Origin of the sequence: Hydrogenophaga taeniospiralis CCUG 15921 (genome assembly GCF_001592305.1) — a bacterium.
Taxonomy (GTDB): Bacteria; Pseudomonadota; Gammaproteobacteria; order Burkholderiales; family Burkholderiaceae_C; genus Hydrogenophaga; species Hydrogenophaga taeniospiralis.
The window spans coordinates 57672-112429 of the sequence record NZ_BCWR01000012.1 but is presented as its reverse complement, the minus strand read 5'-3'; the positions used below and the strand labels follow the sequence as shown (position 1 = coordinate 112429).

General features: G+C 64.8%; 63 protein-coding genes (2 of these 63 cut by a window edge). 46 read left to right on the top strand and 17 right to left on the bottom strand.

Going from position 1 to position 54758, the window contains the following annotated elements:
- The 17 genes from HTA01S_RS16105 to rffA all read left to right on the top strand — a co-directional run.
- A protein-coding gene (locus HTA01S_RS16105) for a FadR/GntR family transcriptional regulator (protein WP_407656117.1) crosses the window boundary here: on the top strand, positions 1-290 show its 3' end. The gene continues 490 nt to the left of window position 1, outside the view; only the last 290 of its 780 coding nucleotides appear in the window; the start codon falls outside the window, past its left edge; the stop codon is at positions 288-290.
- Positions 291-370: 80 nt separating this feature from the next.
- Positions 371-1846 (top strand): aldehyde dehydrogenase (NADP(+)), encoded by a 1476-nt coding sequence (locus HTA01S_RS16100; RefSeq protein WP_068173703.1) that lies wholly within the window; start codon positions 371-373, stop codon positions 1844-1846.
- A 109-nt stretch (positions 1847-1955) separates the two neighbouring features.
- Entirely contained in the window at positions 1956-2285 is a 330-nt protein-coding gene (locus HTA01S_RS16095) for an ArsR/SmtB family transcription factor (protein ID WP_068173701.1), read from the top strand.
- Complete coding sequence (locus HTA01S_RS16090; protein ID WP_068173699.1) at positions 2282-2746, top strand: SRPBCC family protein; 465 nt, start codon at positions 2282-2284, stop codon at positions 2744-2746. Before HTA01S_RS16095 ends, HTA01S_RS16090 begins: the two co-directional genes overlap by 4 nt.
- Positions 2747-2803: 57 nt before the next feature.
- Positions 2804-3220 carry a GFA family protein gene (locus tag HTA01S_RS16085; RefSeq protein WP_068173697.1) on the top strand — a complete coding sequence of 139 codons (417 nt, stop codon included), beginning with the start codon at positions 2804-2806 and terminating at the stop codon, positions 3218-3220.
- 253 nt (positions 3221-3473) lie between these two features.
- Positions 3474-4586 (top strand): alpha/beta fold hydrolase, encoded by a 1113-nt coding sequence (locus HTA01S_RS24805; protein WP_084236157.1) that lies wholly within the window; start codon positions 3474-3476, stop codon positions 4584-4586.
- A gap of 50 nt (positions 4587-4636) precedes the next feature.
- On the top strand, positions 4637-4915 hold the full coding sequence (locus HTA01S_RS26290) for a transposase (protein ID WP_068173693.1): 279 nt from the start codon (positions 4637-4639) through the stop codon (positions 4913-4915).
- A 223-nt stretch (positions 4916-5138) separates the two neighbouring features.
- Positions 5139-7175 carry a hypothetical protein gene (locus HTA01S_RS25340; RefSeq protein ID WP_157572137.1) on the top strand — a complete coding sequence of 679 codons (2037 nt, stop codon included), beginning with the start codon at positions 5139-5141 and terminating at the stop codon, positions 7173-7175.
- A gap of 193 nt (positions 7176-7368) precedes the next feature.
- Positions 7369-8061: a WbqC family protein gene (locus HTA01S_RS16070; protein ID WP_068173691.1), complete on the top strand. Its 693-nt coding sequence runs from the start codon at positions 7369-7371 to the stop codon at positions 8059-8061.
- The gene (locus HTA01S_RS16065) at positions 8058-8993 is read left to right on the top strand and encodes a glycosyltransferase family 2 protein (protein WP_068173688.1); all 936 of its coding nucleotides are present in this window, start codon (positions 8058-8060) and stop codon (positions 8991-8993) included. Before HTA01S_RS16070 ends, HTA01S_RS16065 begins: the two co-directional genes overlap by 4 nt.
- Positions 8994-8997: 4 nt before the next feature.
- Complete coding sequence (locus tag HTA01S_RS16060) at positions 8998-9447, top strand: hypothetical protein (RefSeq protein ID WP_068173687.1); 450 nt, start codon at positions 8998-9000, stop codon at positions 9445-9447.
- Positions 9444-10082, top strand: coding sequence for a class I SAM-dependent methyltransferase (locus HTA01S_RS16055; protein WP_068173685.1), 639 nt, complete (start codon positions 9444-9446; stop codon positions 10080-10082). Before HTA01S_RS16060 ends, HTA01S_RS16055 begins: the two co-directional genes overlap by 4 nt.
- Positions 10079-10744: an acetyltransferase gene (locus HTA01S_RS24800; protein ID WP_084236156.1), complete on the top strand. Its 666-nt coding sequence runs from the start codon at positions 10079-10081 to the stop codon at positions 10742-10744. Before HTA01S_RS16055 ends, HTA01S_RS24800 begins: the two co-directional genes overlap by 4 nt.
- Positions 10741-11664 carry a glycoside hydrolase family protein gene (locus tag HTA01S_RS24795; protein ID WP_084236155.1) on the top strand — a complete coding sequence of 308 codons (924 nt, stop codon included), beginning with the start codon at positions 10741-10743 and terminating at the stop codon, positions 11662-11664. The genes HTA01S_RS24800 and HTA01S_RS24795 overlap by 4 nt, the downstream gene beginning before the upstream one ends.
- A complete protein-coding gene (locus tag HTA01S_RS24790; protein WP_084236154.1) occupies positions 11664-12038 on the top strand; it encodes an EamA family transporter in 375 nt (124 codons plus the stop codon). Before HTA01S_RS24795 ends, HTA01S_RS24790 begins: the two co-directional genes overlap by 1 nt.
- A 32-nt stretch (positions 12039-12070) precedes the next feature.
- Positions 12071-12658: a class I SAM-dependent methyltransferase gene (locus tag HTA01S_RS24785; protein ID WP_245638103.1), complete on the top strand. Its 588-nt coding sequence runs from the start codon at positions 12071-12073 to the stop codon at positions 12656-12658.
- Positions 12658-13797 carry a dTDP-4-amino-4,6-dideoxygalactose transaminase gene (gene rffA / locus HTA01S_RS16050; protein ID WP_084236173.1) on the top strand — a complete coding sequence of 380 codons (1140 nt, stop codon included), beginning with the start codon at positions 12658-12660 and terminating at the stop codon, positions 13795-13797. The genes HTA01S_RS24785 and rffA overlap by 1 nt, the downstream gene beginning before the upstream one ends.
- A gap of 249 nt (positions 13798-14046) precedes the next feature.
- On the opposite strand, the gene HTA01S_RS16045 is transcribed toward rffA, so the two are convergent.
- The gene (locus HTA01S_RS16045) at positions 14047-14259 is read right to left on the bottom strand and encodes a hypothetical protein (protein WP_068173681.1); all 213 of its coding nucleotides are present in this window, start codon (positions 14257-14259) and stop codon (positions 14047-14049) included.
- A gap of 352 nt (positions 14260-14611) precedes the next feature.
- On the opposite strand from HTA01S_RS16045, the gene HTA01S_RS16040 reads away from it, so the two are divergent.
- The 7 genes from HTA01S_RS16040 to egtD all read left to right on the top strand — a co-directional run bounded on the left by HTA01S_RS16040 (position 14612) and on the right by egtD (position 20876).
- Entirely contained in the window at positions 14612-15361 is a 750-nt protein-coding gene (locus tag HTA01S_RS16040) for an SDR family NAD(P)-dependent oxidoreductase (RefSeq protein ID WP_068173679.1), read from the top strand.
- A 47-nt stretch (positions 15362-15408) separates the two neighbouring features.
- A complete protein-coding gene (locus HTA01S_RS16035) occupies positions 15409-15978 on the top strand; it encodes a BON domain-containing protein (protein ID WP_068173677.1) in 570 nt (189 codons plus the stop codon).
- A 45-nt stretch (positions 15979-16023) separates the two neighbouring features.
- Positions 16024-16563 (top strand): ferritin-like domain-containing protein, encoded by a 540-nt coding sequence (locus HTA01S_RS16030; RefSeq protein ID WP_068173674.1) that lies wholly within the window; start codon positions 16024-16026, stop codon positions 16561-16563.
- 101 nt (positions 16564-16664) lie between these two features.
- The gene (locus tag HTA01S_RS16025) at positions 16665-17261 is read left to right on the top strand and encodes an NnrU family protein (RefSeq protein ID WP_068173672.1); all 597 of its coding nucleotides are present in this window, start codon (positions 16665-16667) and stop codon (positions 17259-17261) included.
- 16 nt (positions 17262-17277) lie between these two features.
- Positions 17278-18417 carry a PQQ-dependent sugar dehydrogenase gene (locus HTA01S_RS16020; protein ID WP_068173670.1) on the top strand — a complete coding sequence of 380 codons (1140 nt, stop codon included), beginning with the start codon at positions 17278-17280 and terminating at the stop codon, positions 18415-18417.
- 10 nt (positions 18418-18427) lie between these two features.
- A complete protein-coding gene (gene egtB / locus HTA01S_RS16015; RefSeq protein WP_084236152.1) occupies positions 18428-19777 on the top strand; it encodes an ergothioneine biosynthesis protein EgtB in 1350 nt (449 codons plus the stop codon).
- A 97-nt stretch (positions 19778-19874) separates the two neighbouring features.
- Complete coding sequence (gene egtD / locus HTA01S_RS16010; RefSeq protein ID WP_068173669.1) at positions 19875-20876, top strand: L-histidine N(alpha)-methyltransferase; 1002 nt, start codon at positions 19875-19877, stop codon at positions 20874-20876.
- Here egtD and senA read toward each other — a convergent pair.
- A complete protein-coding gene (senA, locus tag HTA01S_RS16005; protein WP_068173667.1) occupies positions 20837-22147 on the bottom strand; it encodes a selenoneine synthase SenA in 1311 nt (436 codons plus the stop codon). The genes egtD and senA overlap by 40 nt on opposite strands.
- A 12-nt stretch (positions 22148-22159) precedes the next feature.
- Between senA and senB the strand changes: the two genes are divergently transcribed.
- From senB to HTA01S_RS15930, 15 genes are all read left to right on the top strand, one after another.
- Complete coding sequence (gene senB, locus HTA01S_RS16000) at positions 22160-23149, top strand: selenoneine biosynthesis selenosugar synthase SenB (RefSeq protein WP_068173665.1); 990 nt, start codon at positions 22160-22162, stop codon at positions 23147-23149.
- Positions 23150-23195: 46 nt separating this feature from the next.
- Positions 23196-24278: a selenide, water dikinase SelD gene (gene selD / locus HTA01S_RS15995; protein ID WP_068173663.1), complete on the top strand. Its 1083-nt coding sequence runs from the start codon at positions 23196-23198 to the stop codon at positions 24276-24278.
- 27 nt (positions 24279-24305) lie between these two features.
- The gene (locus HTA01S_RS15990; RefSeq protein WP_068173660.1) at positions 24306-24596 is read left to right on the top strand and encodes a DUF7684 family protein; all 291 of its coding nucleotides are present in this window, start codon (positions 24306-24308) and stop codon (positions 24594-24596) included.
- A gap of 130 nt (positions 24597-24726) precedes the next feature.
- Entirely contained in the window at positions 24727-25140 is a 414-nt protein-coding gene (locus tag HTA01S_RS15985) for a DUF1801 domain-containing protein (RefSeq protein WP_068173658.1), read from the top strand.
- 31 nt (positions 25141-25171) lie between these two features.
- Positions 25172-25714, top strand: a complete 543-nt coding sequence (locus tag HTA01S_RS15980; RefSeq protein ID WP_068173803.1) for an MOSC domain-containing protein — start codon at positions 25172-25174, stop codon at positions 25712-25714.
- A 52-nt stretch (positions 25715-25766) separates the two neighbouring features.
- On the top strand, positions 25767-26324 hold the full coding sequence (locus HTA01S_RS15975; protein WP_068173656.1) for an NADPH-dependent FMN reductase: 558 nt from the start codon (positions 25767-25769) through the stop codon (positions 26322-26324).
- Between the two features lie 4 nt (positions 26325-26328).
- Complete coding sequence (locus HTA01S_RS15970; RefSeq protein ID WP_084236151.1) at positions 26329-26949, top strand: GrpB family protein; 621 nt, start codon at positions 26329-26331, stop codon at positions 26947-26949.
- Entirely contained in the window at positions 26946-27398 is a 453-nt protein-coding gene (locus tag HTA01S_RS15965) for a YiiD C-terminal domain-containing protein (protein ID WP_068173653.1), read from the top strand. Before HTA01S_RS15970 ends, HTA01S_RS15965 begins: the two co-directional genes overlap by 4 nt.
- 19 nt (positions 27399-27417) lie before the next feature.
- Positions 27418-27828: a VOC family protein gene (locus tag HTA01S_RS15960; protein ID WP_068173651.1), complete on the top strand. Its 411-nt coding sequence runs from the start codon at positions 27418-27420 to the stop codon at positions 27826-27828.
- 4 nt (positions 27829-27832) lie between these two features.
- A complete protein-coding gene (locus HTA01S_RS15955; protein ID WP_068173649.1) occupies positions 27833-28171 on the top strand; it encodes a TfoX/Sxy family protein in 339 nt (112 codons plus the stop codon).
- 111 nt (positions 28172-28282) lie between these two features.
- Positions 28283-28873, top strand: a complete 591-nt coding sequence (locus tag HTA01S_RS15950) for a hypothetical protein (RefSeq protein ID WP_068173647.1) — start codon at positions 28283-28285, stop codon at positions 28871-28873.
- A gap of 51 nt (positions 28874-28924) precedes the next feature.
- Positions 28925-29686 (top strand): alpha/beta hydrolase, encoded by a 762-nt coding sequence (locus tag HTA01S_RS15945; protein ID WP_068173645.1) that lies wholly within the window; start codon positions 28925-28927, stop codon positions 29684-29686.
- Positions 29687-29712: 26 nt separating this feature from the next.
- Positions 29713-30132 carry an MAPEG family protein gene (locus HTA01S_RS15940; protein ID WP_068173802.1) on the top strand — a complete coding sequence of 140 codons (420 nt, stop codon included), beginning with the start codon at positions 29713-29715 and terminating at the stop codon, positions 30130-30132.
- A gap of 254 nt (positions 30133-30386) precedes the next feature.
- The gene (locus HTA01S_RS15935; protein ID WP_157572135.1) at positions 30387-31109 is read left to right on the top strand and encodes a hypothetical protein; all 723 of its coding nucleotides are present in this window, start codon (positions 30387-30389) and stop codon (positions 31107-31109) included.
- Between the two features lie 204 nt (positions 31110-31313).
- A complete protein-coding gene (locus HTA01S_RS15930; RefSeq protein WP_068173642.1) occupies positions 31314-31535 on the top strand; it encodes a hypothetical protein in 222 nt (73 codons plus the stop codon).
- Positions 31536-31554: 19 nt separating this feature from the next.
- Here HTA01S_RS15930 and HTA01S_RS15925 read toward each other — a convergent pair whose 3' ends face one another.
- Both HTA01S_RS15925 and HTA01S_RS15920 read right to left on the bottom strand, forming a co-directional pair.
- Positions 31555-32337 (bottom strand): DUF3047 domain-containing protein, encoded by a 783-nt coding sequence (locus HTA01S_RS15925; protein WP_245638102.1) that lies wholly within the window; start codon positions 32335-32337, stop codon positions 31555-31557.
- Positions 32334-34496: an FAD-dependent oxidoreductase gene (locus HTA01S_RS15920; protein ID WP_068173639.1), complete on the bottom strand. Its 2163-nt coding sequence runs from the start codon at positions 34494-34496 to the stop codon at positions 32334-32336. The genes HTA01S_RS15925 and HTA01S_RS15920 overlap by 4 nt, the downstream gene beginning before the upstream one ends.
- A gap of 72 nt (positions 34497-34568) precedes the next feature.
- On the opposite strand from HTA01S_RS15920, the gene HTA01S_RS15915 reads away from it, so the two are divergent.
- Together HTA01S_RS15915 and HTA01S_RS15910 are read left to right on the top strand one after the other, a co-directional pair.
- The gene (locus HTA01S_RS15915) at positions 34569-35306 is read left to right on the top strand and encodes a YiiX/YebB-like N1pC/P60 family cysteine hydrolase (protein WP_068173637.1); all 738 of its coding nucleotides are present in this window, start codon (positions 34569-34571) and stop codon (positions 35304-35306) included.
- Between the two features lie 79 nt (positions 35307-35385).
- Positions 35386-38082 (top strand): cation-translocating P-type ATPase, encoded by a 2697-nt coding sequence (locus tag HTA01S_RS15910; protein WP_068173636.1) that lies wholly within the window; start codon positions 35386-35388, stop codon positions 38080-38082.
- Positions 38083-38125: 43 nt separating this feature from the next.
- Here the strand turns inward: HTA01S_RS15910 and HTA01S_RS15905 are convergent, their stop codons facing one another.
- The 11 genes from HTA01S_RS15905 to ftsY all read right to left on the bottom strand — a co-directional run bounded on the left by HTA01S_RS15905 (position 38126) and on the right by ftsY (position 49110).
- A complete protein-coding gene (locus HTA01S_RS15905; RefSeq protein WP_068173634.1) occupies positions 38126-38578 on the bottom strand; it encodes a TerB family tellurite resistance protein in 453 nt (150 codons plus the stop codon).
- Between the two features lie 25 nt (positions 38579-38603).
- On the bottom strand, positions 38604-40448 hold the full coding sequence (locus HTA01S_RS15900) for an ATP-binding protein (RefSeq protein WP_068173632.1): 1845 nt from the start codon (positions 40446-40448) through the stop codon (positions 38604-38606).
- Between the two features lie 14 nt (positions 40449-40462).
- A complete protein-coding gene (locus HTA01S_RS15895; protein WP_068173630.1) occupies positions 40463-41173 on the bottom strand; it encodes a PspA/IM30 family protein in 711 nt (236 codons plus the stop codon).
- 29 nt (positions 41174-41202) lie between these two features.
- The gene (locus HTA01S_RS15890; RefSeq protein ID WP_068173627.1) at positions 41203-42069 is read right to left on the bottom strand and encodes a hypothetical protein; all 867 of its coding nucleotides are present in this window, start codon (positions 42067-42069) and stop codon (positions 41203-41205) included.
- A gap of 16 nt (positions 42070-42085) precedes the next feature.
- Positions 42086-43657, bottom strand: a complete 1572-nt coding sequence (locus HTA01S_RS15885) for an extracellular solute-binding protein (RefSeq protein ID WP_068173624.1) — start codon at positions 43655-43657, stop codon at positions 42086-42088.
- Between the two features lie 32 nt (positions 43658-43689).
- Entirely contained in the window at positions 43690-44193 is a 504-nt protein-coding gene (locus tag HTA01S_RS15880) for a hypothetical protein (protein ID WP_068173622.1), read from the bottom strand.
- A gap of 4 nt (positions 44194-44197) precedes the next feature.
- Positions 44198-44866 (bottom strand): chemotaxis protein, encoded by a 669-nt coding sequence (locus tag HTA01S_RS15875; RefSeq protein WP_068173620.1) that lies wholly within the window; start codon positions 44864-44866, stop codon positions 44198-44200.
- A gap of 152 nt (positions 44867-45018) precedes the next feature.
- The gene (locus HTA01S_RS15870) at positions 45019-45624 is read right to left on the bottom strand and encodes a CDP-alcohol phosphatidyltransferase family protein (protein WP_068173618.1); all 606 of its coding nucleotides are present in this window, start codon (positions 45622-45624) and stop codon (positions 45019-45021) included.
- On the bottom strand, positions 45614-47392 hold the full coding sequence (gene bufB, locus HTA01S_RS25560; protein ID WP_169804787.1) for an MNIO family bufferin maturase: 1779 nt from the start codon (positions 47390-47392) through the stop codon (positions 45614-45616). Before bufB ends, HTA01S_RS15870 begins: the two co-directional genes overlap by 11 nt.
- 97 nt (positions 47393-47489) lie before the next feature.
- Positions 47490-47777, bottom strand: a complete 288-nt coding sequence (bufA2, locus tag HTA01S_RS15860) for a BufA2 family periplasmic bufferin-type metallophore (protein WP_068173616.1) — start codon at positions 47775-47777, stop codon at positions 47490-47492.
- 313 nt (positions 47778-48090) lie between these two features.
- Positions 48091-49110, bottom strand: a complete 1020-nt coding sequence (gene ftsY, locus HTA01S_RS15855) for a signal recognition particle-docking protein FtsY (RefSeq protein ID WP_068173614.1) — start codon at positions 49108-49110, stop codon at positions 48091-48093.
- 29 nt (positions 49111-49139) lie between these two features.
- Here ftsY and HTA01S_RS15850 point away from each other — a divergent pair, with 29 nt between their 5' ends.
- The 5 genes from HTA01S_RS15850 (at position 49140) to HTA01S_RS15830 (ending at position 53692) form a co-directional block, all read left to right on the top strand.
- Complete coding sequence (locus HTA01S_RS15850; protein ID WP_068173612.1) at positions 49140-50627, top strand: M16 family metallopeptidase; 1488 nt, start codon at positions 49140-49142, stop codon at positions 50625-50627.
- A gap of 20 nt (positions 50628-50647) precedes the next feature.
- Positions 50648-51997 carry a M16 family metallopeptidase gene (locus tag HTA01S_RS15845; protein ID WP_068173610.1) on the top strand — a complete coding sequence of 450 codons (1350 nt, stop codon included), beginning with the start codon at positions 50648-50650 and terminating at the stop codon, positions 51995-51997.
- 212 nt (positions 51998-52209) lie between these two features.
- Positions 52210-52824: a 16S rRNA (guanine(966)-N(2))-methyltransferase RsmD gene (rsmD, locus tag HTA01S_RS15840; RefSeq protein ID WP_068173608.1), complete on the top strand. Its 615-nt coding sequence runs from the start codon at positions 52210-52212 to the stop codon at positions 52822-52824.
- A gap of 33 nt (positions 52825-52857) precedes the next feature.
- Complete coding sequence (gene coaD / locus HTA01S_RS15835; protein ID WP_068173606.1) at positions 52858-53376, top strand: pantetheine-phosphate adenylyltransferase; 519 nt, start codon at positions 52858-52860, stop codon at positions 53374-53376.
- Positions 53377-53398: 22 nt separating this feature from the next.
- Positions 53399-53692, top strand: coding sequence for a YfhL family 4Fe-4S dicluster ferredoxin (locus HTA01S_RS15830; RefSeq protein WP_068173604.1), 294 nt, complete (start codon positions 53399-53401; stop codon positions 53690-53692).
- On the opposite strand, the gene pth is transcribed toward HTA01S_RS15830, so the two are convergent.
- Together pth and HTA01S_RS15820 are read right to left on the bottom strand one after the other, a co-directional pair.
- Entirely contained in the window at positions 53647-54312 is a 666-nt protein-coding gene (pth, locus tag HTA01S_RS15825) for an aminoacyl-tRNA hydrolase (RefSeq protein ID WP_068173603.1), read from the bottom strand. The genes HTA01S_RS15830 and pth overlap by 46 nt on opposite strands.
- A gap of 96 nt (positions 54313-54408) precedes the next feature.
- On the bottom strand, positions 54409-54758 hold the 3' portion of the coding sequence (locus tag HTA01S_RS15820; RefSeq protein WP_068173601.1) for a 50S ribosomal protein L25/general stress protein Ctc. It continues 274 nt past the right edge of the window; the window shows 350 of its 624 coding nt (coding positions 275-624); its start codon lies off the right edge, out of view — the gene reads right to left on this strand; it ends in the stop codon at positions 54409-54411.

Below are 54758 nucleotides of genomic sequence, written 5' to 3'. Positions count from 1 at the left end.
CCGTGCCTTCCGACTTCCAGTTCCACATGGAAGTGGCGCGCGCCACCGGCAACCGCCATTTCGCCGACCTCATGACCTACCTGGGCACCATGATCATTCCGCGCACCCGCGTCAACACCGCGAACAGCGCGCCCGAAGGCCGCCTGGCCTACCTGCAGCGGGTGCACCACGAACACGAGGCCATCTACCACGCGATCCGCGCACGCGACGCCGACGCCGCGCGCGCGGCCATGCGCACCCACCTCTCCAACAGCCGCGAGCGCCTGCGTCGCTCAAGGCCGGACGATTGATATGGACCACCCCCGCCGCGCTGCGCGCGACCCCCTCACCCTCGTTACCATCCTGCGTTCCGCTTTTTTTCTCTGACCCCATGACCACCCTGCTGCAATCCTTCAACGCGCGCACCGGCGCCCCCCATCCAGAAGCCCTGTCTGCCTCGTCCAGCCAGGACATCGACGACAGCGTGCGCGCCGCGCACCAGGCCTTTGAGGTGTGGGGCAGCAGCAGCGGGGCGCAGCGCGCTGCCCTGCTGCGCGCGCTGGCCGAAGCGCTCGAGGCCGACCGCGATGCCCTGGTGCCCTGGGCCGACCTGGAAACCGCGCTGGGTGCCGTGCGCCTGAGCGGTGAACTCGACCGCACCTGCTTCCAACTGCGCCGGTTCGCCGACCTGGCCGAGCGCGGCGTGCCCTTCGAAACCCTGGACGACCCCGCCGTGGCCGGCGCGCCGCCCGTGGGCCACCCGGCCATGGTGCGCCAGCGCGTGCCGCTGGGGCCGGTGGCCATGTTCGCTGCCAGCAACTTCCCGTTCGCGTTCTCCGTGCTCGGCGGCGACACCGCTTCGGCGCTGGCCGCGGGCTGCCCCGTGGTGGTGAAAGCCCACCCGGGCCACCCGCTGCTGTCGCGGCGCGTGTTCGGCCTGATCCAGCAGGTGCTCCAGGCGCAGGGCCTGCCCGCCGGGCTGGTGGGCATGGTGCAGGGGGCCGGTGTGGACGTGGGCGTGGCGCTGATCCGCCACCCGCTGATCGCCGCCGGCGCCTTCACCGGCTCCACGCGCGGTGGCGCGGCGCTGCAGGCCGAGGCCAACGCGCGCCCGCGCCCGATCCCGTTCTACGGCGAGCTCGGCTCCATCAACCCCGTGCTGGCCCTGCCCAAGGCACTCGCCGCCCGGGGCGCCGAACTGGCCACCACGCTGGCCGGCTCCATCGCGCTGGGCTGCGGCCAGTTCTGCACCAACCCGGGCCTGATCGTGCTGCTGGACGACCCCGAGTCCGACGCCTTCATCGAACAGCTCACCCGCGCCCTCGCGGCCCAGAAACCCCACCCCATGCTCACCGCCGGCATGAAGAGCGCGTTCGACGCCGGTGTGCGCCAGATGATGGACCAGGGCGCGCTCGCGTTGCTGGCGGCCCAGGGCGCCGCGCCCGCGCCGGGCCCGCACCTGCTGCAGGTGAGCGCGGCGCGCTTCATCGAACGCGCGGCCCTGCGCGAAGAGGTGTTCGGCCCGGCCAGCCTGATCGTGCGCGCGGCCAGCCAGGCCGAGCTGCTGGCGGTGCTGGCCGCGGTGGGCGGTAGCCTCACCGTGACGCTGTGGGGCGCGGACGACGACACCCCCGAGAACCAAGCCCTGGTGCGCGCGGCCACCGCCATCGCCGGGCGCGTGCTGTTCTCCGGCGTGCCCACCGGCGTGGCCGTGACCGCCGCCCAGCAGCACGGCGGCCCTTGGCCAGCGTCCAGCGCCCCCATGACCACCTCGGTGGGCGACGCCGCGCTCGACCGCTTCCTGCGCCCGATCTGCCTGCAGGATGCCCCCGCCTGGCTGCTCGCGCGCCACGGCGTGCCCTGCTGAGCGGCCCCCCCCCAGCGCGTACGCTGCCCAGGCGCCCAACGGGGCGCCTTTTTTGTTGTCTAAAAAATTAGTATTGACTAATTGATGAGTAATGGCTAATATTTTTCCCATGCCAGAACCCGCCGCCATCAATGCCGTCATGCGCACCCTCGCCGACCCGACCCGGCGGGCCGTGTTCGAGCGCATCGTCGGCTCGCAGGAGATCACCGTGGCCGAGCTGACGCGGGGAAGCGGCGTCACGCAGGGCGCGATCTCCCAGCACCTCAAGTCCCTGAAGCAGGCCGGCCTGGTGGCCGAGCGGCCCGAGGGGCGCAACGTCTTCTACCGAGCCGAGCCGAACGGGCTCGCGCCGCTTGTGGACTGGATGAGCCATTACGGCGTCTTCTGGCGCGAGCGCTTCACCCACCTGCGCACCCTTTTGAAGGAGATCGATCCATGAACGACGCCGCCCTGACACCGCAAACCCAGGACATCGTGGTCGACGAAGTCCTGCCCCACACGCCGGCCACCCTCTGGAAGACCCTGACCAGCAGCGAGCTGATGGGCCGCTGGCTGATGGTGCCCACGGGCTTCGAGCCGGTGAAGGGCAAGGCATTCACCTTCCAGACCACACCGGCCGGCGCGTGGGACGGGGTCATCCACCTGCAGGTGCTGGACGTGGTGTCCAACGAACGCCTGGTCTACAGCTGGAAGGGCGGGCACGAGACCAACGCGGGCTATGGCGCGCCCCTGGACACCGTGGTCACCTGGACCCTGACGCCCGTGGCGGGCGGCACGCGCCTTCGCCTCGTGCACGCCGGCTTCGTTCCCCGAAAGAACGACGTGGCCTTCCAGAAGATGAGCGAGGGCTGGAAGCACGTGGTGCACAACGTGGACACGCTGTCGCGCGAGCTGCACTGAAAAACTCTCAGCCTCTGACCCATCCCCCCACGTTCACCGCCTGGAAAGGACCAACCCATGAACCAGCCCTACACCGGCGGATGCGCCTGCGGCGCCATCCGTTATGAAATCCCGGACGAACCGGTGTTCTCCAACCACTGCCAGTGCCGCGACTGCCAGCGCAAGAGCGGCACCGGACACGGGTCTTACCTGACCTTCCCCTCCAGGGAGCGGGTGACGCTCCAGGGCGAGGCCCGCGAATGGGCGGTCGTGGCCGACAGCGGCAACGTGAAGCACCAGGCCTTCTGCCCCCACTGCGGCTCGCCGGTCTACCTGAGGTTTGCCGCCATGCCGGGCATCTTCACGGTCCACGCCGCCAGCTTGGACGACCCCGCGCGCTTCCAACCCCAGCTGGCGACCTATGGTGTGAGCGGCCTGCCCTGGGACCGGCTCGACCCGGCGCTGCCTGTAGTCGACAAGATGCCACCCATGTGAACCGGCGTGCGGCTGGGCAGCCGCTGCTGCTCGGCCAGCACGAGATGGGCGCAGTGGCGGCTGAACATCAAGTGGCGGGAGGGATCGGCGAGTCTTTCGGTGCCAGAATGAGCGCCAGCGGCCCGATGGAGCGAACCGATCAGCCGAAAACAACATCAGGAGGGCTCAGCGCCATGGCAATCTATAAGATCCTGCTTATGCGTCAGCCAATGGCTGGCGATGAGGTTCTTTCACAGCTCAAACGTCGGGCGTCATGAAATTCATTTCATCGCGGGGATTTCGCTTTTTCATATTCGCCTTGGGAATGGCATTCTCTGCCGTGTTGGCAGGAGCAGTCTATCAATCCGAAAGAACGGCGGCAGATTTAACTACGTTCCCACCTCCAGGGTGCATGATTCCAGTGAATGGTGTGAATTTTCACCTTAACTGCATGGGCTCCGGTGTTCCAACGCTCATTCTTGAAGCAGGACTTGGGGAAAGCTCTTTGAGTTGGTATCCGGTTCAATCCAGGCTTGCGCAGCACATGCGCGTTTGCTCCTATGATCGTCCTGGACCTGGCTGGAGTGATCTGATAGATAGCCCAATCGAGCCTGAGCATGTAGCCAAAAACCTGCATGCATTGTTGAATAGAGCGGACATTCCTCCGCCTTATGTCTTGGTTGGTCATTCCCGTGGCGGAATATATGTTCGCGCTTTCTATCATCAGTTTCCTGAAGAGACGCAGGGCCTCGTTCTTGTTGATTCGGCCCATGAACAAGGCCCCATGCATCAGTATCACCATGCCGCTTGGGACTATCGGAAACAGGCCGTGCTCATTGCCGTTGCCGAGCCATTGGCACGTGTCGGTCTCGTTAGGTTGATGGGGGTTGCCAATGCCGACCAGCATCCTTCTCCTCTGCCAGCTGAAGTTCTGATGGCGAAAACGGCTGTCCAGAACCGCACCGATACCGCTCGTGCGGTTGTCAATGAAATTACCGTCATGCGCCGCGGGCTTGATCCATCCACACCTCCTCCTGGCAGCTTAGGCGCGCTTCCCTTATTGACCCTGACCGCTGGCAATCTTATAGATCCAAAGCTGGTCGAGCGTGAAGCGGAGAGATTGGGCAAGAATATTGAAGCGGAAAAGGAGCTTGCCCGAATTAAACAGGCTGAGCAGAATGATCTGGCCCTCCTATCCAGCAAATCACTTCATATCATTGTCAGGAACAGTGGGCACTTCATCATGCATGATCAAGCTGATGAGTTTGTCAGTGCTGTGAGCGAATTTTTGAAACCCCTTGCTCTGAAACCGGGCACTGAAAACTTGGTCCATCATTCCACCGGCTCCGGGCAAAAAGCTGCACGGACCGTTGAACTGAAGCGTTAGGGGATGTCTGCAAGACCTCCCGCTGCCACAAAAAGTACGACGTTGGCGCCATGAAAAAAAAGAGCCTGAGCGAGAGCGGATTCGAGCGCAATACCAAGAGGACGAGCAAGCGCGAGGTCCTCAACGTACAGCAGTGGTTCAACCGCTCCGCCACGGTGCGCCGTCGGCCCGCGGTCGAACATCCGTTTCGTGTGATCCAGCGCCACTTCAAACATGTGAAAGTGGGCTACCGGGGGCCGATCAAGAACACGGTGCAACTCCATCCACTGTTCGCGCTGTCCAACCTTTGGATGGCCCGCCGAATGCTCTTGCAGGAGTTCAGTGCATGAGTGCCCCGAATACGGCAATAGGGATGCAGCACAAGGGGGCATTGGCCTTGAAACGCCAGACGAAGCCCAGAATTCACCGGCGTCTGAAATTGCACACCTCAACTCACGCGTCGACGGGTGTGCGCAGACCTTCCTCCGCTCCCTAGAATCGAATTTCATGCTTTGAAGTAATCAAAGTAGATGAAATCAACTTATTAACCGCGCATCAAAGACTTGACGTTTCATGAATGAATTTTTCGTGCTGAAAAAACAAGGTTTGCTTAAAATCTTAAACATATTAATGTTTGCCTTGCTGCTCGTAAATACAGCATTTCTATTTTGGTATGTCTTTGTTGGTTATCAAGCCAACTTCCATTCAGACAGCGCGGCAAAGGTGCTATTGGCCAGAGAGATATATGAAACCAAAAGCTATTTCCCAAGAGAATGGAATCACGTCAATAGCGATTTATTTGTCGTCTTTGGGCATATATTTATAATACCTTTGCTGGCATTCATGCCGGCAGGATTTACCGCCCACGCAATTTCCGGTGCTGTATTTTCTGGTCTGATTCTGCATGGTGTCTGGCTGTTAACCGGCCTTGCCCCAATATCAGCTTGGCGCAGAATAGCAGTAGTAGCGGTATTTGCATCCGGTATCTCCAGCATCATTGCTGAAAATTTATACGGTCAAGTCAGCTACGGCGTGGTCCTGCTTCTTTGCTGTTATTTGGTTTATTTTGCTTCAAAGTATCTATCTTCCAATGACACGAAAAAACTTAGATGGTCCTTGCTGCTGGTCATCCTGTTTTCATTGGTCTATTGGGCCAATCCGAAGCGCGCAGTTGTCACATACAGTCTTCCGCTTTTTATTTCCCTGGCTTGGTTGATTTCATCAAGCGCCGCTTCCAATTGGCGCAGTTTTTTTAAACTTGCTGGTCTTGGATTGATCGGTGCGGCAGTTGGGAGCGTGTTGCATATGGCGACCATCTCAGACGTTAATAATATAGTGGGCGTATCCAATGCTCGTTGGCTATCGTATGAGCTCATTATAAGAAATGTCACACTAAGCTTGAAAGGCGTGTATGCCCAACTTGGAGGACTGCCTCTGACGGATGCACCTCTATTTTCTATAGGAGGTCTTTATGCTGGCATGCGTTTTGGCGTTGCGAGCTTGGTCCTAGTGCTGATGCCAATAGCAATATCGAGAGCGGTGAGTAATCGCAGCGACACCCTGAAATTCTTCGCTTTATTCGCGGCTTCCTCCTTATTGCTCACGTTGTACCTTCAGATCATGACGACGATTCCGGATATGAACGATCCTATCCAGAGTTCGCGGTATATGGTTCCCGGCATGATGTTATGTTTCATTATCTTATTGGTGTCTGAATTGCGATGGTCTAGTCCACCAATTTGGATGATATCCATTTCACTGGTGCTGCTCGTCTTTGCGTCAAGTGCTTACAATACGTATCGCCTGGCCACTTTAAACTCTGAGACCCTTGCTCAGCCAGGGCAAATTAATCCTCGCAAAAAAAGTCTGGTCGCTTTTCTGTCTGAAAAGAATCTGCGTTATGGCTATGCGAGCTATTGGAATGCAGGTGCATTAACCGTAATTTCCAATGAAAAATCCAAAGTTCGCCAGATTCGGTTAAATAATGGCTTGCCAATACCAATGAGGCATCTGTCATCCGATCGATGGTACCGTCCTGCGGTTTGGCAGGGAAAGACTTTTTTATTGCTTCGTGAAAACGAAGTTGAATTGGTGAATTGGCGGCTGATGGAGCAGTTGGGTGTAATGTACGAAGAATTGCATCGCATAGATGGATTCCTAATATTTGTTTTTCCCGTGAACATTGCGCGCCTCCTCCCAGGATGGGACACTCGCTACGAAGAGCTCAGCAGATTTCCTCTAACCGAGCGCGCGCTCAAAAATGTCGGCCATCTGCAGAAGCAGGACGCAGGGAAAGGTTACATACTGATCGCAAATAGAGGTGAGGTGGGCGCATTGCACTACGGCCCATACTTACCGGTGAAACCGGGTAGGTATAGAGTTACTTTTGATGTGCTTGCAGACCATAATCCGGATGGGGCTGTGCGAATTGATGTTGCCGGAGGATTGGATCAAAAGATATTTGGGGAGAAGTTTTTATTGGAAAGTGACGCGCCTCAAGAGATTGTTTTTACGCTTGAAGAAGAGAATACCCTGGAGTTTCGTGTGTGGGCTTTAGGGACTGAGCATGTGACCTTTAGGGGCTACGCCATTCAACGACTTCCTGATTAACCCGGTCTTGTGACAGGATGCGTAGCCTTTTACTTATTAATCAAAGATATTGGCTCCAGTCAATTTCCGACAAAATGTTGACAGAAACACGCATTGACTTATCTCTTGATGCATCCTGAGTGTCTGAAAAATTACTGCCACTACCATTAGAGTCACTCTGTGATTTCTGACTTTTAAAAGTGAAGGATGAGTTTTGAGAAAAGTTGCCGTCGTTCAGTCCAACTACATCCCCTGGAAGGGCTATTTCGACATGATCGCCGCTGTGGATGAGTTCATTCTCTACGACGACATGCAATATACAAAGCGCGACTGGCGCAACCGGAATCTGATTAAAACACCCCAAGGTGTTCAATGGCTCACCGTTCCTGTACTGGTAAAGGGGAAATTTCACCAGAAGATCTGCGACACCGAAATCGACGGTGCCGAGTGGGCGACCACGCATTGGAAGGCACTGGTGCAGAACTATCGTCGCGCGCCCTGCTTCACTGAAATTGCCGCATGGTTAGAGCCCATTTACGCTGAAGGACTCTTTACCCACATTTCACAACTGAACCGTCATCTTATCGAAGCCATCTGCAAGTATCTGGAAATCAAGACCACGATCAAGAATTCGTGGGACTACACATTGCCGGACGGAAAGACAGAGCGTCTTGCTGGTCTCTGTGCACAGGCGGGGGGTACGGAGTACATCTCTGGTCCAGCGGCTAAAGAATATATAGAGGAAGAGATTTTTACCGAGAAAGGGATCAAACTCACTTGGTTTGATTATTCAGGTTACTCGGAATATCCTCAACTTTGGGGTGAATTTTCGCATGGTGTTACGATCCTTGATCTGCTATTCAACTGTGGCAATGATTCTCCAAAATATATGAGGTACGTACGATGAAGCTGTCAATCGTTGCAACGCTTTACCAATCGGCCCCCTATATTCATACGTTTTACCGGAGGGCAAGCGCTGCTGCACAGCAGTTGGTTCAAGATGATTACGAAATTGTATTCGTCAACGATGGCTCACCGGATGCCAGTCTGGAGTTGGCTGTAGAACTTGCTCAAAGTGACGCACGTGTTGTCGTCGTCGATTTGTCGCGCAACTTCGGTCATCATAAAGCAATGATGACTGGTTTGGCACAGTCTAGAGGTCAGCGTGTATTTCTGATAGATAGCGATCTCGAGGAAGAGCCCGAGTGGTTGAATCCATTCAGCCAGCAGATGCAGAATGAAGGATGCGATGTGATCTATGGCGTCCAGGGAGAGCGCAAAGGCGACGCATTTGAACGCCTAACGGGCCGTGCCTACTACAAACTGTTCCGCATGCTGACCGGCATCAATCAGCCCAACAACATCGTCACTGCCCGGCTCATGACCCGGCGGTATGTGCAAGCCTTGCTGAGCCACCAGGAACGAGACCTGAACATTGGTGGTCTTTGGATCATCACGGGGTTCAAACAATCGACGCAGAACGTTCGCAAGCACTCTACCAGTCCGACCACCTATACCTTGTCGGGAAAATTCAGCCACCTGATCAATGCAATAACCTCTTTCAGCAGCCTGCCACTCGTCTATACGTTTTATTCGGGCTTGCTTATTTCGGCTTCTGCGTTACTGTTCATTGCATATCTTTTTATTCGCTACTTCTTCATCTCAGCGCCGCCTGGCGGCTACACCTCACTTATTGCATCTGTCTGGCTGTTTGCTGGATTGATCATTTTCTTCCTGGGGGTGCAGGGCATATATATTTCCAAGATCTTCTCTGAGGTGAAACAACGCCCCTACACCATCATTCGTCAGATCTACCGAAGCGCATCTGAAACGGAGTGATCACATGACGACGGACATCAACTCCATCCCTGATGCAAGCTACGGAGCGCTTCTGCTGGACAAGCCTGCATCTGAACTGGATGAGATTGCCGAACAGGTCGGGCGGCTCGGCGATGCCACTCTCAGCTCTGGCTATTCCTCAGACGAACTGGCGCACCCGATCGAAGCGTTCAACCCGACTCGGGATGAATATGTGCAAACGTACAACGAAACACGTCTGCGAAGCGCCTATGAATTCCACACGCTCCGGGCATCGCCCATGCATGTTGATTCCGTTTTCATGCGTCTGGGCACAAACCAACAGATCAAGATCGCCGACAACTTGGATGCCAAGCGACTGCCCCCAAGCCAAAGAGAGTGCCCGGACCTGAACTACCAGGAGCCTCTTTTGATGGAGCCATATCTGTCCACTCGCGACCAGAAGAAGTACAGATACTCCGGGAGCACGATATGAGTCACGACACGAACACGACCATCCTCTCAGAGGTCGCGAGCTACTACACCGACAAGCTGGCACAGCACGGTGAGACACCGGGCGGAGTGGACTGGAATGGCACAGAGAGTCAGATGCTACGCTTTGAACAACTGAGCAAGGTCCTGCCAGCCTCGGTCGACTTCTCCTTGAATGATCTGGGATGCGGTTATGGCGCCTTACTGGACTACCTTCAGAGCAAGCAGCGGTCTTGCAGATACCTGGGGGTTGATGTCTCCCCCGACATGATTCGGGCGGCCGGTCGACGGCATGCTGCCACCCCGCTAAGCCGGTTCCTTACCGCCACGGAGCCGGATCAGGTTGCCGATTACGGTGTCGCCAGCGGCATCTTCAATGTGCGGCTGGGGCGAACAGATGCCGAATGGTATGACCACTTGCAGCGCACACTGGATGTCCTGGATCGGACGAGCATGCTTGGATTCTCGTTCAATTGCCTGACCTCCTATTCCGACGAGGACAAGAAGCGCGATTACCTCTACTACGCTGACCCTTGCCGATTATTCGACTTGTGCAAGCGACGCTATGCCAAGCAAGTTGCGCTGCTGCACGATTACGGGTTGTATGAGTTCACCATCTTGGTCAGGAAAACGCCATGAAAAAGTCACTTGTAATCTTCGGTTCTGGTGATATCGCACAACTGGCGCATTATTATTTCAGCACTGACTCTGAATATGAAGTGATCGCCTTCACTGTCGATGCAAGCTACATCCAAGCACCCGAATTTTGTGGGCTGCCTGTTGTTGCATTTGAGGATGTTGCCGACAAATATCCACCGGAAAGCTGTGCTTTTTTTGTTGCGTTGAGCTATTCAAAGCTGAATGCCATTCGCAAGGAGAAGTTTCTTGCGGCAAAAGAAAAAGGATATCGGCTTGTGAGCTACATAAGCTCTCGTGCATCAGTGCTAAATAATGGGTGCATCGGAGAAAACTGCTTTATTCTGGAGGACAACACGATTCAACCATTTGTAAAGATTGGCAATAATGTGACCATGTGGAGTGGCAATCATATTGGTCATCACTCAGTTATTCATGATCACTCCTTCATTGCGTCGCATGTGGTCGTCTCAGGCGGTGTGCTAATTGGCGAGCAATGTTTTATTGGAGTGAATGCCACGCTCCGAGATCACATCAAAGTTGGTGGTCGCTGTGTGGTTGGTGCTGGGTCTTTGTTGCTCGGCGATGCTGAGCCAGAGGGCGTGTACATTGGTGTGGCCACCGAACGTTCAAAGGTTCCTAGTGGAAGGCTAAGAGGTATATGACCCAATACTGGAAAAAGCTAGGTCAACTTTATGATCCAACTTTAAAGGCTCAGCATCCAAAACTGAACTCACATGCGGCAAATCCTTTGGCCGTCCACATGGGAAATGATGTTTACCGTGTGTTTTTCAGTGGGCGCGATGAAAACAATCGCTCATCTGTCGGTGCGGTCGATGTCGACATCGTCCAGCGGAAAGTGATCGTTGAGCATTACCATCCGTTTTTTGAACATGGACCCATCGGTAGTTTTTTTGCTGATGGAGTGAGTATTGGCAACTGTTACGAAGTGGATGATATTCGATACATGTTGTTCATGGGATGGCAAGCCCCTGTAAATGGACATTGGCGTGGTGATATCGGCCGGCTGATCGTGACCCCAGCGCTCTCTCTAGAGCTGGAAAATCCAGAGCCTTTCATGGGCAACGATTCAACTGATCCGATCAGTTTGTCCTATCCTTGGGTGCTGGAAAAACCACTGGGCGGCTTCAATATGTGGTACGGATCCACGCGAGCTTGGGACGCGGGAAATGGCGAGATGTTGCACATCATCCAGCATGCGTCTTCTGATGACGGTCATCACTGGCATCGGCGCGGTTTGGCTGTGCCGTACGAGCTTGGACGTGCTCAGGCCTTTTCAAGGCCTACCGTCATGACGTGCAAGCAGGGCGGTTTTGAAATGTGGTTCTCTTACCGAAGCGGATCAGGAGAAAAATACCGCATCGGCTATGCCAAAAGCACCGACGGATTGAGCTGGACACTCGATCTGGAGATGGCAGGGATCTCGGTTTCAGACAGTGGCTGGGATTCCGAAATGATTGAGTATCCTTTTGTGTTTGATCATGCCGGAGTTCGATACATGATTTACAACGGCAATGGATATGGGAAAACTGGCTTTGGCTTGGCTGTCATGGAGAATGATTGATGGCACGAATTGTTGATCATTTTTTTATTTTTGCCACCATAATTTTCACCGTTTATAGCCAGCTTGTGATGCGTTGGCAAGTCATGGCTGCTGGTCCATTACCCGTTGATACATCCGGTAAGGCAAGTTATGTTATCAACTTATTATTTACCCCTTGGGTGCTTTCCGGGATAGTTGCAACATTTTTGGCAGGCGTTTCGTGGATGCTTGCAATGACCAAATTTGAAATCAGCTATGCCTATCCTTTTGTGAGCTTGAACTATATTTTGGTTTTGGTTGCAGCATTCTTCTTGTTCAACGAGACCTTGAGTGTGACCAAGTTGATTGGCAGTGCTTTGGTCGTTGTTGGGGTTGTCGTGATTTCGAGAGGTTGAAAATGGGGCAAATTACAAACGGCGTTAGGGCCGTGCTTTCAGTGCCTATCATCTATGATTCGTTTCAAAAAATCATGGGGGCTCATGAATCGCGTCGAGAGCTAACTGATGAATTTATTCGCCCTGAGGCCGGGTTTCGAATATTGGATATTGGTTCCGGGACTTCGGAAATTCTTCGTTACCTTCCGGACAACATTGAATACTGGGGTTTCGATATAAGCCCAGAATACGTTTTGGCAGCCAAAGAGAAGTATGGCGCACGGGGCCATTTTCATAGTGGCTTGCTTAGTGAATCGATATTGGCTGATTTACCCAGGTTTGACACGGTGCTGGCGTTGGGTATTTTGCACCACTTGAATGACGGACAGGCTAAGGAGCTTTTTTCTCTGGCATACACAGCTCTTAAGGACAGTGGGCGATTGATTTCCATTGATCCATGTTTTGCTGACAAGCAAAGCGCAATAGCGCACTACCTGATATCAAAAGATCGTGGGCAGAACGTTCGTGATGCAGAAGCGTACGAACTTCTTGCGATGAGCTCATTTGCGCGTGTTGAAGGAAAACTGCGCCATCGCAAGTGGATTCCCTACACACACTGGATCATGGAGTGCGCTAAGTGATTGCTCCTTTCAACAGGCCGTACATGACAGGCAAGGAGCTTTGGTACATTGCCCAAGCTCATGCCGCAGGCCATCTTTCCGGTGATGGCCAGTTTACCAAGCGCTGCTCTCAATGGTTGGAGCAACGAATGGGGAGTGAAAAGGCTTTGCTCACCCATTCCTGTACAGCGGCTCTTGAAATGGCGGCGATGCTCGCGAATCTTGGGCCGGGGGATGAGGTAATCATGCCTTCCTACACGTTTGTTTCCACTGCAAACGCCTTTGTTTTACGGGGTGCAACACCTGTGTTTGTCGATATTCGTTCAGATACTTTGAATATTGACGAGACGTTGATCGAGGCAGCCATCACACCTCGCACCAAGGCCATTGTGCCGGTGCACTACGCGGGTGTGGCGTGCGAGATGGACACAATCATGGATATCGCGCGGCGTCATGAGCTCCTCGTGATTGAGGACGCAGCGCAGGGGATCATGTCATTTTACAAAGGGCAGCCGCTTGGGTCGATCGGGCATCTTGGTTGCCTGAGCTTTCACGAGACCAAGAACATCATTTCGGGAGAAGGCGGCGCTTTGCTGATCAACGATATCGAATTTGTGGAGAGGGCCGAAATCATCCGCGAGAAGGGCACGAACCGCAGCCAGTTTTTCCGCGGGCAGGTGGACAAGTACACATGGTGCGACATTGGATCGAGCTTTTTACCCGGTGAGTTGATCACCGCGTTTCTGTGGGCACAGATGGAGGCGGCTGACGACATCAACCAGAGGCGCTTGGCATTGTGGCAGCGGTATCACGATGCCCTTGCGCCATTTGAACGAGCCGGCCTGGCCAGGCGTCCCGTCGTGCCGACCCATTGCCAGCACAATGCCCACATGTACTACTTGTTGTTGCCTGATTTGGCTGCACGTACCCGTTTTATCGAGAAACTCAAGGCAAAAGGTATAGGGACGGTGTTTCACTATGTTCCCCTCCACTCCGCGCCGGCATGTACGGCGTATGGAAGGGCTCATGGCAATATGCACCACACTGATTCGCTGTCTGACAGACTTGTGCGTTTACCGCTTTGGATGGGGCTGGAAGAGCACTTTAACGAAGTGATATTTGAGGTTGGGAATGTTCTGGATGGTATTGGTGCGCGGTGATTTTTTTGCAGAGTAGAGGTCGTACTTTTCATGCAAAAAGAAGCAAGACTGGCTGCGCGCTGTCGCGTGTACCACACTCTCCGCCATTCGCACCGAAACCGCCGCCAGCACGCAGGAGCGTCGCCTGTGGTCGGTCCAGTACCACCTCACATGTTGCACTTGGCCTGGGCTTTCATGCTCGGTGGCGAGTGGTCCAAAGGATGGCCGCTCAGGCAGCGCAGGAGCCAGGTCCGTGCGCGCCAGCCCGGTTCAATACAGCGAATGCATCGGCTCCACGACCGGTAGCGCGTACTCCCTCCCGATGAGGGCGCGGGCGCCCAGGTAGGCGTTCTTCAAGCGTTCGGAAAGGTCGTCCAGGTGCACTTCGCCGTGGGCGTCGCACGGCACGGAAACGCCGCGGCCAGGATGGAACAAGGATGCGAAGAGCAAGTGGTGTTCGCATGAGCTCGATGGGGCGGTCATATCGGTCTCCTGTACTGAGCGGCTACCCTTGATTCACCGGGGTCCGTACCCATTGCCACGGGCCTCGTTTGCCTTCAGTCGCTCGGTCAAGGCACAACTGAATTTTCGGCATCCTCGCGCGCCGCCAAACCGCAGAAAGCGCCGCCGAATTCCGGCTTTTCTGGCGTTCTCGCGCAGCCCACGCGACGGGCGGTTCACCGCCTGGTCCGCGTTTGTTTGTCAGCGCACAGACACGGGTCGGCCGGGCCGTTAACTTCATTCCTATCCCAGGGCCAGAAGCGGCCGGGGTTTTCCTGCGGTGGCCTGTGTCATCCGGGCGGCGGCACGGTGCTGCACGAACTGGAGTGAACCCATGCTGAAGAAGAAAGTGGTGCTCGTCACCGGTGCCGCCTCGGGCATCGGCCGGGCCATTGCGCTCATGGCGGTGCGCGAAGGTGCATGCCTGGTGCTGTCGGACATGGCCGCCGAGGCCGGCCTGGAAACCGCCGCGCTGGCGCAGGCCCAGGGCGGCGAAGCGCTGTTTGTGGCGGCCGACGTGGGCAACCCCGAAGAGTGCCAGGCCATGGTGTCCCAGGCCATGGCGCACTACGGCCGCCTCGACGTGGCCTGCAACAACGCCGGCATCGGCGGCGTGGCCGCGCCGCTGGCCGACTACCCGCTGGACGCCTGGGCGCAGGTGATCAACACCAACCTCAACAGCGTGTTCTACGGCATGCGCGCGCAGATCGCCGCCATGCTGCTGAACGGGGGCGGCGCCATCGTCAATGTCGCCTCTGTCCTGGGCGCGGTTGGCTTCGCCACGGCGTCGGCCTATACCGCGGCCAAGCACGGCGTGGTCGGCCTCACCCGGGCGGCCGCGCTCGAATACGCCAGCCAGGGCGTGCGCATCAACGCGGTCGGCCCCGGCTTCATCCACACCCCCATGATCAGCGGCCTCGAAGCCGACCCGGCCGCCCACGAGAGCCTGGTCGCCGCCCACCCCATCGGGCGCCTGGGCCAGGCCGACGAGGTGGCCGAGCTGGTGCTCTGGCTCGCTTCCGGGCGCGCCTCCTTCGTCACCGGGGCGTACTACCCGGTCGACGGCGGGTACCTGGCCCGCTGAACACCCACCCCCTTGCGTCCTTTGACTTGTCCGGCCTTCCCCGCACCATGACCCTCCGCTCCCCCGCCTTCCTGTTCGGCATCGCCCTGGCTGCTCTGACCCTGGCGGGCTGTGACAGGCCGCCCGAGGCGCCAGCGCCAGCGGCCCCGGGGATCACGATGGGCACGCAGGTGGACGACGCCGTCGTCACCTCGGGCATCAAGTCGGCGCTGGTGGCCGATCCGGTGGTCAAGGGTTTCGACCTGCAGGTCGAAACCCGCAAGGGTGTGGTGCAGCTCAGCGGCTTCGTGGACAGCCAGGCCCAGATCGACCGAGCGATGGCCGTGGCACGCGGCGTCACCGGCGTGAGCGCGGTCGAGAACAGCGTAAGCCTCAAGGGCGCGCCCAGCACCGCCGGCACCATGCTCGACGACACCGCCGTGACCGGCCGCGTCAAGGCAGCCTTGCTCGCCGACCCCGACATCAAGAGCTTCGACATCAGCGTGCTCACCTTCAAGGGCGAGGTGCAGCTCACCGGCTTCGTCAACAGCCAGGCCCAGATCGACCAGGCCACCCGGATCGCCGCAGCCGCCGAAGGTGCCCGCAGCGTGAAGAACGAACTGCTGATCAAGCAGTGAGTCCGTGAACCCAGCCCCCCACCCACCAGCCAAGAGGAACACCCCATGACCCCATCACACCCGCTCACCCCCGTCGCCACCCTGCGCAGCCAGGCGCGCAAACACCTGGAGCACGGCGCCGTGACCGCCGGCTACAGCGCCGACCGCAGCCAGGTGCTGAGGTTGCTCAACGAGGCGCTGGCCACCGAGATCGTGTGCGTGTTGCGCTACCGGCGCCACCACTTCATGGCGCGGGGCATCCACGGCCAGAGCGTGGGGGCCGAGTTCCTCGCGCATTCCGTGGAAGAACAGGGCCATGCCGACCTGCTGGCCGCGCGCATCGTGCAGCTCGGTGGTGAGCCCGATTTTTCGCCCGACAGCCTGAGCGAGCGCAGCCACGCCGAATACGTGGCCGGCGATACCCTGACGGAGATGATCCGCGAGAACCTGGTGGCCGAGCGCATCGCCATCGACAGCTACCGCGACATGATCCAGTACCTGGGTGACCAGGATCCCACCACCAGCGTGCTGCTCAAGCAGATCCTGGCGGTGGAAGAGGAACACGCCGACGAGCTGGCCGACCTGCTCGAAGGCATGAACAGCTGACCCCGCGCCGTATGGCTGCGGACTTGAGCCCAAGCCGCTACAGTTCGCTCAAAGCGGGGCATGGTGCCCCGTAGCCCCATGGGGCACAGGAGGGGTTCCGCATGACGTGGCTGGTTCTGGGGCTGGTTCTGTTTCTGGGTGTGCACACCGTGTCCATCGTCTCGCCCACCGGGCGCAACCAGCTCGTGCAGCGCATGGGCGAGAGCACCTTCAAGGGCCTGTACGCGCTGGTCTCGTTTGTCGGGCTGGGGCTCATCGTCTGGGGCTACGGGCTGGCGCGCGAGGCGCCGGTGCTGCTCTACGCCCTGCCCACCGGCTTTCGGCACCTGGCCGCGCTGCTGATGCTGCCGGTGTTCGTGCTGCTGTTCGCGGCCTACCTGCCCGGGCGCATCAGGACCGCGACGAAACACCCCATGCTGTTGGCGGTGAAGCTATGGGCCCTGGCCCACCTGCTGGCGCAGTCGGTCACCGGTGGCACGCTGGCCGACGTGCTGCTGTTCGGCAGTTTTCTGATCTGGGCCGCGGCCGACCGCGTCTCGCTCAAACGCCGCGCCGCCGCCGGGCTGCTGCGCAGCCTGCCCCTGGGGCCGGCGCGTGCGCGCAACGACGGAATCGCGCTGGTGGGCGGGCTCGTGGTCTACGTGGTGTTCGTGCTCTGGCTGCATGCCTGGCTGTTTGGTGTGCGGCCGTTCGGCTGAGCGCGGGGAGCGGACCATGAAAAACCTCCGTCTGTTCAGCCTTTCGCTCACCACCGCGCTCGCCGCCATCGCCGGGCTGAGCGCCCAGGCCGCTCTGGCCCAGGCGGGCGCCGTGACCACCGAGGTGGTGGCGCGGGGTCTGCAAAACCCCTGGGGTCTGGCCTTCATCGGCAATGGCCGCATGCTGGTGACCGAGCGGCCCGGGCGCATGCGCGTGGTGGCGCCCGACGGCTCGCTCGGTGAGCCCCTGGCCGGCGTGCCCCAGGTGGACGTGGTGGGGCAGGGTGGTCTGCTCGACGTGACCACCGACCGCGACTTCGCACGCAACCGCACCCTGTACTTCTGCTACGCCGAGCCCGCCGCCAGCGGGGGCGGCAACTCCACCGCGCTGGCCTCGGCCCGCCTGTCGGACGACGCCACGCGGCTGGAGAGCGTGAAGGTGATCTTCAGCCAGCGCCCCAAGGTCAGCAGCCGCGCCCATTTCGGCTGCCGCATCGTGCAGGCCCGCGACGGCAACCTGTTCCTCACCCTGGGCGACCGCTTCAGCCGCATGGCCGACGCGCAGACCCTGGACAACCACCTCGGCAAGGTGGTGCGCATCAAGCCCGACGGCAGCGTGCCGCCCGACAACCCCTTCGTGGGCCGCGCGGGCGCGCTGCCCGAGATATGGAGCCTGGGCCACCGCAACCTGCAGGGCGCCGCGCTCGCCGCCGACGGGCGCCTGTGGACCGGTGAACACGGCCCGCAGGGCGGCGACGAGATCAACCGCCCCGAGGCCGGCAAGAACTACGGCTGGCCCGTCATCACCTACGGTGAAAACTACGGCGGCGGCCCCATCGGGGAAGGCCTCACCGCCAAACCCGGGCTGGAGCAGCCGCTGCACTACTGGGTGCCGTCCATCGCCCCCGCCGGCATGGCCTTCGTGCACAGCGATCGTTACGGCAAGGCCTGGCGCGGCAACCTGCTGGTGGGCTCGCTCAAGTTCCGTTACCTGGCGCGGCTGGAGCTCGACGGCGCCCGCGTGCGCCACGAGGAAAAACTGCTGCCCACGCTGGGCCAGCGCGTGCGCGACGTGCGCCAGGGCCCCGACGGTTTCATCTACCTGCTGACCGACGAACGCAACGGTCAGCTGTTGCGCCTGCTGCCCGGGCGCTGAAAGGCCTGCCATGTCCACCCCGCCGACCGCTGCCAACGCCCCCACCCCACGCGCAGCGCGCACCGCGCCCGGCCTCGACCTGGAGCGCGCCGCCCTGGCCCGGCGCTACCACGCGGTGCGCGCGCGCAGCCTGGCGCTGGTGGCGCCGCTGTCGCCCGAAGACTGCCAGGCCCAGTCCATGCCTGACGCCAGCCCCGCCAAATGGCATCTGGCCCACGTCACCTGGTTTTTCGAAACCTTCGTGCTCGAGCGTTTCGAGCCCGGCTTCCAGCCCTTTCACCCGGCCTTTCGCGCGCTCTTCAACAGCTACTACAACGGCGTGGGCGAGCCGTTTTCGCGGCCCCAGCGCGGCCTGCTGACCCGCCCCGATCTGGCCGAGGTGCTGCGCTGGCGCGCCGAGGTGGACCAGCGGGTGGCCCGGCTGCTGCGCCACACCACCCGCCCCGAGGCGCTGGCGCTGATCGAGCTGGGCGTGCAGCACGAGCAGCAGCACCAGGAACTGCTGCTCACCGACATCAAGCACCTGCTCTCCATCAACCCGCTGCACCCGGTGTACCAGAGCGCCTGGCCGCTCACCAGCGTGGCCAACGTGCCGGCGCAATGGGTGGAGCGCCCCGGTGGCCTGGTCGAGATCGGCCACGCCGGGGCGGGCTTTGCGTTCGACAACGAGAGCCCGCGCCACCCCCAGTGGCTGCAACCCCATGCGCTGATGAACCGGCCGGTGACCCACGGCGAGTGGCTGGCCTTCGTGCAGGACGGCGGCTACACCGACCCGCAGTGGTGGCTCGCCGCCGGCTGGGACTGGCTGCGCGCCGAAGGCCTGGGCGCGCCGCTCTACTGGACGCTGCCGGCCGACGGCGCCGCGCTGCCCACGGTGTTCACCCTGCACGGCGACATGCCGCTGGACCCGCACACACCGGTGACCCACATCAGCTACTACGAGGCCGACGCCTTCGCGCGCTGGGCCTCGGCCAGCCGCGCCGAATGGGCCGGCGCGCGCCTGCCCAGCGAGGCCGAGTGGGAAGCCAGCGCCGCGGCCCTGCCGGTGCAGGGCAACTGCCAGGACAGCGGCGCCCTGCACCCCATGCCCGCGCGCGCGCCCGCCGCGCCCGGCGCGCTGCTGCAGATGTTCGGCGACGTGTGGGAATGGACCACCAGCAGCTACAGCGCCTACCCCGGCTACCAGCCGGCCGAAGGCGCGGTGGGCGAGTACAACGGTAAATTCATGGTGAACCAGCTGGTGCTGCGTGGCGGCTCCTGCGCCACCCCCGCCTCGCACCTGCGTGCGAGTTACCGCAACTTCTTCCCCGCCAGCGCGCGCTGGCAGTTCAGCGGCCTGCGCCTGGCGCGCAGCCTCTGAAAGGCGCTCAGCCTTTCACCTCGCCCCGGCCTGCGCGAGCGCGGCCCGGGATGTGTTCCACACCAGGCCCAAGGGCCTGCCACAGCCACTGCCAGCCATGCCGTCCACACCCTGTCTGCCCAGCTTTGTCCAGCTGCACCGCCCCGACGACACCGCCGTGCGCGCCGAACTGGTGGCCGGGCTGGCGCTCAGCCCGCCGCGCATCGCGCCCAAGTTCCTCTACGACGCGCTGGGCTCGCGCCTGTTCGACGCCATCACCGAGCTGGCCGAGTACTACCCCACGCGCACCGAAGCCGCCATCTTCGCGCAGCACGCGCCCGACATGGCCCTGGCCGTGCCCGCCGGCGCGGTGCTGATCGACCTGGGCGCGGGCAGCTGCGCCAAGGCCGCGCGCCTGTTTCCCGCGCTGCGGCCAGCCGCCTACGTGGCCGTGGACATTTCGGTGGACTACCTGCGCGCCGCGCTCGACGCCCTGCAGCAGCGCCACCCGGCGCTGCCCATGCTGGGGCTGGGCATGGACTTCTCGGCCCGGCTCGCGCTCGGCCCGCAGGCGGCGGACTGGCTGGCCACCAGCGGCGCCGCGCGGCTGCCGCGCGCCGTGTTCTACCCCGGCTCCAGCATCGGCAACTTCTCGTCCACCGAGGCCCTGGCCCTGCTGCGACAGGCCCACGTGGTGTGCGCCGAGGGTGGCGCGGGCGGGGGCCTGCTCATCGGCGTGGACCGCGTGAAACCGCGCGCCGTGCTCGAACCCGCCTACGACGACGCCCTGGGTGTGACCGCCGCGTTCAACCGCAACCTGCTGCTCAACGTGAACCGCCTGCTGGGCGCCGACTTCGCCCCCCAGGCCTGGCAACACGTGGCGTTCTTCAACGCCGAGGCCTCGCGCATCGAGATGCACCTGGAGCCCACCCGCGCGCAGACGGTGCGCTGGCCCGGCGGTGAACGTCACTTCTCGGCCGGCGAGCGCCTGCACACCGAAAACTCCTACAAATGGGAACCCGCCGATTTCGAGGCCCTGCTGGGCGAAGCGGGTTTCGGCGCCGTGCGCCACTGGAGCGATCAGCGCGGCTGGTTCAGCGTGTTCTGGGCAGAGGCCTGACCGACCACGCTGCGAAACCCGGCCAAGATGTCGTTGCGCTCGGGCGTGAAGAAGTTGCGGTACTGGGGGTGGCGCATGCGCGGGGCGGTGGCGTGGCTTGCGCCTTTGAGTACCGGGCGGCCGTCGAACCAGGGCCGGGAGTAGTCCACGTAGGGGTGCGGCTGGAAACCGGGGAAGGGCGCGAAGGCGCTGGCGGTCCATTCCCACACCTCGCCCCACTGCAAGTCCGGGTGGCTAGCGGCCACTTCCCATTCGGCTTCGCTGGGCAGGCGCCGCCCGGCCCAGGCGCACCAGGCCTGGGCCTCGAACGCCGTGAGGTGGCAGGCCGGCGCGGCCAGGTCCAGCGCCTGCCAAGCCCCGCCCCGCTGCCGCTCCCAGCCGCCATGGATTGACTGGCGCAGATGGCGCGGGTGGCGCCAGGGCTCAGTGCCCGAAGCGCTGCCAGGCTGCGCCGCTGCGCGGTCCTGCAGCCAGGCCCAGCCCGCCTCGCTCCAATACCGCCGCTGCGCATACCCGCCCGCCGCCACGAACGGCAGAAACCGCGCCCAGCTGACGGCGCGCGCGTCGATCTCGAAAGCCGCCACCGGCACGGTGTGGGCGCCCAGTTCGTTGTCAAACGCGAAGCCCGGGCCGCTGCGGCCCAGCGTCCAGGGCGTGGCGGCGATCCGCAGGGTCTGTGGCTGGGCCGGCGCGGCGGTGTTCGCCATGGTGGTCGGGGGCGCGGTGGCGTCCAGAGGATCGAACCCCAGCGTCTGCGCCATGTAGACCGCCGCCTCGGCGTGCATGTCTTCGTGGAACAGCGCGAGGCGAAAGAAGTACAGGCCGGCGTCGTCCTCGGGCGCCTGCGCCAGCAGGGCCAGCGTGTCGGCCAGGCTCTGGGCCAGGTCGGCGCGCACCGCCTCGGCATCGGGCAGCTCCAACTGCCAGCGCCGGTCGTGCGGCACGGTGCTGGAGTTGTACAGCGCGTCCGCGTCCACCCCGCGCGCGGCCTGCCGCGCCGCGGCGCGTGGCGCCAGCGGATCGGCCTGCGTGCCCAGCCCACGCTGCGGGTTGCGCGCGATCCACCAGTCGGCAAACCAGCCGATGTGCCCCAGCTCCCACAGCGGCAGGTTCAGCTCGGGCGTGCAGGGCACGCGCAGGGCCGGCCCCAGCGCGGCCTGGTAGGCCGCGAACAGGCGCAGCGTGCGCTCGCGCGCGCGCACCAGCGCTTGCGCCAGCGCGGCCTTGCCGGCGCAACGGGCCTGTTCGGCTTCGGACACAATCACCGCCATCGACGCACCCCCATGAAAAAGCCCGTTCTTTGCATCGTCACCCCCGCGCTGGCCGATGCCAACAACGGCAACTGGCAGACCGCGCGCCGCTGGGCGCAGATGCTGTCGGGCCATTATCGGGTTCGCCTGGCCCAGCGGTGGCCCGACGATGACCCCGCTGCGGTCGATACGGACATCCTGCTCGCTCTGCACGCGCGGCGCTCTGCCGCCTCGGTGGCCGCATGGGCGCAGACCCACCCCGGGCGGCCGCTGGTGCTCGTGCTCACCGGCACCGACCTGTACCGCGACATCGCCACCGACGCCAGCGCGCAACGCTCGTTGGCCCTGGCGCAGCGCCTGATCGTGCTGCAGGATCAGGGCCTGCTGGCCCTGCCCGAGGCCCTGCGCGGCAAGGCCCGCGTGGTCTTCCAGTCCAGCACCCCACGCCGCACCCTGCCCAAGACCACGGCGCAGCTGCGCGTGCTCATGGTGGGCCACCTGCGCGAGGAGAAGTCGCCGCAGACGCTGTGGGAAGCGGCGCGCCTGTTGCGGCCCGACGAGGGCATCCGGATCGACCACATCGGCGACGCGCTCGACCCGGCGCTGGGCGAGGCCGCGCGCCAGTGCATGCGCGATTGCCCGCACTACCGCTGGCTCGGCGGCCTGGCCCACGCCCGTACGCGTGAGCGCATCCAGCGCGCGCACCTGCTGGTGCACCCCAGCCGCATGGAAGGCGGTGCCCACGTCATCATGGAAGCCGCGCTCAGCGGCACGCCCGTGCTGGCCTCGCGCATCGCGGGCAACGTGGGCATGCTCGGTAGCGACTACGGCGGCTACTTCCCCGCGGGCGACGCCGCCGCGCTGGCCGCGCTGCTGCGCCAGGGCCGCAACGACATCGCCAGCGGCGGCGCCTGGCTCGCTGCACTGCAAGCACAATGCGCAGCCAGAGCCACCCGGTTTGAACCGGCCGCCGAGCGCGCCGCCTTGCTGAGCCTGCTGGGCGAACTGCGGCACAGCCCATGAGCGCCGCCGCAGCGCACCCCAACGATCCGACCCACCGAACCCGCCGATGAACGCACCCACATCCCAACCCACCACCACCGCCAAGGAACCCCGCCTCACCAGCCTCTCGCACGGCGGGGGCTGCGGCTGCAAGATCGCGCCCGGCGTGCTCAGCGACATCCTCAAGGGCAGCAGCGCCATGCCCATGCCCCCGGAGCTGCTGGTCGGCATCGAAACCGCCGACGACGCCGCCGTGTACCGGCTCAACGACGAACAGGCGCTGATCGCCACCACCGACTTCTTCATGCCCATCGTCGACGACCCGTTCGACTTCGGCCGCATCGCCGCCACCAACGCCATCAGCGACGTCTACGCCATGGGCGGCACGCCCATCATGGCGCTGGCCCTGGTGGGCATGCCCATCAACGTGCTCAGTACCGAAACCATTGGCAAGATCCTCGACGGCGGGCAAAGCGTGTGCCGCGCCGCCGGCATCCCCATCGCGGGCGGCCACACCATCGACTCTGTCGAACCCATCTACGGTCTGGTGGCCCTGGGCCTGGTGCACCCCCAGCGCGTCAAGCGCAACGCCGACGCGAAGGTGGGCGACCGCCTGATCCTGGGCAAGCCCCTGGGCGTGGGCGTGCTCTCGGCCGCGCTCAAGAAAGACGCGCTCAGCGCCGAAGGCTACGCCCGCATGATCGCCACCACCACCCAGCTCAACACCCCCGGCCCCGACCTGGCGGCGCTGGACGGTGTGCATGCGCTCACCGACATCACCGGCTTCGGCCTGGCCGGCCACACCCTGGAGATGGCGCGCGGCGCCGGCACCACCGTGCGCATCACCATGGACCGCGTTCCGCTGATCGAAGGCGTGCGCGCCCTGGCCGCCCAGGGCCTGGTGACCGGTGCCTCCGGCCGCAACTGGGCCGCCTACGGCCACGAAGTGAGCCTGGGCGAGCACCTGCAGCCAGTGGACCAGGCCCTGCTGAGCGACCCCCAGACCAGCGGCGGCCTGCTCGTGGCCTGCGCCCCCGAAGCGGTGGCCGAGGTGCTGGCCATCTTCGAGCGCCACGGCTTCACCGCTGTGGCCGAAGTGGGCGAGATCGTGGCGCCTGTGGCTGACGGGGTGCGGTTGCAGGTGGTTTGAGACGTGGCTGGGGCTCAGGCGGTTGCCATGCACAGCGGGAAGATCGTTCTGGTTTCTACCTCCGGCTACGTCGCGAGCCGGGATGATCCGTTGTTGCGGGAACTGATCGAGAGCCAGATTGAGCTGTTCTGCGCCCTGGGTGTCGACGCCGAAAAATGGGAGGATGCGCTGGACTGGATGTGCATGGGAGCCGACGGCTCGGAAGCCACATTCATCACCACCACCTCGCATCCTGGCGAATCAGAGGCCGAGGTCATCGAATTCGCCCGAAGCTTTTCCACCGAGAGATCGCATGAAGTCGAGGTCATTCGGGTTTGAAGGGGGGCCTGGGTGCTGTTAACCGCCGCTTCCTGGATGATGGTGCCGGGCGCGCCTTCGGCCTTCTAAAACACCATGCAACAACAGATTTTCATAGTGCTTTAGAGTCCAGAAGCTTCAGGAGGCACCCATGAAAAAACCCGATTCGACCGAGGGCCTGTCGGCCTCTGCGCTGATCGACCAACGCATCGCCGATCTCGCGGACTGGCGCGGGCAGACCTTGAGCAGGATGCGCCAGCTCATCCGAGAGGCCGACCCGGAGGTGGTCGAGGAGTGGACGTGGATGGGCACGCCCGTGTGGTCGCACGGCGGGATCATCTGCACCGGGGAGTCCTACAAGTCGGTCGTGAAACTGACTTTCGCCAAGGGGGCTTCGCTGGACGACCCGGCCCGGCTGTTCAATTCGAGCCTTGACGGAAACACCCGGCGTGCGATCGACATCCGCGAGGGTGAGGTGGTTGATGCGATTGCGTTCAAGGCGCTTATCCGTGCCGCCATCGCCCTCAATACCGCCGCCAAGGCCAAGCCCAGGCGAGCGAAGTAGGCTGCCGAAACGCCGGACGCTTGCCATGCTCATGAATCCTCAGGTCGTTGCCGTCGGTTCCAGCCCGGTCCACGCTTTCAGCAAGGACATTGCTTCGCAGATCAACCTGCTGGCGGGCCTTGGGGTGGATGGGGACGCGCATTGCGGGGTCACCGTGCAGCACCGCTCGCGGGTGGCGCTGGACCCTTCGCAGCCGAACCTGCGCCAGGTCCACCTCATCCATGTCGAGCTGTTTGAGGAGCTGGCCGCGCAGGGGTTCGAGGTGGCTCCCGGCCAGATCGGCGAGAACATCACCACATGCCATCTCAAGCTGCTGGCGCTGCCGGTGGATTCCGAGTTGCACATAGGTCCTTCGGCCATCGTCAGACTCACCGGTCTGCGCAATCCATGCGAACAACTGAACCAGTTTCAGCCAGGCCTGACGGCAGCAGTGCTCGGCCGCACGCCAGAAGGTCAACTGGTGCGCAAAGCCGGCGTCATGGGGGTCGTGGTTGCCGGCGGGGTCGTGCGGCCGGGTGATGCCATTTCTCTGCGGCTGCCGGCAGGGCCCCACCGCATACTGGAGCGCGTTTGACCAGGCCCACCAGGCCGGGTCGGGCATCTCTCTTCTCACACACTTGGACACCATGAAAATCCTGGGCCTGTCGGGCAGCCTGCGGGCTGCATCCATCAATTCGGCGCTCCTGCGCGCAGCGGCGCGGCTGGCGCCGCCGGAGGTCCAGCTCACGGTCTTTCACGGTGTGGGCGAGCTGCCGCTCTTCAATCCCGATCTGGAGGCGCAGCTGCCTTCACCGGTCCGCGCGTTGCACGCTGCGGTTGCCGCGTCGGACGCGCTGTTGATTGCGAGCCCCGAATACGCCCATGGCGTTACCGGCGCGATCAAGAACACGCTGGACTGGCTGGTCAGCTTTGAGCCCTTCGTGGGCAAGCGTGTCGCGGTCCTGAACGCTTCGCCGCGTGCGCACCATGCCGACGCGGCGCTGCGCGAAACGCTCAAGACCATGTCGGCCGAGATCGTCGAATCGGCTTCGCTCAGTGTCCCGCTGCTCGGGGCCCATCTAGGCGAAGACGGCATGGTCGAAGACCCGCTGGTCAGCGCCGCTATCCGGCGCTCCTTGGCCGCGCTGCACGCGGCCGTGCTTCAGGGGCGAGCCGAGCAGGGCCCCTCGTTTCCGGTGGCATAGCGCCATGAACGAGCAGCAGTCGCTGGCGGCGGCCATCCACGAAGCGGTGAGGCTGCAGGCCTACGACTCTTCGTGGCCTGCGGCGTATGCCGCCGAGCGGGAACGCCTGCTGCGGGTGATTCCCGGCGTGTTTCTCGATCTGCAGCACATCGGCAGCACGGCGGTGCCAGGCCTGGCGGCCAAGCCCATCATTGACATCATGGCCGGTGTCGCGTCCATGGCGGTGGCCGAGTCGGTGGCGGCGCCACTGTGCGCGTGCGGCTACACCACCTCGGCCGAATTCAACGCCTCGCTGAGCGACCGGAAATGGTTCATGCGCTGGGCCGACGGCCACCGCACCCACCACCTGCACGTGGTGGTGCACGAGAGTCAGGCCTGGCACGAACGGCTGCGTTTTCGCGATGCGCTTCGCGCCGACCCCGCGCTCGCCGCCCGCTATGCCGAGCTCAAAGCCCGCTCCGCCGAGCAACACGCGAACGACCGGGAGGCCTATACCGATGCCAAGGCCGGGTTTGTCCGCGCTGTGTCCGGCGCCGTGCAGCCGGCTCATGCCGAAGACCCGCCGCGGCACGCCGGGCCGGGTCTTGCATCTCAAACCCCAGACAACCGAGGAGAAAACCAGTGACACCCCACGAACTTGAACAGTACCTGCACGAGCACATTCCCCTGTCGCTGGCGATGCAGGTTTCCGTGGAAGAGGCGTCGCCTGTGCAGGTGGTGCTGGGCGCTCCGCTGCGACCCAACATCAACCACCGCGACACCGTGTTCGGTGGCAGCGCCTCCGCGTTGGCCATCCTCTCGGCCTGGTCGCTGTTGCACACGAAGCTGACCGCGGCGGGCTACAAGACCCGGCTGGTCATCCAGCGCAACACCATGAGCTACGAGCACGCGATCGTGGGTCACTTCACGGCGCGCGCGCAAAGCCCGACGCCCGAGGCATGGCAAGCGTTCACGCGCATGCTGGAGCGCAAGGCCCGCGCCAGAATCACCGTCTCGTCAACGCTCTGGTACGACGGCGCTGAAGCGGGCCATTTCGAAGGCGAATTCGTCGCGCTGGGCACCACGGGCGCGTAGTCGGTCAAGGAGTGCTGCCATGGAACTGCTCGTGAACATCGATGTGGATGACCTGGACAAGGCGCTGCGTTTCTACACGAGCGCGTTCGATCTGCAGGTAGGGCGGCGCTTTGGCGCGGATGGGGTTGAACTGCTGGGCGCTTCCTCCGCGATCTATCTCCTGGTGAAGCCCGCCGGCAGCCCGGCGACCCAGGCCTCCAGCCAGGTGCGCGACTATGGGCGGCACTGGACGCCGGTGCACCTGGACCTGGTGGTGGCGGACATCGATGCCGCGGTGCAGCGGGCACTGAACGCGGGCGCAATCCTCGAAGCGGCGGTTCGGTCCAGCAGCTGGGGAAAGATCGCGCTCATGGCCGATCCGTTCGGCCACGGGTTCTGCCTGCTCCAGTTCGTCGGCAGAGGCTACGACGAGATCGCCACTGCGGAGTAACACCATGGCCTACGACGAACAGCTCGCCCAGCGCATCCGCGAAGCGCTCGCGGACAACCCGGCCATCACCGAGAAGAAGATGTTTGGTGGCATCGCCTTCCTGCATCGGGGGCTCATGTTCGTGGGTGTCTCGAATGGCGCGCTCATGGCTCGCGTTGGGAAGGGCAACCACGCGGACTCCCTGAGCCGCAGCCACGTGCGCGAGATGGATTTCACGGGCAGGCCCATGCAGGGGTATGTGTTCGTCGATGCGCCAGGCGTGCAGTCAGATGAGCAACTTCGTTTCTGGCTTGAACGGTGTGAACAGTTTGTGGTCACCCTGCCGCCCAAGGGTTCTGCCTGAACTTCCTGGGCGACATCAACGCGTCTGGGCCGGGCCCTTGTTCCCACCCATAGCCTTCTGCCAGACTCGAGCCGGGAGTTTTTTTCAACATTCATCCAAGCTCAGCGCCCAATGCACGCCTCGACTCTGAATTTCATCAACATCGCTCGTCGCCATCTCGCGGTTGGCGTGCAGGTCACGCAGGCATTCAATCAGGAACAGGCCAAGCTCCAGATCGAGAGGGTGCTTGTTCAAGAACATCTGTCGACCGTTGCGGGAACGCAGCGCTCGCTGGCCACGCTTGGCCAGTTGCGGCAGCTCATGACGGCAAGCAAAGAGGCGTTCGGCAAGATGGTGTTGACGTCTTCGAGGGACTTCGCGCAGGCGCTGGCCGAGATGCCCATCAAGGAGCAGCAGGAACGTCAAGCGGGACTGGTTTCCTCGATCAACTGGCAGCTGGCTGCGCAAGCCAGCTTCTATGCGAACAGGGAGCGTTGGATAGATGCCGCGGAAGCGATTTGTCACCTGATCGATTCACGTCGAAACACCATCACATTTGGCGAGGAGGGTGCGGTTTTTTCTTCAGATGAGGATCTGACCCACTTCGAGGAACTGCTCGCAGTGATTGACGAGGTGCACCAGTTGGAGGTGGCCGGTATTCAGGAGCGTATGGCCAGGCTGTCGCGTGCCTTGACACTGTTGGGAATGGCGCCTTCTGCGTGAGCGGGCAACGCGGTGGTGACTCCCTCGGGCGGTATGGCATGCTCCAGACCCATGCGCGCCACCCTCTGGTTCCTGGCCTTCGTTGTCTTGCTGTACATCGGCGCCTGCGTGGCCCTGTACGCGTTTCAGCGCTCGTTCCTGTACTTTCCCCAGCCCAGCGCCCTGGCGGGGCCGGACACCACGCGCAGGCTCGCGGTTGAGGGGGCCGAGCTGGCGGTATCGGTGCGGCCGCACAGTGGCCCGAAGGCCCTGATCTATTTCGGCGGCAACGCCGAAGACGTGTCGCAGAAGCTGCCCTGGTTTGCCAGCGCGTTTCCGGACCACGCCATCTACCTGCTGCACTACCGCGGCTACGGCGGCAGCCCAGGCGCACCCACCGAAGCTTTGTTGAAGAGCGATGCACAGGCCCTGTTCGACCTGGTGCACGCCGAACACCCGGACGTGGCCGTGCTGGGGCGCAGCCTGGGCAGCGGCGTGGCCGTGCACCTCGCGAGCCAGCGGCCGGTGTCGCGCCTCGTGCTTGTGACGCCGTACGACAGCGTCGTGGAACTCGCGGCGCGGCAGTTCCCGGTGTTTCCGGTGCGGTGGTTGCTGACCGACAAATTCGAGTCGTGGCGCCATGCGCCCTCGATCCGGGTGCCCACGCTGCTGCTGGCGGCCGAGTTCGACAACGTGATTCCGCGCTGGAGCACCGATCGCCTGCGCACGCGTTTCGCCGACGGGGTGGCATCGCTCTCCGTGATACCGGGCACCGACCACAATACGATCTCGAACAGCCCGCAGTACCTGGAGGCACTGCGCGCCGCGTTGTGAATAAGGGCAAGCAGGAGGAGGGCATCGTGAAGCAGAGCAGCATCTTCTGGCCCACGCTGATTCTGGTGGCGTGGACGTTTCTCGTTCTGGTGCAGGTGCCCATCCGTCGCTTTCGGGCCGCCTTTGCCGGGCGGGTGACGGCGGCTGATTTTGCCTGTGGCGAGTCCGATCGCGTGCCCACGGATGTGGCCTTGCCCAACCGGCTGTTCATGAACCTCGTGGAAGTCCCGGTGCTGTTCTATACCGTGAGCATCATCGGCTTCGTGACGGGCAATGTGACACCCGCCCTGTTGAGCCTGGCGTGGCTCTACCTCGGATTGCGCCTGCTGCACAGCGTGATCTACCTGACCTACAACCACGTGGTCCACCGGTTTGTGGTGTTCGCCGCCAGCAATGGGGTGGTCATTGCCATGCTGATGCTCCTGGGGTGGGCGCTGGCGGGGTGAGTCGGGTCGCACCGGGCGGCGCCTTGGTTGTTGCACGCGCGCCATAGATGGGCGTCCTTCCGGCGGCAACAACGACCGTTGATCCACCGTGCTCGGACAACATGCCGCACCTCAGCGAAGTGGCCGTTTTGGCCGTGATAGCGTGTCGGCTCCCGCGACTGCGGGAACCGCTGTGAAGCGGCCATTCCCGGGGGGTGTCGAACAACGCCAGCGTTGTTCTGTCACAACCCCATTCAATCATCGGAGGAAAAAAAGTGAATCGATTTCTGGGCGCCATGTCCCTCTGTGTTGCCCTCGCCGGGTGCGCAACCGTCAATCCAATGGCCTTTGACAAAGAAGCCAAGACCATCGACACCAGCGAGAAGTCCGTCGTGCTGATGGCCCTCGAGGTGTCTCGATCCGACGACAGCCGCTACGTCCCGACGCCATTTGTGGTGAAGCTCGAGCAGCCGAACGCCCAAAGCAAGGAAGAACGGCAGAACTTCAAGCTGGATGAGGACGAAGACACTGTGAAGGACGGGGAGCGCACCGTCTACCTGACGCGCATGGCTTTGAAACCAGGCCAGTACAAGATGGGCGAAGTGATGGGCCAGGCCAAGGGGTTTCCGTTTATCGGAACCTTCGTGGTTCCCCTGTTGATGGACCTGAATGTGAAGCCGAACTCGATCACCTATGTGGGTCGGCTCACGGCCAAGCTGCGGCCCCGGCAAGGGGAAGAGTTCCGTGCCGGACCGGTGATTCCCTTGATTGACCAGTCGGTGACGGGCTTGTCCGGTGGCACCTGGGATGTGACTGCGGAAAACCTGTCGGAGAAGGACCTTGCGCTGTTCCGCTCCCACTTCCCCGCGCTCACAACGGCCACCATCGAAAATGCGCCGCTCCCAGCGTTCGACCGTGCGGCGGTGCAGCGCTGGTGGGAAGGTGGCATGCAGCCGACAGCGGCGGCGCAGGCCGCTCCGGTGGCGACCAGCAAATAAGGCCAGGGCCCGTCCCTCCTGTGCCCGTGGCGGGTAACGTTGTGGCGGGCGTTCCATGGCCACAACGGGAGCGGTTCCTGAGGCGGACGTCAGGGCCGGAGCGAACGCAGCTCGCACCGCTCGAAGTGTGTTTCAATGTTTTTTTGTCACCCGCCTTGGCGCCGCCGGCTCCGGGGTTGGGTGTCGCGCACCGGAGATACACCCGTGAACATCACCCGAATCGTGGCCATTCTTTTCATCGTCGGGGGCGCGCTGGGCCTGGTTTACGGCAGCTTCAGCTACACCAAGGACACCACCGCGCTCAAGCTCGGGCCGATCGAGCTCAAGGTGGAGGAGAAGGAAACGGTCAATGTGCCCGTGTGGGCGGGCATCGGCGCCATCGTCGTGGGCGCGGTGCTGCTGGCCGTGGGCGGCAAAAAGGGCTGAGCGAAAGACTCTCAGTCTCTCAGTCCGCCCAGCGCAGCCCGGCCACCCAACCGGTGCTGTGGCTCGCCGTGTTGTCGCTGTCGGCGCCGATCAGCACCGTGGTGATGCGGGGCAGGGCGTCGCGCGGTGTCTGGGCACCCTGCGGCAACTCGTCGGCGAAGAGCCGGGAGAAATCTTGCGCCACGTCGCGCGACTCGTCCACCCAGCGCGCCAGCGGCGCACCGCGGCCTTGCAGGCTGATGAAGCGCACGCGGCGGCTGTAGGGGTTGGCGCCTTCGGTGAGCGCCGGGTGGGAGCTGTCCCACAGGTAGCACAGCGTGGCCGCGGGCAGCGCCTCGCCGCTCACGCCGCGCGCCAGGCGCAGCACGGTGCGCTCCCAGAACGGCACCCGTTCCATCGGGTGGTCGAACATCACGCAGACCTTGAGCGCGGCGTCGTCGCCGGCCTTGCTGAGGATGTCGACCGGCACCCGGGCGCCCGAGAGCGGCTGGTCCAGCCGCCAGCGCCATTGCAGCCGGGCGGGCACGGGGCCGCTCCAGCCGTTGACCAGCGTGCCGTAGGACGAGGCGGTGGACACCTTGAGCGCGCGTTCGCCGTCCACCGTGCCGGCCTCGAAGCGGGTCGGCGGCAGCTCGGCGTGTTTTTTGGGGTAGCCGACCACGCGCCAGGCTGGGTGTAGCGCGCCATCGTCCTGCAGCAGCGGGGGCAGGTTGGTGCTGGTCTGGGCCGGGGCGGCGGCGCCGGCCAGCGAGAGGGTGAGCAGGGCCAGGGCCTGGCGGTGGTGGGTCATGGTGGGTGTCATCCGCGTTTCCAGGCGTGGTATTTCGCCACCCAGGCCAGCAGCCGCTGTGGTGCGTGCGCGCGCTTCCATTCGCCCGCGGCGTACTTGTTGGCCTCGGCCAGGGTGGGGTAGGTGTGGATGGTGCCCAGAATCTTGTTCAGGCCCAGGCCGTGTTTCATGGCCAGCACGTATTCGGCCAGCAGGTCGCCCGCGTGTGTGCCGACGAGGGTCACGCCCAGGATCGTGTCCTTGCCCGGCACCGTGAGCACCTTCACGAAGCCATGGGCTTCGCTGTCGGCGATCGCGCGGTCCAGGTCGTCGATGCCGTACTTCGTGACTTCGTAAGGGATGTTCTTTTCCTTCGCTTCCTGCTCGTTCAGGCCCACGCGCGCCACCTCGGGGGCGATGAAGGTGGCCCAGGGGATCACGGAGTAGTCGGCCTTGAATTTTTTGAAATCGCCGAACAGCGCGTTCACCGCCGCGTACCAGGCCTGGTGCGCGGCCACGTGGGTGAACTGGTAGGGTCCGGCCACGTCGCCGGCCGCGTAGATGTTCGGGTAGATGGTCTGCAGGTACTCATTGGTCTCGACGGTCTTGTTCGTCGGGATGCCCAGCTCTTCCAGCCCGTAGCCCTGCAGCCGCGCCACGCGGCCCACGGCGCAGATGAGCTGGTCGAAGGGAATGCGCTTCTCTACGCCTTCGTGTTCCACCACCAGAATCTTCTCGCCGCCCACGGCCTCGCAGCGCAGAGCCTTGTGGCCCGTCAGCACCGCCACACCGTCCGCGGCCAGCGCCGTTTTCGCGAGCGCGCTCACCTCCTCGTCTTCGCGCAGCATGATGCGCGGCGCCATCTCCACCTGCGTCACCTGCGCACCCAGGCGGGCAAAGGCCTGGGCCAGCTCGCAGCCGATCGGGCCGCCGCCCAGCACCACCAGGCGCTGGGGCACGTCGTCGAGCTTGGCGAACGCATCCCACAGCGTGTCGCTGGTCACATAGCCGACTTCATTCAGTCCCGGCAGCGGCGGTACGAAGGGCCGGGCACCGGCGGCAATGACGATGCTGCGTGCCGTCAATCGCTGGGTGCCGCCATCGTTCAGAGCAACCTCCACCGTCCACGGGTTCAACAGCGTTGCATAGCCCTGCAGCACCTCCACCCCCAAGCCGGTGTAGCGCTCCACGCTGTCGTGCGGCTCGATGGCTTTGATCACGTCGTGGATGCGCTGCATCACGGCCTTGAAGCTGAAGGCAGGGGTCGCGTCGCTCAGGCCGTAGTTCGACGCGTGGCGCATCTGGTGCGCCAGCGTGGCGCTCTTGATCAGCGCCTTGCTCGGCACGCAGCCGTAGTTCAGGCAGTCGCCGCCCATCTTGTGCGCCTCGATCAACGTCACCTGGGCCTTCACGGCGGCAGCGATGTAGGCCGAGACCAGGCCGCCCGCGCCGGCGCCGATCACGATCAGGTTGCGGTCGAAGCGCTGGGGGCGCACGCCGGCCCATTTGGCATAGACCTGGCGGCGCTTCACCCCGTCCACAATGCGGCGCGCGATCAGCGGGAACAGGCCCAGCAGTACGAACGAGCCGAGCAGTGCCGGACTCAGGATGCCCTGCAGCGAGCTGAGCTGGCCCAGCTGCGTGCCCGCGTTCACGTACACCGCCGTGCCGGCCAGCATGCCGATCTGGCTCACCCAGTAGAACGTCCAGGCCTTCATCTTCGTCAGGCCCATCAGCAGGTTGATCAGGAAAAACGGCACCACCGGAGTCAGGCGCAGGGTGAACAGGTAGAACGCGCCTTCCTTCTGGATGCCTTTGTCCACCTCGGCCAGGCGCTGGCCAAAGCGCGCCTGCACCGCGTCGCGCAGGAGGAAACGCGCGGTCAGGAAAGCCAGCGTGGCGCCGATGCTGGAGGCGAAGGACACTATGAGCAGGCCCCAGCCCAGGCCGAAAATCGCGCCGCCCGCGAGCGTGACGATGGTGGCGCCGGGCAGCGAGAGCGCCGTGACGGCGACGTAGACCACGAAATACCCCAGCGCGAGCGCCAGGGGCTGCTGGGCCCGCAGTTCGGCGAATCGGGCCTGGCTCTCCTGCAGATAGGCAAGGCTGAAATAGCGGTTGAGATCGAACGTGAAAAAGGCGACGATGGCCAGCAGCACGGTCGCCAGCAGCAGGAGTTTGCGGAAGTTCACGGCACGGTTCTCGGGTTGGGGTCCTGTTGAGTCGCGCAGGGTCTGCCATTCTTACACCGGAAGACACAAGGCATGAGGCAATGGATAGGCAGTGCGCTGGCTCGCTACCTCGGCGCACCGGGGCATACCGCGAGCATCGGGTTCCCCACCGACACGGTGCTGCTGGCCGCCTGCGTGCGCCCGGGCGACGTGATCCTGGTGGAGGGCAACTCGCGCGTGAGCACGGCGATCAAGTACCTGACGCAGTCCACCTGGTCGCACGCGGCGCTCTACGTGGGGCCGATCGCCGGTGGTGGGGACGGGGCGCTCGATGTGGTCGAGGCCGACATCAGCGCCGGTGTGCGCGCGGTGCCGCTGGCGGCCTTTGCCGGCCTGCACTGCCGCATCTGCCGGCCGGCCAGCCTGCGCGCCGACGAAGCACAGGCCGTGTGCAGGTTCGCCGTGCAGCGCCTGGGCCACCACTACGACCTGAAAAACATCGTCGATCTGGCGCGCTACCTGCTGCCCACGCCACCCGTGCCCACGCGCTGGCGCCGCCGCCTGCTCGCGCTGGGCAGTGGCGACCCCACGCGCGCCATTTGCTCGACGCTGATCGCGCAGGCCTTCGCGTCGGTCAACTACCCCATTCTGCCCATCGTCGAGGTGGCCCTGCTGAACGATCCGCACTGCCAGGACTGCGTGCGCCAGATCCTGCACGTGCGCCACCACAGCCTGTACACGCCGCGCGATTTCGACGTCTCGCCGTATTTCCAGGTGGTCAAGCCGACGCTGGAGGCGGGCTTCGACCACCACCGCTTGGTCTGGGCATAGGCAGGAACTCCCCCGCAGCGCTTCGCGCCGCTTGATCCGGTCGGTGGCTCGCGTCACGGGTCTCGGTTATGGTCCTTCCATGAACCGCGACGCCATCCCTCCCGAAACCTGGCACGCGCTGGCCGCCGCTGACGCGCTGCAGACCCTCGCCGCCAGCGAGGCCGGCCTCTCCAGCCGCGAAGCGCGTGAGCGCCTGGCCCGGCACGGCCCCAACCAGCTCGCCGCCGCCGAGCGCCCGGGCTGGCTGCGGCGCTTTGCGGCGCAGTTCCACAACCTGTTGATCTATGTCTTGCTGGCCGCAGGCTTCACCACGCTCTGGCTGGAGGACGTCATCGACGCCGCCGTGATCTTCGGCGTGGTGCTCATCAACGCGGTGATCGGCTTCGTCCAGGAAGGCAAGGCCGAACGCGCGCTCGAAGCGGTGCACGCCATGCTGGCCAGCCGCGCCATGGTGCTGCGCGACGGCGAGCGCCACGAGATCGACGCCGCGCAACTGGTTCCGGGCGACGTGGTGCTGATCGAGTCGGGCACGCGCGTGCCGGCCGACCTGCGCCTGCTGGCCGCGAAGAACCTGCGCATCGACGAGGCCGCGCTCACCGGCGAGTCGCTGCCGGTGGACAAGGACAGTGCGCCGGTGGCACCGCTGGCGCCGCTGGCCGAGCGCGCCGGCATGGCCTACGCCGGCACCGTGGTGGCGGTGGGGCAGGGCACGGGCCTGGTGGTGGCCACCGGTGCGCGCACCGAGATCGGCCGCATCGGGCGCATGGTCTCGGAGCTGCGGACCCTGGCCACGCCGCTCACGCGCCGGCTCGACCAGTTCGCGCGTCAGATCACCTTTTTCATCCTGCTGGTGAGCGTGGCGACCTTTCTGTGGGGTAGCCGGGTGGGCGGCCTGCCGCCGCTCGATATCTTCCTGGCCGTGGTGGGCCTGGCCGTGGCCGCGATCCCCGAAGGCCTGCCCGCCATCGTCACCATCACGCTGGCCATCGGCACCGCCGCCATGGCCGGGCAGCGCGCCATCGTACGGCGCCTGCCGGCGGTGGAGACGCTGGGCTCGGTGGGCGTGATCTGCACCGACAAGACCGGCACGCTGACGAAGAATGAAATGACCGCGGTGCGTGTGATGGTGGTGGCCGACAGCGTGGACGTGAGCGGTGCCGGCTACGCGCCCGAGGGCGGTTTTCATGTCGATGGCCAGACCATCATGCCCGAGCGCCACGACGGCGTGATGCGCCTGTCGCGCTGTGCCCTGCTGTGCAACGACGCGCAGCTGCACCACGACGCGGCGGGTGGCTGGACGCTGGCCGGCGACCCGACCGAAGGCGCGCTGCTCACGCTGGCGCTCAAGGCCGGGCTGGACCTGGCCGCCGAGACCGCGCGCGCCCCGCGCATCGACAGCCTGCCCTTCGAGTCGGAAAACCGCTACATGGCCACGCTGCACCACGACCACCATGGCCGCGTGCTGGCCCTGCTCAAGGGCGCGCCCGAGCGTGTGCTGGGCCTGTGCGTGCGCGACGCGGCGGGCCAGCCGCTGGACGCCGCGGCCTGGCAGGCGCGCATGGACGGGGCCGCGCGCCAGGGCCAGCGCGTGCTGGCCCTGGCCGAGTGCGAGCTGCCCGCGGGCACCAGCGAACTCACGCTGGAGCACATCACGCCGCGCTTCACCCTGCTCGGTCTGGTGGGACTGATGGACCCGCCGCGCCCCGAGGCGGTGGCCGCGGTCACTGAGTGCCTGCAGGCCGGCGTGCGCGTGCTCATGATCACCGGCGACCATGCCACCACGGCCGCCGCCATCGGCGCCAGCCTGGGCCTGCGCGACGGCGACCCGATCACCGGCAGCGAAATCGACACCCTGGACGACGCGGCCCTGACCACCCGCCTGGGCCAGACCGACGTGGTCGCGCGCGCCAGCCCCGAACATAAATTGCGCCTGGTGGCCGCGCTGCAGAGCCAGGGTGAGTTGGTGGCCATGACGGGCGACGGCGTGAACGACGCGCCCGCGCTCAAGGCCGCTGACATCGGCGTGGCCATGGGCCAGCGGGGGACGGATGCCGCGCGCGAGGCGGCCGACCTGGTGCTCACCGACGACAACTTCGCCACCATCGCCCACGCGGTGCGCGAAGGCCGCCGTGTGTTCGACAACATCAAGAAGTCGCTGTTGTTCATCCTGCCCACCAACGGCGGCGAGGCCGGCCTGATCCTGATCGCGGTGTTCGCGGGCCTGGCGCTGCCGGTCACGGCCGGGCAGATCCTTTGGGTCAACATGGTCACCAGCATCACGCTGGACATGGCGCTGGCCTTCGAGCCCGCCGAAGACGGCGTGATGCGCCGCCCGCCGCGTCCGGCCGGCGAACCGCTGATCACGCGGCTGCTGTTCGTGCGTATCGCCTACATCACGGTGCTGATGGTGGCGGCCACCTTCGTGGTCTACGGCTGGGAGCTCTCGCGCGGCAGCTCCATCGAAGTGGCGCGCACCGCGGTGGTCAACATGTTGGTGATGAGCGAGATCTTCTACCTGTTCAACGTGCGCCATTTCACCGCCAGCGCCTTCCGCTGGGAGACCCTGGCGGGCAACGCCATCGCGATCTGGGCCTGCGTGATCACGCTGGGGCTGCAGGCGCTGTTCACCTACGCGCCGCCGATGCAGGCGCTGTTCGGCACGGCGCCGCTGGATGCGTGGTCGTGGCTGCTGATCACCGCGCTGGCGAGCGCGAAGTTCGTGGTGGTGGAAATCGAGAAGGCGGTGTTGCGCCGCTTCGGGGTGCGGCGCATGTGACGCGGGCGCCGCGAGGCGCCCCGCACCCGATCGGGCGGCCGCCTCAGTCGGTGGCCGTGAGCTCGTGCACCACGTTCGCGACGGAACCGGCGTCGGGCAGGTGCGAGATGGCGCCAATGAGCTCGTCGCGCACCTGGCCCAGCAGCGCGTCAAAGCGGGCCGCGTCCACGCCCAGGGCGGTGGCGAACGACTTCACCATGGCGCGCTCTTCGGCGCTCAGGTGGCCGTCGGCATGGCCGGTCATGAGGCACATCAGCACCAGGGTGTCGGCCACGGAGGCCGGGCAACCGGCCATGGCCTGGGCGTCGAAGGCGTGGCTGCCCGACAGCACCGAGGCGGTGCTCGGCATGTCCGCCGTGCGCGAGCTTTCGTAGAACTGCCCGATCAGGGCCGCTTCGGCGGGGTGGATGCCGTCCACCTGGGCCACCGCGAGCATGGCTTGGGTCAGCTGGATGAGCTGGGGTGCACTCAGGTTCTGGTCTTGAATGGCGTTCATGGTTGGGGTCCTCATCGGTGGTGGGTCAGCGGGGCAGGGCGCGCCGTTTGGCGGCGATCAGGTCGTTCTGGATGTCGGCGATGGCCATGTTGCGGAAACGCTGGGGCAGCATGGAGCGGCGCGAGGTCTCCGACACCGCGAGCAGCTCCATGAACTCGATCATGTCGCGTTCCTGCGGTGGCATGAAGTCGGCCGCTGCGGCGGTGAGCGCATCGGCGTTCAGCGGCGTGGCCTGGTTGCGGGCCAGTTCCACGGCCAGCAGGGACAGCGCTTCGAGGTCGGCGTTGGAGTAGCCGGTCAAGGTGTCGCACAGGGCCAGCAGTTCATCGGTGGTGGCGACGCAGGGTTCTTCGTAGCGCGAGAGCACCGCCTGCAGCACCTGCACGCGCTCGGCCGCCGTGTCGCAGTAGAAGAACGGGATCTTGCGGTCCAGCCGGCCCGGGCGCTTGATGTCGGTGTCGAGCTTGTCGGGGCGGTTGGTCATCATCACGAACAGCACCTGGCCCCGATTCTCCGGCTCGGCCATGAATTCCTTGAGCCGCGCGATCACGCGCGAACTGGTGCCGCCGTCGCTGTCTTCGCCGCCGCCCGAGCCGAAGCTGCGGTCGCCCTCGTCGATGATCACGGCGATCGGCCCCATGGCCTTGACCGTGGCCAGCACGCGCTCCAGGTTGGCTTCGGTGGAGCCCACCCACTTGGAGCGGAAGTTCTTCAGCGCCACGGCCGACAGGCCCGCTTCTTTCAGGAAGGCCTTGATGACGAAGGTCTTGCCCGAGCCCATGGGGCCGACCGCCAAGAGGCCCATGGGGGTCAGCGTGGTTTCGCCGGCCTTGAGGTTCTGGGCGATCGCCATCAGCTCGTGCTTGATGTGTTCGTGTCCGCCGACCGCCGAGAGGCCGTGTTTGGGTTCGATGAACTCGATCAGGCCCGCGCATTCCTTTTCGATCATCTCGCGCTTGCGCGTGTGGATGACCTGGAGCACCTCCTGGTCGGCGTCGCCGGTGGGCAGTGTCTTGCCGGGTTCGATCAGGCGCGTGATCTCGGCCGGGGTCATGCCGGCGGTGATGGTCGCCAGCGTGTCGGCCCGCGCCTCGGCATCGGGCGTGCCCTGCAGCAGGGTCTGGATCAGCTGGCGACGCTCGGGTTCGCTCAGGCCGTGGCCCTTGGAACTGGCCAGGATGTTGGCCAGCTGCACGGTGCGCAGCCCGCTGGTGCGTTCGGAAAACAGGGTCTGCTGGTGTTCGCTGAGCTTGGGCGCGAAAAAGCCGATCACCCGCTTGCGCAGTGGCAGGTCGGGCATGGGGATCTCGATGGCCGCGACCTTGGGGTTGGACAGCAGGCCCGGGTTGATCGCGTTGAGCGACTCGGTGATCAGGACGATGATGTTGTCGCCGTTGGTCAGGGTCTGGTCCAGCGACCAGCGGTGAAACACCAGGTAGGTCTGGCGGTCGGGTTGCGCCATGAAGCTCGGGTCGCCCGCGGGCAGCAGAGCGTCGGCGTACGGCACGATCACGGCGGTGGACTGCTGGGCGCGCATGCGCTTTTCCAGGGCGTGCAGCGAGGCCAGCAGGTCGGGTTCGCTCTGCGCTTCGAGTTCACGCTCCAGCGCTTTGCGCTTGTCGTCGACGGACGCCCCGGACAGCACCCGGATGCCGCGCTCCAGGCTGATTTCGCAGACGTGCTGCTTGGTGTCCTTGAACAGCTCCTGCACCAGGAACGAGCCCAGGTTGTGCAGCGTGTCGCCGACCAGGTAGTTGTCGAACACGTTGCGGTACAGCACGAAGGTGGACGCCTCGCCGGCCAGGTATTTCTGCCGCAGGACCTCCGCCCAGCGGGGCAGTTCGTTGCGGGGGAGCGCGGGTGCGGTCATGCGGGGCTCGGCGCTCAGAGGTTCTTGACCGGCGCGGCCTGCGCGGCCGCGCGGGCCTGCTTCATGGCTTCGAGCTGGGCCTTGGCGGTCACGCTGCCGCTGCTTTGGCGCAGCTTGTTGAGCCGCACGTCGAGGTCCGAGTTCTGCAGCTCGGCGCCCAGGCTGGCCTGCGCCACCTGGCTCTTGATGTGGTCGCGCACCGCGCCGAGCGCCTGCACCTCGGCGTCCACCGACAGGCCATCGAGCTGACCCTGGATCTTGAGCCGCGCCTGGGCGCTGTGCATCTGCGCCAGCATGCGTTCCTTCTCGGCCTTGAGCTTGTCGATCTCGGTCTTCACCTGGATCAGTGAATCCTTGGCGTTGTCGGCGTCGGCGGTGGCCTGGGTGGCGTCGGCGCGAAGTTCGGCGATGGCGGCGTCCAGCGAGTTCTTTTTCTGGATCAGCACCACGGCCAGGTCGTCCTGGTTGGTGGCGAGCGCCGCTTCCAGATCGGTGCTGACGCTGGCGAGCTCGCGCTCATGGGTTTCCAGCCGCGAGGTGATTTCCAGCCGCCTCGCGATGATGGCGCCCGTCGCGGCCTTGAGCTGGGTGTATTTCTCGATCATCGAGGCGATCGCGTTCTGGTAGGCGATCTCGGGGTGCTCTTTCTCGATGTCCGAGACCCAGAGGGAGATGAAACCGCTCCACAGATTGGCGAGGCGGGCGAAGATTGCGTTGTTGGCCATGGGTTCTCCTGGTTGAATGTGTTGGGGTGTCAGGCTTTGAGGCGTTGCGCGGCCTGTCGCGCGGCGGGGTTCGCCGCGGTGGACGCTGCACGGGCGGCTGGGGGTTGGTCCATCTCGAACAGATCGGCCGGACCGAATTCGGCCGCCACTTCTTCGGCGATGCGCAGGCGCGAGAGCGAGTCTTCGAGCTTGCTGCCCATGTCGGTGGCGTAAGGCGAGGTGATCACCAGCTGGTACACCTCTTCCATCTTGTCGGGCATGGAAATCAGCGTGGCTTCGAGCGCGCTGCGGCGCACCGCGAGCCGGCGCGAGCGGTTCATGACCTCGTTGTATTCACTCAGGGTGGCTCGCAACTGCCGCGCCTCTTCGTCCGACAGCGCGGGGTTTTTCAACTGGGCCTCGATGCCGGCGATGCGTTTGGCCACCTGGTCTTCGCTGGTGCGGTCCTTGCGCTGGCGCAGCGAGGCATTGACCGTGCACAGGCCAAGGTAGTCCACCGTGAGGGCGTCGAGCTTTTCCACGTCCTGCCGGGTGAGCGAGGTGTGGCGGTCGCTGGCGGTCTGGTAGAGCGCCTGCACGCGTTCCCACATGTGCTGGTAGGTGGACAGGGCGCTGGTTTCACCGCGGTCGCGCAGCTCGGCGATCAGTTGCTGGCGCCGCTGGGTCAGGGCCTGGTGACGTTGTTCGCGATCCACCCAGGCGCGAAACGAGGGCAGGCTCGGGATGGCCAGCGCGGCGAGGATTTCGGTCCCCACCGCCACCGTGCCCACCAGGGCCAGGCCCGCCCAGCCCATGGGAATGGACGCAAAAATGGCCACCACACCGGCCGCCAGCAGGGCGACCCGGTTGTGCGGGTGCTTCAGGAAAGCGCCCAGGTAGGAAGGTTGGCTGCTCAATGGCGAGGGGTCCGTGTCACTTGGCGAATCGGGCCCAGACGCGCGCGATCTCCTGCTGGTCCCGCTCGGTGAGGATGGGGATGGGCGAGGAGCGGCTGAGCGCGGTGGTGCTGGGCACCACGGCCGGGTTGGACTTCACGCTGTCGCTCATGAACTCGCCGGCCTTGAGGTTGGCGTTGGCGTAGCCCACGGTGTTGGAGATCTTCGCGATCACCTGCGGCCGCATCAGGTAGTCGATGAAGAGGTGGGCGGCGCGCTTGTTCTTGGCGTTCGCGGGCACGGCCATGGCGTCGATGGCGAGCAGGCCACCGTCGGCCGGCACGCGGTATTCCACCGCGTTGCGCGACTTGCCCTGCGCCTGCACGGCATCGCCCGAGAACCCGATGGCCACGCAGATCTTGCCGGTGGCCAGCGCGTCGATGAACTGGTCGGTGGGGATCACCTTGACGGTGCCCGCCAGGCGCTGCAACACCTGTTCGGCCGCGGCGATGGAGTTCTTGCCGTCCCATTTGCCCTGTCCGCCGGCCATGGCGGCGAGGGGCACCACGTCGGAGGCCGAGTCGACCACGCCGACGCCGCAGGACTGGAAGCGGCGCGCGATGGCCGGGTCGAACACCGAGCCCAGCGCGTCCATGGCGTAGCCGGGGTAGGCCTTGGACGTGAGCTTGGGGTTCCAGGCGATGCCCACCGTGTACCACATGTAGGGCAGGCTGTAGGCGCCGTCCTTGTCCCAGGCGCGCAGGGTCGCGTCCACCCGCGGGTCGATGTTGTTCAGGTTCTTCAGGCTGGCCTTGTCGAGCTTGCCCAGCAGGCCCTGGCTGGCCATGCCCGGCACCGCGTTGGCGGTGGGGAACACCACGTCGTAGGGCACACCGCCCGCGCTCAGCTTGGCCTGCAGGTCGTCGTTGCCGGCAAAGATGTCGTAGACCACGCGGATGTTGTATTCCTTCTCGAAGTCCTGCAGCACGCCGGCGTCGATGTAGTCGGGCCAGTTGAGCACCCGCACCGTTTCCTTGGCGCTGGCGCCCGCGCCGTTCACGGCGCGGCGCAGGTTCATCAGCACGGTGGAGGTGATCAGGCCGTCCACGCTCACGCCCTGGGACTCCTGGAAGGCTTCGGTGGCGACCTGGGTCTGCGGGCCGAAGGTGCCGTCCAGCGGGCCGGCGTTGAAGCCGAGCTTGCCGAGCAGGATCTGCGCTTCACGCAGGCCCTGGGCGTCCACGATCTTTTCCTTGCCCTTGTAGTTGCCGGCCGACCAGTTCTGGCTTTGCCAGATGTGGCGGCGGATGGCGTTGAGCAGCGCGTCGTTGACTTCGCTGGTGGGCGCCAGGCCGGCGCGGGCGGCGAAGCTGCGGATGGCCGCCTGCGTGGCGGGCGTGAGCGTGCCGGTGGGGGCTTCGCGCAGCAGGCCCATGCGGGCCAGTAGGCGCTGCGCAGATTCCACCTTCGGATTGCGCGCGCCGGCCGCCGCGGTGGGCGCGGCCTTGGGCTCGGCCGTGCCGAACACGAAGCCCTGGGCCTGCGCGGCACCGGCGATCCAGACGCTGCCCACCAGGGTCGCGCTCAAGGCAAGGGTGTGAAATTTCATGGGAAACCTTTTCAACAGGAAGCGCCGGGCCTTCACTGGCCCGCGGCGAAACAGATGGTATTGCGCGACTGGGCCAACTGGAACAGGCGCGCCGCGGCGTCCTGGTTCGCGGGAATGCCGCCCTGGCCCTTCAGGGTCATCTCACCCAGGTGGCAGGCCGCCCCGCCGTTGCCGCCCTGCACGGCCTGCTCCAGGTGGCCACGCGCCTGGGCGAACTCGCCGCGCTCCATCAACTGGCGCCCAAGCTCGGCGTGTTCGGCCGGCGACAGGGCGCCGTTGGCGGCGCTGCTGGCCTCGTTCGGCAGCGGGGCCGGGGACGGCGGTGTTTCGTTGGCGGCGGTGGGTGGCGCGTAGGGGTCCTGCGCGGGTGGGGTGGTCACGGTGGCGGGCGTTGCCGCTTCCGGGGCGGTTTCCGTGGTGGTCTGGGGGGCAGCGCCGAAGCGTTCCTTCAGCGCCAGATGCCACACGGCCGACGCCATGGCGCCGACCACGGCCAAGCCAATCAGTCCTTTGGAGAGGGGGGTCAAGCTGGCCATGGCGTCATTCTTGTGAGGGTGTGGCGGGGGCGCCGAACTGGGTGGACAGGCCCTGGAACTGCCGGCTGAGCTGGGACAGGCTGGCCAGCTCGGCCGCGGTGCGGTCCTGCGCCGCCTTGAGCTGGGCTTCCTGGGTGGCCAGCTCCTGGGCGGCCCGGGTGGTTTCGCGGGTCGCCAGGGCGTCGAGCTCGGCCATCTGCTGGCGGATGTCGCCCACCACTTTTTCGCGGCGCGCGGCCACCGCTTCCATGCGGGCGCGCGTGTCGCGTTCCAGCGCCTGCAGATTCAGTTGCAGCAGTTCGGCGTGCATGGCCAGGGCCTGGACCTTGGCGGCCGCGTCGGCCAGCGGGTCTTCGATCGTCCAGGATTCGTCGGCGGCGTCCATCGCTTTGATGGCCATGAGCCGCGTGGCCTCGTCCATGGCGCTGAGCCCGTCCACCAGCCGAAGCAGCCGCTCCGCGGGATAGAGGGAAGGCGCCACACCCGCCTGGGCGTAGACGGCATCGAGGTCGAGCGGGGCCGCGACGGCGGCACTGGGCGTGGCCACCGGTTCAGCAGCTTCCTGTGCGGGCGCCAGCTCGGCCTGGCTGGGGCGTGCCTGGGGCGGCGGCTCCACGGGCGCGTCCATCTTGACCAGCCCGGCCTTTTCCAGGAAGCCCAGCATTCCCTTCATGTCTTGTTCTCCCGCAGGGTGTTGATACGCGGTGCTTTCGCACCGGATGGGGTGTGGCCGGACCGATCGCTGCCAAGGGCCCACGGCACCGGGAAGCACCCTCGCGGGAGTTTAATGCCAAGCGTGGCGCGGGTCAGCGCCCACACGCCCCTTCACCGGAAGCGCTGCCACCCCCAGCCGATGCGCAGCACGATGGTGATGCCGCACAACGCCGCAAAGCCGTAGGCGATGGGCGCGAACCACTGTGGCCACAGGCACATGGCGGCGAAGGCAGTGATGGTTTCGGTGGCTTCGGTCAGGCCACCCAGGAAATAGAAGCTCTTGTCCGGAAACGCCAGCGACTGCAGCCGGCGCTTTTCGGCCACGGCGGCGAAGGCCAGGAAGCTGCTGCCGGTGCCGATGAACGCGGCGAGCAGCACGGCGGCGGGCAGGGCATTGGCCACCGGGTCGGCGAGGGCGAAGGCCAGCGGAATGGCGGCGTAGAACAGAAAATCGAGCGTGATGTCCAGAAAGCCGCCGCGGTCGGTCGGGGTGGTGGCGCGGGCCACCGCGCCGTCGAGCCCGTCCATCAGGCGCGAGAGCAGCAGCAGCGCCAGGCCCGGCAGGAACTGCTGGAAGGCAATGGCGGCGGCCGCGGCCATGCCGGTGGCGAAACCGGCGACGCTGATGGCGTCGGCCCCCACGCCCAGGCGCACCAGGCCACGCGCGGCCCGCGTCATGGCCGGGCGCAGGGCGCGTTGAACGGCTTTATCCAGCATGGGCCAGTTCTATCGGTCGTGACGGATCGGGCACGTCGATCGCAGTTGTTGGGATCATTGGCATTGAACGGTGGAGGAAACCGTTGCTCCACCATTGCTGGAGCCAGGCCGCCAGCAACTGCGGGTCTTTCAATTGCTGGGTTTCGAGGCGCTGCTCGGTTACCCGCTCAATGCTGTGACCGGGTTGCTGCAAGGCTTGAATGAAGCCTGCTTCGTCCGCATCGAGGGAACTGAAATGCGGCTGCAGTCCTTGCCGCCAGACGATCAACGGCAAGGGCTGTTCCAGCGCCAGGGCCGGCGCCACCTCTTCGTCGGCGTCGATGGCCTTCCAGATCGCCAGCGCCGTGGTGCGCATTTCAAGGAAGCGCACCGTCGGGTGCAGCACCGGCCACTGGGTCAGGCAGGCCTCCACGCCCTGGGCCTGGATGTCCGCGAGTTGCCAGGTCGCTTCGTCGGCCGCGTCGAACACGCTGCGCAAGGCCCACTCCAGTTCAGCCAGCTCGCGCAGCACCGGGTGGTCCGGGTACACCCGACCCAGGTGTTCGGCGAATCGGTGCCCGTAGCCATTGAGTGGGCCGCCATCGGGTGCCTGCTGTTCCACATAGGCGCGGGCCAGTTCGTCGAAATGGTCGCTGCCCACATACAGGACGGTTTTGGGGAAGATGTCGGCCAGCACCTCGGCCAGGCGGGCACGGTAGGCGTTGTGGTAAATCGCCAGGCCGCGCGGCGCGGGCAATGGCCCGGGCGTGTCGATCGCGGCGGGCACGGCTGCGGGCAGTTCGGGGCTCAGCACGGCATTCGCCATGACGTTCTGGATGGCGTCGAGCGCAGGAGCGTTGATGCATCGACCGGGGGCTGGATTCACGAATGCCGTAGCGCATGGTGTGGCGGCGGCGTGTGGGTGCGGCTCTATGGGCAGGGCCCCGTGTTGCGCGGCGATGCTGCGCGCCTGCTGCAGCTCTTCGAGCAGTTCGACCAGCGGGGGGATGTTGTCGTCGCGCTCGATCATGGTGGCGGTGGGGCCGAACAACTGACAGGCCTGAGCGTACAAGGCCCAGACCTCGGGCGCCACCGGATGATCGTGCGTATCGACGATGTGGTCACCGTTGTTGGCGTGCCCGGCCAGGTGGATCTGGCGCACCCGATCCCTGGACATGGCGCGCAGATACACCAGGGGATCAAAACCGTGATTCACACTGCTGACGTAGATGTTGTTCACATCCACCAGCAGTTCGCAGTCGGCTTCCTGCGCGACGTGAGCGAGGAAGTCCCATTCGGTCTGTCCCGATGCGGAGAAACGCAGGTAGCTTGAAACGTTCTCCACCACCAGCCGGCGCTCCAGAACGTCCTGGGCCTGGCGGATCTGGTCCACCAGCAGGCGGGCGCATTCTTCGGTGTAGGGCAGGGGATACAGGTCGTACAGGGAACGGCCAGACGGGCCAGTCCAGCACAGGTGGTCGGACACCCACATGGGTTCGACGCGGCGGACCAGTGCCTTGATTTTTTTCAGGTAGTCCAGGTTGAGGCCCTGGGCCGATCCAATCGACATGGCCACGCCGTGCATGGCCATGGGGTAGTCGCGCCGGAAGGTGTCGAGCATGCGCAGTGGCTTGCCGCCCTCGACCAGAAAGTTGTCACTGATGATCTCAAGCCAGTCCACCGGCTGGGGGCCTGAGAGAAAGTCGTTGTAGTGTGCGGTTCTCAGACCCAGACCAAAGCCGGGCGAACGGCGTTGTGGCGCCAGCGTGTGGGAAGTGGAATCGCTCATGGTCGCGGTGAGAAGTGAGGGCCGTTGCGGGGTCGACGTGAACGGGTGCTCGAAGCCCGCCGGAAAACACCCCGACGGGTGTTCTCCAGCTGGCCGATCACAGGTCGGCGATGGTGCCATTCATGTCGACACAGGCCTTCACGGTGACGGCCTTGAAACCCATGCCTTTGCAGCTGTTCTGGCCCTTGCAGGCGTTTTCGGCGGTCTTGCAGTCGGCCGTGCCCTTGCAACTGTTCACGTTGTAGCAATGCACCTTGTCGCCGCCCGACAGGGCTTTGCCCGAGGCACCCTTGGGCAGGTCGGCGGCGGAAGCGATGCCGGCAAGCGCCAGGGCACCTGCGGCCAGCAGGAAGGAGGATGCGGATTTGGCGGAAGAGTGGCTCATGGGTAGCTCCAGAAGGATTGTTGAAGAAACAGCGGCTTGTTTGCTGCTGCTCCGTTATGTCTGGTGCCCTTCGGGTTTTCTTACAACCCAAGGCGTCTTTTTTCCACGCTGCTGGACATAACACATCCCCGTCGAATGCTCGCCTCAGTGATCCGTCGCATTTCAAGTCACATCCATCGCAGACCTACAAGCACAAGCGGGCACCCACCATGCCCCACCCGAACGGGTCCGACCACGAACGGCAACTGGTCGCGCAGCGCAGCGACCTGACGCGTTTCGCGCGCCTGCGGTGGCGCAACGATGCCCGGACCGTTCAGGCCAGCAGCGCCTGCGCGAATTCGCGTGCGTCGAAGGTTTCCAGGTCTTCGAGCTTTTCGCCCACGCCGATGAAATAGATCGGCACCGGCTTTTCCCGCGCGATGGCGCAGATCACGCCCCCCTTGGCGGTGCCGTCGAGCTTGGTGATGATCAGGCCGGTGAGCGCCAGCGCGTCGTCAAACGCCTTCACCTGCATGAGCGCGTTCTGGCCAGTGTTGCCGTCGATGACCAGCAGCACCTCGTGCGGCGCCGTGGCATCGGCCTTCTGCACCACGCGTTTGATCTTGCGCAGCTCTTCCATCAGGTGCAGCTGCGTGGGCAGGCGCCCCGCGGTGTCCACCAGCACCACGTCGCGTCCGCGCGCTTTGCCGGCGGTGACGGCGTCGAAGCTCACGGCGGCCGGGTCGCCGCCTTGCTGGGTGATGATCTCCACGGTGTTGCGGTCGGCCCAGATGGCGAGCTGCTCGCGCGCGGCGGCGCGGAAGGTGTCGGCCGCAGCCAGCAGCACGGTGGCGCCTTCGTTGGCCAGGTGCCGTGTGAGCTTGCCGATGGAGGTGGTCTTGCCCGCACCGTTGACGCCCGCGACCATGATCACCGTGGGTTTGTGCTCGCCGATCACCAGCGGCTTCTGCAGCGGCGCCAGCAGGTCGGCGATGGCGTCGGCCAGCAGGCCCTTGACGGCGGCCGGGTCGGTGGTCTTGCTGTCCTTGACGCGTTTTTTCAGATCGGCCAGCAGGTGCTCGGTGGCCTTGACGCCGGTGTCGGCCATCAGCAGCGCGGTTTCCAGCTCTTCGTAGAGCGCATCGTCGATCTGCGTGCCGGTGAACACCGTGGCGATGCCCGAACCGGTCTTGCGCAGCCCGGCCTTGAGTTTGTCGAGCCAGCCTTTGCGGGGCGCGGCTTCGCTCACCGCCGGGGCGGGCGCGGGGGACTGAGCCGCCTGCGTGGCGGCGGGAGGCAGCGCGGCCGGTGGCGAGGGAGGGGTGGGGGCTTTTTTGCGGAAGAACGAGAACATTTTTCAATCTCTAGAATCCATTGCATTCTATGAAACGCACCCTGCCCTTGTTTGACGCCCTCCGCGGTGCGCTTTTTCCAGCCCTGATCGGGGCTCTGATGGCCGGGCCGTCGCTGGCCCAGGCGCCCGCCGGGGAGCCGCCACAGCCTGTCATCACCACTGCCACGCCGGCCGCGCCCACCCAGGCGCAGACATTCACGCTGTCCAATGGCATGACCCTGATCGTGCGACCGGACCGGCGCGCGCCCACGGTGGCCCACATGCTGTGGGTGCGCGTGGGGGCCATGGACGAGGTGGACGGCACCTCGGGCGTGGCGCATGCGCTCGAACACCTGATGTTCAAGGGCACGCCCGACCTGCAGCCGGGAGAATTCTCGCGCCGCGTCGCCGCCCTGGGTGGGCGCGAAAACGCGTTCACCAGCCGCGACGCCACGGCTTACCACCAGCAGGTGCCCGCGAGCAAGCTGGAGGCCGTGATGCGGCTGGAGGCCGACCGTTTCGCGCACGCACGCTGGAGCGACGAGGAGTTCCAGCGCGAGATCGAGGTCATCAAGGAAGAGCGCCGCCAGCGCATCGAGGAGGCGCCGCGTGCGCGCATGTTCGAAGCGTTTAGCGCCATGGTCTTTCAGGCCAGCCCCTACCGGCGGCCGATCATCGGCTGGATGAGCGACATCGAGGCCCTGACGCCGCAGGACGCGCGCGACTTCTACCAGCGCTGGTACAGCCCGGCCAACGCGGCGGTGGTGATCACGGGCGACGTGGACGCGGCGCAGGTGCATGCTTTGGCCGAGAACATCTACGGCAGCCTGCCCGCGAGCGCCGTGCCAGCGCGCAAACCACGCGACGAGCCGCCCCAGGCCGGGCCGCGCCGGCTGGAATACCGCGCGGCCACCGAGCAGGCCATGGTGGTGCAGGCCTGGAAGACGCCGCGCTGGACCGGTGGCGACGATGCCGCCAACCAGGACGCATTGGCGCTGACCGTGCTGGCCGCCGTGCTCGACGGCTACAGCGGTGCCCGGCTGGAGCGCGCCCTGGTGCAGGGCCTGGGCACCGGGGGCCGGCGCATCGCCGACAGCGCTGGCGCTTCCTACGGCCTCATGGGCCGCGGGCCGCAGCTGTTCACGCTCAGCGCCGTGCCCGCCAAGGGCGTGTCCGCCGAGCGGGCCGCCACCGCGCTCAGGGACGAGGTGACGCGCATCGCACGCGAGGGCATCACCCAGGCCGAGCTGCAGCGCGTCAAGACGCAATGGACCGCGGGCGAAATCTACAAGCTCGACTCGGTGTTCAACCAGGCGCAGGAGCTGGGCAGCTACTGGATCAACGGCATGGACGTGAACGCCAGCACGCGTCTCATGAACCAGCTGCGCGGCGTCACAGCCGAACAGGTGCGCTCGGTCGCGCAACGCTATTTCAACGACGAGCAACTCACCACCGCCGTGCTGGTGCCCGACCCGAGCCGCCGCGAACCCACCGCGCCCAGGCCGGCCGGTCCGCGCCCGGCGCTGACGCGCCATTGAGTCGCCACCGGAAGCCACCGATGCCCCATTTGCGCTCCCCCCTCATCCGCCCGGGCCTGATCGCCACCGGCCTGCTGGTGCTCAACGCGCTGCTGCCAGCGCACGCGGCCATTCCCATCGAACACTGGACGCATGCCAGCGGTGCGCAGGTCTATCTGGTGCCCAGCCCGTCCCTTCCCATGCTGGATGTGCAGCTCAATTTCGACGGCGGCAGCCGCCGCGACCCCGCTGGGCAGGCCGGTCTGGCCAGTGCCACCGCCGATCTGTTGTCGGCGGGTGTGCTGGCCCACGCCGGCCAGCCCGCGCTCGACGAGAACCAGCTCAGCGAAGCCTGGGGCGACCTCGGGGCGCAATTTGGTGCCCAGGTCGGCGGCGACCGCTTTAGCGTGTCGTTGCGCAGCCTCACCGAGCCCGAGTTGCTGGAGCGCGCTGTGGCGCTGGCCGCGCGCCAGCTCGCCGCGCCGGCGTGGACGCCCAGCGTGTGGCGGCGCGATCGCGAGCGCATGCTCGCCGCCTTGCTCGAGGCCGAAACCCGGCCAGGCACCCACGCGAACCGCGCGTTCTCGCGCGCGGTGTACGGAACCCATCCCTATGGCCAGGAGGCGAAGGCCGAGACCCTGAACGCCATCGAGGTGGCCGACATGCGCCGGTTCTACCGCCGCCATGTGGTGGCCTGCCGGGCCCAGGTGAGTCTGGTGGGGGCCATCGACCGCGCGCGCGCCGACCGCATCGTGGGCCAGCTCATGGCAGCGGTGGCGCCGCACGGCTGCGAGGCGCTGCCGGTGGTGCCCGAGGTGGCGCCGCTGGCCCAGGCGGTCGAACAGCGCCTGCCGTTCGACGCCGCGCAGGCGCAGGTCTTGATCGGCCAGCCCGGTGTGGCGCGCAACGACCCCGACTTCTTTCCGCTGCTGGTGGGCAACTACATCCTGGGTGGCGGCGGCTTTGTCTCGCGTCTGACCACCGAGGTGCGCGAAAAACGGGGCCTGAGCTACAGCGTCTACAGCTATTTCGCGCCCGGCCTGCACGCCGGGGCGTTCCAGCTGGGCCTGACCACCCGCCCTGACCAGGCCGACCAGGCCATCGGCGTGGCGCGCGAGGTGGTGCGCGGTTTCGTGGCGCAAGGCCCGACCGAGGCCGAGCTGCAGGCCGCCAAGGACTATCTCGTCAACGGCTTCGCGCTGCGCATCGACAACAACCGCAAGCTGCTCGACAACGTGTCCAACATCGCCTGGCACGGCCTGCCGCTGGATTATCTGGACACCTGGACCGAACAGGTGCAACGGGTCGGCGTGGCCGACATCCGCCGCGCCTTCGCCCGCGTGCTGCAGCCCGATCGCATGGTGATGGTGACGGTGGGCGCCAAGCCTTGAGCGGCCGAGGTCGACGAGCTGGGGCCTGCTGCCTTTTAGGCAACGCTGAATAAGTCCCCGTGGATGCGGGCGCCTGCAGTCGGGATGGGCTGCAAGGCGCAAAACGCAGACGGGCCGGGCGGCCCGGCGAGGCTTTGCAACGCCGCAGACCGCCCGAGAGCAGGATGCCCGCGCCACGAGGGACTTGTTCAGCGTTGCCTTAAGCTAGCGGCATGAAAAAGCAACCCGGAACCACCCGCCGCCCGGCGGTGAACGCACCCCAGGAAGTTCGCATCATCGGCGGTCAGTGGAAGCGCAGCAAGCTGCCCGTGAGCGACCGGCCCGGCCTGCGTCCCACGCCCGCCCGGGTGCGTGAAACCCTGTTCAACTGGCTGGGACAGGACCTCTCTGGCCTGCGTTGCCTGGACGCCTTTGCCGGCACCGGCGCGCTGGGGCTGGAGGCGGCGTCGCGTGGCGCGCTGGAGGTGGTGCTGGTTGAGCAGGATCCGGGTCTGGTCCACCAGCTCAGCGCCACCAAGACCCGCCTGAAAGCCGATGCGGTGCGGGTGGAGCGCGGTGACGGCGTGGCCGCGCTGCGCCAGCGCAGCGGCCAGGGGCTGGACGTGGTGTTTCTCGACCCGCCGTTCGGCGACGACGGCAATGAGCCGCTGTACCAGGCCGCCTTGCAGGCGGCGCGCCAGGCGCTGCGCGACGACGGCCTGATCTACCTCGAAGCACCCCGCGCCTGGAGCGACGACGAGCTGGCCCGGCTGGGGCTGCAGTTGCACCGCCAGGGCAAGGCCGGTGCGGTCGCCTTTCACCTGTTGCGGCTATTGCCGGCAGAGTGATGCCGCCTGGGGCGCTCGCGCATAATCCCGGCCATGAACGTTTCCCTTTCCACGCCCGCGAGTGCGCCCCGCATCGCGGTCTACAGCGGCACCTTTGATCCGCTGACGCTGGGCCACGAAGACGTGACGCGCCGTGCCGCGCAGCTGTTCGACGAAGTGATCGTTGCGGTGGCCACGGCGCACCACAAGAAAACCCGTTTCAGCCTGCAGGAGCGCCTGGACATGGCGGGCGAGGCGGCGTCGCGCATGCCTGGGCGGGTGCGGGTGCTGCCGTTCGACGGGCTGATGATGGACTTCTGCCGCCAGCAGGGGGCCTGTGCCGTGGTGCGTGGCGTCCGCAACCTGACCGACTTCGACTACGAAGCGCAGATGGCGGCCATGAACCGCAAGCTCAACCCCGCCGTGGAAACCGTGTTCCTGCTGCCACAGGCCGAGCTGCAGTGCATTTCCAGCACCCTGGTGCGTGAGATTGCCTACCTGGGGGGCGACGTGTCGCAGATGGTGAGTGGGCCGGTGGCGCAGCGTCTGAAGCCGCAGCCCTTGCAGGCATGAGCCTCCATACCGGGGACAAATCATGGCCTTGATGATCACCGACGAGTGCATCAACTGCGATGTTTGCGAGCCGGAGTGCCCGAACGAGGCCATCTACCTGGGCCCGGAGATCTACGAGATCGATCCGTCCCGGTGCACCGAGTGCGTGGGCCACTTCGACGAGCCGCAGTGTGTGCAGGTCTGCCCGGTGAGCTGCATCCCGGTGAACCCGCAGCACGTGGAAAGCCGCGAGACCTTGTGGCAGAAATACCAGCGCCTGCAGAAGGCGGGTCAGCCTTTGTCGGCGGCCGGCAACCCGCCTGCTTCGGGCACCTGAGCCTTGGGCGCTTCGGCCGCGGGCGGACGCGGTGGCTTGGGGCGTGGCGGTTTGCTGGTGTGGATCAGCGCCATGGCCTTGTCCATGTCACCGGCGATCAATTGGGGCAGGGCCTTGAGACTGCGGTCCAACGCCTGAGCAATCGCGATGCGGTCGTCCGGCGACGGCTTCTTCAACACCCAGTTCGCCACCTCGTTCTTGTTGCCCGGGTGGCCGATGCCCACGCGCAGGCGCCAGTAGTCGGCGCTCCCGAGCTGGGCATGGATGTCACGCAGCCCGTTGTGGCCAGCGTGTCCGCCTCCTTTTTTGAGCTTGACCTCACCCGGCGGCAGGTCGAGTTCGTCGTGCACCACCAGCACCTCCTCGGGCGCGATCTTGAAAAAGCGCGCCAGCGAGCCCACGGACTTGCCCGAGAGGTTCATGAAGGTCTGGGGCTCGACCAGCCAGACGCTCTGGCCCGCCACGCTGGCGCGCGCCACCAGGCCAAAATGGCCACGCTCCATCTGCAGCGGGATCTTGAGCAGCCGCGCCGCTTCGTCCACCCACCAGAAACCGGCGTTGTGGCGCGTGTGTTCGTATTCGGGGCCGGGATTGCCCAGCCCGGCGATGAGTCGGATCATGCGCAGGATTATCGGCAGTTTGGTGCAGGCACGGAAAGTGAAACGGCCCGCCAGGGCGGGCCGTTTCAGGCAGAAACAGAAAGGTCCTGGGGGGACTTATTTCTTCTTCTTGCCCTTCTTGTCGTCGGCGGCGGCGACCACGGGAGCGGCCACCACTTCTTCGACCGGCTCCACCATGGTGGCCACGGTCAGGTCCTTGCGGCCATGCATCACGAGCTTCACGCCCTTGGTCAGCTTGATGTCGCCGGTGTGCACGGTAGCGCCCTTGGTGCATTCACCCAGGTCAACCGTGATGTGCTCCGGCAGTTGCGTGGCCAAGCATTCGATTTCGATCTCGGTCATCACGTGGTTGACCACGCACTTGTCGGTCTTGACCGCGGGGCTGTTTTCTTCGTTGATGAAGTGCAGGGGCACCTTCTTGCGCAGGCGGGTCTTGTCGTCCACGC

Bases quoted from the DNA above. Each gene is read 5' to 3' on its own strand.
- HTA01S_RS16100 (WP_068173703.1), top strand. From the start codon at position 371: ATGACCACCCTGCTGCAATCCTTCAACGCGCGCACCGGCGCCCCCCAT.
- HTA01S_RS16095 (WP_068173701.1), top strand. From the start codon at position 1,956: ATGCCAGAACCCGCCGCCATCAATGCCGTCATGCGCACCCTCGCCGAC.
- HTA01S_RS16090 (WP_068173699.1), top strand. From the start codon at position 2,282: ATGAACGACGCCGCCCTGACACCGCAAACCCAGGACATCGTGGTCGAC.
- HTA01S_RS16085 (WP_068173697.1), top strand. From the start codon at position 2,804: ATGAACCAGCCCTACACCGGCGGATGCGCCTGCGGCGCCATCCGTTAT.
- HTA01S_RS24805 (WP_084236157.1), top strand. From the start codon at position 3,474: ATGAAATTCATTTCATCGCGGGGATTTCGCTTTTTCATATTCGCCTTG.
- HTA01S_RS26290 (WP_068173693.1), top strand. From the start codon at position 4,637: ATGAAAAAAAAGAGCCTGAGCGAGAGCGGATTCGAGCGCAATACCAAG.
- HTA01S_RS25340 (WP_157572137.1), top strand. From the start codon at position 5,139: ATGAATGAATTTTTCGTGCTGAAAAAACAAGGTTTGCTTAAAATCTTA.
- HTA01S_RS16065 (WP_068173688.1), top strand. From the start codon at position 8,058: ATGAAGCTGTCAATCGTTGCAACGCTTTACCAATCGGCCCCCTATATT.
- HTA01S_RS16060 (WP_068173687.1), top strand. From the start codon at position 8,998: ATGACGACGGACATCAACTCCATCCCTGATGCAAGCTACGGAGCGCTT.
- HTA01S_RS16055 (WP_068173685.1), top strand. From the start codon at position 9,444: ATGAGTCACGACACGAACACGACCATCCTCTCAGAGGTCGCGAGCTAC.
- HTA01S_RS24800 (WP_084236156.1), top strand. From the start codon at position 10,079: ATGAAAAAGTCACTTGTAATCTTCGGTTCTGGTGATATCGCACAACTG.
- HTA01S_RS24795 (WP_084236155.1), top strand. From the start codon at position 10,741: ATGACCCAATACTGGAAAAAGCTAGGTCAACTTTATGATCCAACTTTA.
- HTA01S_RS24790 (WP_084236154.1), top strand. From the start codon at position 11,664: ATGGCACGAATTGTTGATCATTTTTTTATTTTTGCCACCATAATTTTC.
- HTA01S_RS16045 (WP_068173681.1), bottom strand. From the start codon at position 14,259: ATGACCGCCCCATCGAGCTCATGCGAACACCACTTGCTCTTCGCATCC.
- HTA01S_RS16040 (WP_068173679.1), top strand. From the start codon at position 14,612: ATGCTGAAGAAGAAAGTGGTGCTCGTCACCGGTGCCGCCTCGGGCATC.
- HTA01S_RS16035 (WP_068173677.1), top strand. From the start codon at position 15,409: ATGACCCTCCGCTCCCCCGCCTTCCTGTTCGGCATCGCCCTGGCTGCT.
- HTA01S_RS16030 (WP_068173674.1), top strand. From the start codon at position 16,024: ATGACCCCATCACACCCGCTCACCCCCGTCGCCACCCTGCGCAGCCAG.
- HTA01S_RS16025 (WP_068173672.1), top strand. From the start codon at position 16,665: ATGACGTGGCTGGTTCTGGGGCTGGTTCTGTTTCTGGGTGTGCACACC.
- HTA01S_RS16020 (WP_068173670.1), top strand. From the start codon at position 17,278: ATGAAAAACCTCCGTCTGTTCAGCCTTTCGCTCACCACCGCGCTCGCC.
- egtB (WP_084236152.1), top strand. From the start codon at position 18,428: ATGTCCACCCCGCCGACCGCTGCCAACGCCCCCACCCCACGCGCAGCG.
- egtD (WP_068173669.1), top strand. From the start codon at position 19,875: ATGCCGTCCACACCCTGTCTGCCCAGCTTTGTCCAGCTGCACCGCCCC.
- senA (WP_068173667.1), bottom strand. From the start codon at position 22,147: ATGGCGGTGATTGTGTCCGAAGCCGAACAGGCCCGTTGCGCCGGCAAG.
- senB (WP_068173665.1), top strand. From the start codon at position 22,160: ATGAAAAAGCCCGTTCTTTGCATCGTCACCCCCGCGCTGGCCGATGCC.
- selD (WP_068173663.1), top strand. From the start codon at position 23,196: ATGAACGCACCCACATCCCAACCCACCACCACCGCCAAGGAACCCCGC.
- HTA01S_RS15990 (WP_068173660.1), top strand. From the start codon at position 24,306: ATGCACAGCGGGAAGATCGTTCTGGTTTCTACCTCCGGCTACGTCGCG.
- HTA01S_RS15985 (WP_068173658.1), top strand. From the start codon at position 24,727: ATGAAAAAACCCGATTCGACCGAGGGCCTGTCGGCCTCTGCGCTGATC.
- HTA01S_RS15980 (WP_068173803.1), top strand. From the start codon at position 25,172: ATGAATCCTCAGGTCGTTGCCGTCGGTTCCAGCCCGGTCCACGCTTTC.
- HTA01S_RS15975 (WP_068173656.1), top strand. From the start codon at position 25,767: ATGAAAATCCTGGGCCTGTCGGGCAGCCTGCGGGCTGCATCCATCAAT.
- HTA01S_RS15970 (WP_084236151.1), top strand. From the start codon at position 26,329: ATGAACGAGCAGCAGTCGCTGGCGGCGGCCATCCACGAAGCGGTGAGG.
- HTA01S_RS15960 (WP_068173651.1), top strand. From the start codon at position 27,418: ATGGAACTGCTCGTGAACATCGATGTGGATGACCTGGACAAGGCGCTG.
- HTA01S_RS15955 (WP_068173649.1), top strand. From the start codon at position 27,833: ATGGCCTACGACGAACAGCTCGCCCAGCGCATCCGCGAAGCGCTCGCG.
- HTA01S_RS15950 (WP_068173647.1), top strand. From the start codon at position 28,283: ATGCACGCCTCGACTCTGAATTTCATCAACATCGCTCGTCGCCATCTC.
- HTA01S_RS15945 (WP_068173645.1), top strand. From the start codon at position 28,925: ATGCGCGCCACCCTCTGGTTCCTGGCCTTCGTTGTCTTGCTGTACATC.
- HTA01S_RS15925 (WP_245638102.1), bottom strand. From the start codon at position 32,337: ATGACACCCACCATGACCCACCACCGCCAGGCCCTGGCCCTGCTCACC.
- HTA01S_RS15915 (WP_068173637.1), top strand. From the start codon at position 34,569: ATGAGGCAATGGATAGGCAGTGCGCTGGCTCGCTACCTCGGCGCACCG.
- HTA01S_RS15910 (WP_068173636.1), top strand. From the start codon at position 35,386: ATGAACCGCGACGCCATCCCTCCCGAAACCTGGCACGCGCTGGCCGCC.
- HTA01S_RS15905 (WP_068173634.1), bottom strand. From the start codon at position 38,578: ATGAACGCCATTCAAGACCAGAACCTGAGTGCACCCCAGCTCATCCAG.
- HTA01S_RS15900 (WP_068173632.1), bottom strand. From the start codon at position 40,448: ATGACCGCACCCGCGCTCCCCCGCAACGAACTGCCCCGCTGGGCGGAG.
- HTA01S_RS15895 (WP_068173630.1), bottom strand. From the start codon at position 41,173: ATGGCCAACAACGCAATCTTCGCCCGCCTCGCCAATCTGTGGAGCGGT.
- HTA01S_RS15885 (WP_068173624.1), bottom strand. From the start codon at position 43,657: ATGAAATTTCACACCCTTGCCTTGAGCGCGACCCTGGTGGGCAGCGTC.
- HTA01S_RS15880 (WP_068173622.1), bottom strand. From the start codon at position 44,193: ATGGCCAGCTTGACCCCCCTCTCCAAAGGACTGATTGGCTTGGCCGTG.
- HTA01S_RS15875 (WP_068173620.1), bottom strand. From the start codon at position 44,866: ATGAAGGGAATGCTGGGCTTCCTGGAAAAGGCCGGGCTGGTCAAGATG.
- HTA01S_RS15870 (WP_068173618.1), bottom strand. From the start codon at position 45,624: ATGCTGGATAAAGCCGTTCAACGCGCCCTGCGCCCGGCCATGACGCGG.
- bufB (WP_169804787.1), bottom strand. From the start codon at position 47,392: ATGAGCGATTCCACTTCCCACACGCTGGCGCCACAACGCCGTTCGCCC.
- bufA2 (WP_068173616.1), bottom strand. From the start codon at position 47,777: ATGAGCCACTCTTCCGCCAAATCCGCATCCTCCTTCCTGCTGGCCGCA.
- ftsY (WP_068173614.1), bottom strand. From the start codon at position 49,110: ATGTTCTCGTTCTTCCGCAAAAAAGCCCCCACCCCTCCCTCGCCACCG.
- HTA01S_RS15850 (WP_068173612.1), top strand. From the start codon at position 49,140: ATGAAACGCACCCTGCCCTTGTTTGACGCCCTCCGCGGTGCGCTTTTT.
- HTA01S_RS15845 (WP_068173610.1), top strand. From the start codon at position 50,648: ATGCCCCATTTGCGCTCCCCCCTCATCCGCCCGGGCCTGATCGCCACC.
- rsmD (WP_068173608.1), top strand. From the start codon at position 52,210: ATGAAAAAGCAACCCGGAACCACCCGCCGCCCGGCGGTGAACGCACCC.
- coaD (WP_068173606.1), top strand. From the start codon at position 52,858: ATGAACGTTTCCCTTTCCACGCCCGCGAGTGCGCCCCGCATCGCGGTC.
- HTA01S_RS15830 (WP_068173604.1), top strand. From the start codon at position 53,399: ATGGCCTTGATGATCACCGACGAGTGCATCAACTGCGATGTTTGCGAG.
- pth (WP_068173603.1), bottom strand. From the start codon at position 54,312: ATGATCCGACTCATCGCCGGGCTGGGCAATCCCGGCCCCGAATACGAA.